General features: G+C 72.7%; 52 protein-coding genes and 1 pseudogene (1 of these 53 cut by a window edge). 12 read left to right on the plus strand and 41 right to left on the minus strand.

Translation table 11 applies throughout. The features are described from left to right. The 4 genes and pseudogenes from AB0C87_RS38555 to AB0C87_RS38570 all read left to right on the plus strand — a co-directional run. Nucleotides 1-723: pseudogene (locus AB0C87_RS38555) on the plus strand (hypothetical protein); the annotation flags it as partial. Then, nucleotides 720-1,145 carry a roadblock/LC7 domain-containing protein gene (locus AB0C87_RS38560; protein WP_345178237.1) on the plus strand — a complete coding sequence of 142 codons (426 nt, stop codon included), beginning with the start codon at nt 720-722 and terminating at the stop codon, nt 1,143-1,145. The pseudogene AB0C87_RS38555 and the gene AB0C87_RS38560, both read left to right, overlap by 4 nt. Then, a complete protein-coding gene (locus AB0C87_RS38565) occupies nt 1,142-1,570 on the plus strand; it encodes a DUF742 domain-containing protein (protein ID WP_345178235.1) in 429 nt (142 codons plus the stop codon). Before AB0C87_RS38560 ends, AB0C87_RS38565 begins: the two co-directional genes overlap by 4 nt. Next, the gene (locus AB0C87_RS38570) at nt 1,551-2,165 is read left to right on the plus strand and encodes an ATP/GTP-binding protein (protein WP_345178233.1); all 615 of its coding nucleotides are present in this window, start codon (nt 1,551-1,553) and stop codon (nt 2,163-2,165) included. The genes AB0C87_RS38565 and AB0C87_RS38570 overlap by 20 nt, the downstream gene beginning before the upstream one ends. Here the strand turns inward: AB0C87_RS38570 and AB0C87_RS38575 are convergent. Next, nucleotides 2,162-3,055, minus strand: a complete 894-nt coding sequence (locus AB0C87_RS38575) for a LysR family transcriptional regulator (protein ID WP_345178232.1) — start codon at nt 3,053-3,055, stop codon at nt 2,162-2,164. The two genes, AB0C87_RS38570 and AB0C87_RS38575, sit on opposite strands and share 4 nt — an antisense overlap. Nucleotides 3,056-3,147: 92 nt before the next feature. On the opposite strand from AB0C87_RS38575, the gene AB0C87_RS38580 reads away from it, so the two are divergent. Continuing rightward, nucleotides 3,148-4,335, plus strand: a complete 1,188-nt coding sequence (locus AB0C87_RS38580; RefSeq protein WP_360581677.1) for an MFS transporter — start codon at nt 3,148-3,150, stop codon at nt 4,333-4,335. Nucleotides 4,336-4,529: 194 nt separating this feature from the next. Here the strand turns inward: AB0C87_RS38580 and AB0C87_RS38585 are convergent, their stop codons facing one another. The 19 genes from AB0C87_RS38585 to AB0C87_RS38675 all read right to left on the minus strand — a co-directional run bounded on the left by AB0C87_RS38585 (nt 4,530) and on the right by AB0C87_RS38675 (nt 24,962). Then, nucleotides 4,530-5,531 (minus strand): polyprenyl synthetase family protein, encoded by a 1,002-nt coding sequence (locus AB0C87_RS38585; protein ID WP_345178465.1) that lies wholly within the window; start codon nt 5,529-5,531, stop codon nt 4,530-4,532. Between the two features lie 49 nt (nt 5,532-5,580). Next, nucleotides 5,581-7,167, minus strand: coding sequence for an NADH-quinone oxidoreductase subunit NuoN (nuoN, locus tag AB0C87_RS38590; protein WP_345178229.1), 1,587 nt, complete (start codon nt 7,165-7,167; stop codon nt 5,581-5,583). Next, complete coding sequence (locus AB0C87_RS38595) at nt 7,164-8,744, minus strand: NADH-quinone oxidoreductase subunit M (RefSeq protein WP_360347756.1); 1,581 nt, start codon at nt 8,742-8,744, stop codon at nt 7,164-7,166. Before AB0C87_RS38595 ends, nuoN begins: the two co-directional genes overlap by 4 nt. Further along, nucleotides 8,741-10,657 carry an NADH-quinone oxidoreductase subunit L gene (gene nuoL / locus AB0C87_RS38600; RefSeq protein WP_345178226.1) on the minus strand — a complete coding sequence of 639 codons (1,917 nt, stop codon included), beginning with the start codon at nt 10,655-10,657 and terminating at the stop codon, nt 8,741-8,743. Before nuoL ends, AB0C87_RS38595 begins: the two co-directional genes overlap by 4 nt. Nucleotides 10,658-10,667: 10 nt before the next feature. After that, the gene (nuoK, locus tag AB0C87_RS38605; protein WP_185028663.1) at nt 10,668-10,967 is read right to left on the minus strand and encodes an NADH-quinone oxidoreductase subunit NuoK; all 300 of its coding nucleotides are present in this window, start codon (nt 10,965-10,967) and stop codon (nt 10,668-10,670) included. Further along, on the minus strand, nt 10,964-11,884 hold the full coding sequence (locus tag AB0C87_RS38610; RefSeq protein ID WP_345178224.1) for an NADH-quinone oxidoreductase subunit J: 921 nt from the start codon (nt 11,882-11,884) through the stop codon (nt 10,964-10,966). Before AB0C87_RS38610 ends, nuoK begins: the two co-directional genes overlap by 4 nt. Further along, complete coding sequence (nuoI, locus tag AB0C87_RS38615) at nt 11,881-12,459, minus strand: NADH-quinone oxidoreductase subunit NuoI (protein WP_345178464.1); 579 nt, start codon at nt 12,457-12,459, stop codon at nt 11,881-11,883. The genes AB0C87_RS38610 and nuoI overlap by 4 nt, the downstream gene beginning before the upstream one ends. Nucleotides 12,460-12,502: 43 nt before the next feature. Next, a complete protein-coding gene (gene nuoH / locus AB0C87_RS38620) occupies nt 12,503-13,843 on the minus strand; it encodes an NADH-quinone oxidoreductase subunit NuoH (protein WP_345178222.1) in 1,341 nt (446 codons plus the stop codon). Then, nucleotides 13,840-16,305: an NADH-quinone oxidoreductase subunit G gene (locus AB0C87_RS38625; protein WP_360581678.1), complete on the minus strand. Its 2,466-nt coding sequence runs from the start codon at nt 16,303-16,305 to the stop codon at nt 13,840-13,842. Before AB0C87_RS38625 ends, nuoH begins: the two co-directional genes overlap by 4 nt. Further along, nucleotides 16,302-17,600 carry an NADH-quinone oxidoreductase subunit NuoF gene (nuoF, locus tag AB0C87_RS38630; protein WP_345178218.1) on the minus strand — a complete coding sequence of 433 codons (1,299 nt, stop codon included), beginning with the start codon at nt 17,598-17,600 and terminating at the stop codon, nt 16,302-16,304. The genes AB0C87_RS38625 and nuoF overlap by 4 nt, the downstream gene beginning before the upstream one ends. After that, a complete protein-coding gene (gene nuoE, locus AB0C87_RS38635; RefSeq protein WP_345178217.1) occupies nt 17,597-18,376 on the minus strand; it encodes an NADH-quinone oxidoreductase subunit NuoE in 780 nt (259 codons plus the stop codon). The genes nuoF and nuoE overlap by 4 nt, the downstream gene beginning before the upstream one ends. Beyond that, nucleotides 18,373-19,719 (minus strand): NADH-quinone oxidoreductase subunit D, encoded by a 1,347-nt coding sequence (locus tag AB0C87_RS38640; protein WP_345178215.1) that lies wholly within the window; start codon nt 19,717-19,719, stop codon nt 18,373-18,375. The genes nuoE and AB0C87_RS38640 overlap by 4 nt, the downstream gene beginning before the upstream one ends. Continuing rightward, complete coding sequence (locus AB0C87_RS38645) at nt 19,716-20,462, minus strand: NADH-quinone oxidoreductase subunit C (protein ID WP_345178214.1); 747 nt, start codon at nt 20,460-20,462, stop codon at nt 19,716-19,718. The genes AB0C87_RS38640 and AB0C87_RS38645 overlap by 4 nt, the downstream gene beginning before the upstream one ends. Nucleotide 20,463: 1 nt before the next feature. Next, the gene (locus tag AB0C87_RS38650; protein ID WP_185028681.1) at nt 20,464-21,009 is read right to left on the minus strand and encodes an NADH-quinone oxidoreductase subunit B; all 546 of its coding nucleotides are present in this window, start codon (nt 21,007-21,009) and stop codon (nt 20,464-20,466) included. Between the two features lies 1 nt (nt 21,010). Further along, entirely contained in the window at nt 21,011-21,370 is a 360-nt protein-coding gene (locus AB0C87_RS38655; RefSeq protein ID WP_089315506.1) for an NADH-quinone oxidoreductase subunit A, read from the minus strand. Between the two features lie 157 nt (nt 21,371-21,527). Beyond that, nucleotides 21,528-22,784: a geranylgeranyl reductase family protein gene (locus AB0C87_RS38660; protein ID WP_345178210.1), complete on the minus strand. Its 1,257-nt coding sequence runs from the start codon at nt 22,782-22,784 to the stop codon at nt 21,528-21,530. Between the two features lie 135 nt (nt 22,785-22,919). Continuing rightward, complete coding sequence (locus tag AB0C87_RS38665; protein ID WP_345178209.1) at nt 22,920-23,633, minus strand: demethylmenaquinone methyltransferase; 714 nt, start codon at nt 23,631-23,633, stop codon at nt 22,920-22,922. A 45-nt stretch (nt 23,634-23,678) separates the two neighbouring features. Beyond that, a complete protein-coding gene (locus AB0C87_RS38670; RefSeq protein ID WP_345178206.1) occupies nt 23,679-23,936 on the minus strand; it encodes a DUF4229 domain-containing protein in 258 nt (85 codons plus the stop codon). 12 nt (nt 23,937-23,948) lie between these two features. Continuing rightward, nucleotides 23,949-24,962 carry a threonine/serine dehydratase gene (locus AB0C87_RS38675; RefSeq protein WP_360581679.1) on the minus strand — a complete coding sequence of 338 codons (1,014 nt, stop codon included), beginning with the start codon at nt 24,960-24,962 and terminating at the stop codon, nt 23,949-23,951. A 236-nt stretch (nt 24,963-25,198) separates the two neighbouring features. Between AB0C87_RS38675 and AB0C87_RS38680 the strand changes: the two genes are divergently transcribed. Further along, nucleotides 25,199-25,402 (plus strand): BldC family transcriptional regulator, encoded by a 204-nt coding sequence (locus tag AB0C87_RS38680; protein ID WP_141580358.1) that lies wholly within the window; start codon nt 25,199-25,201, stop codon nt 25,400-25,402. A 224-nt stretch (nt 25,403-25,626) separates the two neighbouring features. On the opposite strand, the gene AB0C87_RS38685 is transcribed toward AB0C87_RS38680, so the two are convergent. The 8 genes from AB0C87_RS38685 to AB0C87_RS38720 all read right to left on the minus strand — a co-directional run bounded on the left by AB0C87_RS38685 (nt 25,627) and on the right by AB0C87_RS38720 (nt 32,743). Further along, entirely contained in the window at nt 25,627-25,896 is a 270-nt protein-coding gene (locus tag AB0C87_RS38685; protein WP_345178198.1) for a hypothetical protein, read from the minus strand. A gap of 50 nt (nt 25,897-25,946) precedes the next feature. Then, nucleotides 25,947-26,921, minus strand: coding sequence for a hypothetical protein (locus tag AB0C87_RS38690; RefSeq protein ID WP_345178195.1), 975 nt, complete (start codon nt 26,919-26,921; stop codon nt 25,947-25,949). Between the two features lie 137 nt (nt 26,922-27,058). Further along, nucleotides 27,059-28,042 (minus strand): c-type cytochrome biogenesis protein CcsB, encoded by a 984-nt coding sequence (gene ccsB, locus AB0C87_RS38695; RefSeq protein WP_360581680.1) that lies wholly within the window; start codon nt 28,040-28,042, stop codon nt 27,059-27,061. A gap of 4 nt (nt 28,043-28,046) precedes the next feature. Further along, entirely contained in the window at nt 28,047-29,741 is a 1,695-nt protein-coding gene (locus AB0C87_RS38700) for a cytochrome c biogenesis protein ResB (RefSeq protein WP_360347727.1), read from the minus strand. Nucleotide 29,742: 1 nt separating this feature from the next. Further along, a complete protein-coding gene (locus AB0C87_RS38705; protein ID WP_345178189.1) occupies nt 29,743-30,486 on the minus strand; it encodes a cytochrome c biogenesis protein CcdA in 744 nt (247 codons plus the stop codon). Further along, nucleotides 30,483-31,085 carry a TlpA disulfide reductase family protein gene (locus AB0C87_RS38710; RefSeq protein ID WP_345178187.1) on the minus strand — a complete coding sequence of 201 codons (603 nt, stop codon included), beginning with the start codon at nt 31,083-31,085 and terminating at the stop codon, nt 30,483-30,485. The genes AB0C87_RS38705 and AB0C87_RS38710 overlap by 4 nt, the downstream gene beginning before the upstream one ends. A gap of 82 nt (nt 31,086-31,167) precedes the next feature. Further along, nucleotides 31,168-31,806, minus strand: coding sequence for a histidine phosphatase family protein (locus tag AB0C87_RS38715; RefSeq protein WP_345178185.1), 639 nt, complete (start codon nt 31,804-31,806; stop codon nt 31,168-31,170). A 7-nt stretch (nt 31,807-31,813) separates the two neighbouring features. Next, nucleotides 31,814-32,743: a LysR substrate-binding domain-containing protein gene (locus AB0C87_RS38720; RefSeq protein WP_345178184.1), complete on the minus strand. Its 930-nt coding sequence runs from the start codon at nt 32,741-32,743 to the stop codon at nt 31,814-31,816. A 72-nt stretch (nt 32,744-32,815) separates the two neighbouring features. Here AB0C87_RS38720 and AB0C87_RS38725 point away from each other — a divergent pair, with 72 nt between their 5' ends. Beyond that, complete coding sequence (locus AB0C87_RS38725) at nt 32,816-33,793, plus strand: EamA family transporter (RefSeq protein WP_360581681.1); 978 nt, start codon at nt 32,816-32,818, stop codon at nt 33,791-33,793. A 14-nt stretch (nt 33,794-33,807) separates the two neighbouring features. Next, nucleotides 33,808-34,680, plus strand: coding sequence for a dihydrodipicolinate synthase family protein (locus AB0C87_RS38730; protein ID WP_360581682.1), 873 nt, complete (start codon nt 33,808-33,810; stop codon nt 34,678-34,680). 10 nt (nt 34,681-34,690) lie between these two features. Here the strand turns inward: AB0C87_RS38730 and hemL are convergent, their stop codons facing one another. Next, nucleotides 34,691-35,989: a glutamate-1-semialdehyde 2,1-aminomutase gene (hemL, locus tag AB0C87_RS38735; RefSeq protein WP_345185807.1), complete on the minus strand. Its 1,299-nt coding sequence runs from the start codon at nt 35,987-35,989 to the stop codon at nt 34,691-34,693. Nucleotides 35,990-36,076: 87 nt separating this feature from the next. Between hemL and AB0C87_RS38740 the strand changes: the two genes are divergently transcribed. Beyond that, on the plus strand, nt 36,077-37,780 hold the full coding sequence (locus AB0C87_RS38740; RefSeq protein ID WP_345185804.1) for a serine/threonine-protein kinase: 1,704 nt from the start codon (nt 36,077-36,079) through the stop codon (nt 37,778-37,780). 49 nt (nt 37,781-37,829) lie between these two features. On the opposite strand, the gene AB0C87_RS38745 is transcribed toward AB0C87_RS38740, so the two are convergent. From AB0C87_RS38745 to AB0C87_RS38780, 8 genes are all read right to left on the minus strand, one after another. Next, the gene (locus AB0C87_RS38745) at nt 37,830-38,474 is read right to left on the minus strand and encodes a bifunctional DNA primase/polymerase (protein WP_345185802.1); all 645 of its coding nucleotides are present in this window, start codon (nt 38,472-38,474) and stop codon (nt 37,830-37,832) included. Nucleotides 38,475-38,579: 105 nt separating this feature from the next. Next, entirely contained in the window at nt 38,580-39,566 is a 987-nt protein-coding gene (gene hemB / locus AB0C87_RS38750; RefSeq protein WP_353834315.1) for a porphobilinogen synthase, read from the minus strand. Nucleotides 39,567-39,593: 27 nt separating this feature from the next. Continuing rightward, a complete protein-coding gene (locus tag AB0C87_RS38755; protein WP_345185819.1) occupies nt 39,594-41,123 on the minus strand; it encodes a bifunctional uroporphyrinogen-III C-methyltransferase/uroporphyrinogen-III synthase in 1,530 nt (509 codons plus the stop codon). 200 nt (nt 41,124-41,323) lie between these two features. After that, a complete protein-coding gene (gene hemC, locus AB0C87_RS38760; protein ID WP_345185798.1) occupies nt 41,324-42,244 on the minus strand; it encodes a hydroxymethylbilane synthase in 921 nt (306 codons plus the stop codon). After that, the gene (locus AB0C87_RS38765) at nt 42,241-43,821 is read right to left on the minus strand and encodes a glutamyl-tRNA reductase (protein WP_360581683.1); all 1,581 of its coding nucleotides are present in this window, start codon (nt 43,819-43,821) and stop codon (nt 42,241-42,243) included. The genes hemC and AB0C87_RS38765 overlap by 4 nt, the downstream gene beginning before the upstream one ends. A 148-nt stretch (nt 43,822-43,969) precedes the next feature. After that, nucleotides 43,970-44,710 carry a redox-sensing transcriptional repressor Rex gene (locus tag AB0C87_RS38770; protein WP_345185792.1) on the minus strand — a complete coding sequence of 247 codons (741 nt, stop codon included), beginning with the start codon at nt 44,708-44,710 and terminating at the stop codon, nt 43,970-43,972. Between the two features lie 235 nt (nt 44,711-44,945). Beyond that, entirely contained in the window at nt 44,946-45,182 is a 237-nt protein-coding gene (locus AB0C87_RS38775) for a glutaredoxin family protein (protein WP_360581697.1), read from the minus strand. A gap of 16 nt (nt 45,183-45,198) precedes the next feature. Next, the gene (locus tag AB0C87_RS38780; RefSeq protein ID WP_353834318.1) at nt 45,199-46,515 is read right to left on the minus strand and encodes an antibiotic biosynthesis monooxygenase; all 1,317 of its coding nucleotides are present in this window, start codon (nt 46,513-46,515) and stop codon (nt 45,199-45,201) included. A gap of 134 nt (nt 46,516-46,649) precedes the next feature. Here AB0C87_RS38780 and AB0C87_RS38785 point away from each other — a divergent pair, with 134 nt between their 5' ends. The 3 genes from AB0C87_RS38785 (at nt 46,650) to AB0C87_RS38795 (ending at nt 51,811) form a co-directional block, all read left to right on the plus strand. Further along, entirely contained in the window at nt 46,650-47,327 is a 678-nt protein-coding gene (locus AB0C87_RS38785) for a sigma-70 family RNA polymerase sigma factor (protein ID WP_345185787.1), read from the plus strand. Nucleotides 47,328-47,679: 352 nt separating this feature from the next. Continuing rightward, complete coding sequence (locus tag AB0C87_RS38790; protein WP_345185784.1) at nt 47,680-48,570, plus strand: HAD-IB family hydrolase; 891 nt, start codon at nt 47,680-47,682, stop codon at nt 48,568-48,570. A gap of 73 nt (nt 48,571-48,643) precedes the next feature. Next, nucleotides 48,644-51,811, plus strand: coding sequence for a BTAD domain-containing putative transcriptional regulator (locus AB0C87_RS38795; RefSeq protein WP_345185778.1), 3,168 nt, complete (start codon nt 48,644-48,646; stop codon nt 51,809-51,811). Here AB0C87_RS38795 and AB0C87_RS38800 read toward each other — a convergent pair. The 4 genes from AB0C87_RS38800 to AB0C87_RS38815 all read right to left on the minus strand — a co-directional run. After that, entirely contained in the window at nt 51,808-52,593 is a 786-nt protein-coding gene (locus AB0C87_RS38800; protein ID WP_345185773.1) for an ABC transporter permease, read from the minus strand. The genes AB0C87_RS38795 and AB0C87_RS38800 overlap by 4 nt on opposite strands. Further along, entirely contained in the window at nt 52,590-53,546 is a 957-nt protein-coding gene (locus AB0C87_RS38805; RefSeq protein WP_345185771.1) for an ATP-binding cassette domain-containing protein, read from the minus strand. Before AB0C87_RS38805 ends, AB0C87_RS38800 begins: the two co-directional genes overlap by 4 nt. A 72-nt stretch (nt 53,547-53,618) precedes the next feature. Beyond that, nucleotides 53,619-54,806 (minus strand): cytochrome P450, encoded by a 1,188-nt coding sequence (locus AB0C87_RS38810; RefSeq protein WP_360581684.1) that lies wholly within the window; start codon nt 54,804-54,806, stop codon nt 53,619-53,621. A gap of 155 nt (nt 54,807-54,961) precedes the next feature. Further along, nucleotides 54,962-55,912: the 3' portion of a low temperature requirement protein A gene (locus AB0C87_RS38815; RefSeq protein WP_360581685.1), read on the minus strand. It continues 216 nt past the right edge of the window; only the last 951 of its 1,167 coding nucleotides appear in the window; the start codon falls outside the window, past its right edge; its stop codon occupies nt 54,962-54,964.

Consider the following 55,912-nt stretch of genomic DNA (forward strand, 5'->3'; position numbering starts at 1 on the left):
CGGATCGCCGACCCGCCCGACTTCAACCTGCAGAGCTCGGTCCAGCTCGGCCTGTTCGTGGTCAGCAAGCTCGCCGAGCGCTACAACCTGCAGGTCTCGCTGAAGCGGTCCGCCTACGGCGGCACCACCGCCGTCGTCGTCATCCCCCGGGAACTGATCGTCGAGCAGGGCCCGGCGCAGGTCCCGGCCGGCACCACCACCACGAACGGCCTGGAGGTGCGGCGCCCCGCCGCGGCGCTCGCCGCGTCCGGCGTCCGCTCCGCGTCCCCCACGACGACGCTCCCCCCGGCGGGCACCGGCCCGCAGCACCCCGCACCCGCCCTCGTGGCGGTCCCCCCGCCGGCCGCGGACCCGCTGCCCGTGCGGCCCCCCGGCGGCGCCCCTGCACCGGAGCCCGAGGCCCCCACGCCCGCGCGGCACGACGACCCCGCGGACGGCGCACGTCCCGACCCCATCGAGCCGGAGGACCTGCCACCCGTGCCCGACATCTCCACAACACCGTCCGGTCTTCCCGTCCGTGTGCCGCAGGCGAACCTGGCCGAACCCCTGCGCACCGACGAGCCCGCCGTCGCCGACGAGCAGGACGAGCAGGAGGACCCGGGCCGCTCCCCCGAGGAGATTCAGCGGATCATGGGTTCCTACCAGCGCGGCACCCAGCGGGGCCGCGTCGACGCGGCGGAAGCCCTCGGCACCAACGCAGCGGAAGGCGAGGCAGATCAGTGACGCAGAAGACCGGTTCCTCCTCCGATCTGGGCTGGCTGCTGGACGACCTCGTCCACCGCCTGCCGCACGCCCGCAGTGCGGTCGTGCTGTCGGCGGACGGCCTGCTCATGGCGTCGTCCGAGGGCATGACGCAGGACGACGGCGAGCACCTCGCCGCCGTCGCCGCCGGCATCCAGAGCCTCGCCAAGGGCGCCGGGACCCGCTTCGGCGGCGGCCCGGTCCGGCAGACGATCGTCGAGATGGCGTCGGCGTTCCTGCTGGTCACGGTCGCCGGGAAGGGCGCGTGCCTCGCCGTCCTCGCCACCGAGGAGGTCGACGTCGGCCTCACCGCGTACGAGATGGCGATGCTCGTCACCGCCATGGGCCACCACCTCACCTCCCCGTCGCGTTCGGAATCCGCGCAGGAGGGGCGCCCGGCATGATGCCCCCCGAGGATCCCGCCCAGGAGCCCTGGGCGGACGAGGCCGCGACGCGCCCGCCGGTCGACGACCGGTTCCTGGACGAGCACGCCGGTCCGATGGTGCGGCCCTACGTGATGACCAGCGGCCGGATCGAGCCGACCCGCGGCAAGTTCGACCTCATCACCCTGGTGGTGGCGGTCGGACCGGAGCCGGAGGGCGCGATCGGCCTCGGACCCGAGCACCTGTCCATCATCCGGCTGTGCCAGGCGGTGATGTCGGTGGCCGAGATCACCGGCCATCTCGATCTGCCCGTGGCGACCGTCCGGGTGATGCTCGGCGACCTGCTCGACAAGGGATTCGTCTCCCTTCAGGAGCCCGAACCGGAGGCGGACATGCACGACATCAGGCTCTACAAGGCGGTGATCGATGGTCTCCGGGCCCTCTAGGCGCGGCGTGCGCGCCCGCCGGCTCCCCACCGCGGTCAAGATCGTGATCGCGGGCGGTTTCGGGGTCGGCAAGACCACGATGGTGGGCACGGTCTCGGAGACCAGCCCCCTGCGCACCGAGGAGTTGCTCACCGACGAGAGCGTGGGCGTCGACGACATCTCCGGGGTGGAGCGCAAGACGACCACAACGGTCGCGATGGACTTCGGCCGCATCACGATGCGCGACGAGTACGTCCTCTACCTGTTCGGCACCCCCGGCCAGGAGCGCTTCTGGTTCATGTGGGACGAGGTCTCGCTCGGCGCGCTCGGCGCCGTCGTCCTCGCCGACACCCGCCGTCTGTCGGACTGCTTCCCGTCCGTCGACTACTTCGAGCGCCGCGGCACCCCGTTCATCGTCGCCGTGAACTGCTTCGAGGGCGCCCAGCGCTACGACCTCGCGGAGATCCAGATGGCCCTCAACCTGGGCCCGAAGGTTCCCGTCATGCTCTGCGACGCCCGCAGCCTCGGCTCCTGCAAGGAGGTCCTCATCGACCTCGTCCTGCACGCCATGAAGACCCGCGGCCTCACGGAGGAGCCCGAACCCCAGAACGCCTAGCCGCGGACGCCCGCCGCGACGGTCCCGGCGAAGGCGCGGAGCCGCGCGGTGGCGCGGTCCCGATGCCAGACGAGCGCGAGCGCCGAATCGGGCAGGCCGGTGAGCGGGACGAAGACGACGTCGCCCCGCACGTGGCGGCGGGCGGTCGGAACGCACAGCGGCATCGCGCCGCGCCCGGCGGCGACCATCGCGAGGGCCTCCTGGATCGTGCTGACGGCCGGTCCGGACGGGATCGCGGCGCCGCCGGGCGTCAGCGGCGGGGACTGCGCGTCGCGCCAGTAGCGCGGCGCCGGGCCGGCGATCCTGACGAGCGGGTGCCCGGCCAGGTCCTCGGCGCGGACCGACGGGCGGTCCGCGAGCGGGTGGCGAGCCGGGACGGCCAGGCGCAGCGGCGCCTCGGAGAAGACCGGGCCGACGGCGAGGCCGGGCTCCCGCACCGGGGTCAGGACGATCGCGGCGTCCACATCGCCGCCCAGGACCGGCCCGAACGGGTCGGCCAGCGGCATCTCGACCGTCCGCACCTCGCAGCCGGGGTGGCCGCTCTGGAACGCGCGGACCAGACCCGCCAGCTCCTCGTCCAGGGACCCGAGGAAGCCGATCCGCAGCACCCCGCCGACACCGCGCGCCCTGCTCCTGGCCCCTTCGACGGCGTCGAGGAGGGCCGCGTAGGCGGGCCGCAGCTCGTCCCGGAAGGCGGCTCCGAGAGGGGTCAGCCGGACGCGGCGGCTGGTGCGCTCCACCAGCCGGGCCCCGACCCGCAGTTCGAGGGCGCGCACCAGCTGGCTGACGCGGCTCTGGGAGAGGTAGAGGCGCTCCGCGGTCCGGCCGAAATGCAGCTCCTCGCTGAGGACGAGGAAGCACTCCAGCTCCCGGGTCTCCAGTTCCGGCACGCGACGCCCCCGATCATCGATGAGTCTGGCTCATACAAGGATGCGATCTTCACCGTTGTTCCCCCATCGGCCCGCCCGCCAGGGTCGGGGGCATGACGGTTCCCTCCTCTCCCCCGCCGCGCCGGGGGTGGCCGGCGGTGCTCGCGGTCGCCGCGGCCACGTTCCTCGTCGTCACCAGCGAGATGCTGCCGGTCGGCCTGCTGACCTCGATCGGCCCGGACCTCGGCGTGTCCGCGGGCACGGCCGGGCTGGCGATGACCGTGCCCGGCCTCGTCGCGGCGCTGTCCGCCCCCGCGCTCTCCGCGGCGACCGCCCGGCTGGACCGGCGGGCGGTGCTGGCCGTGCTGGCGGGCCTGCTGGCCGCGGCCGACCTCGGCTCGGCGACCGCCCCCGGGCTGCCCGCGCTGCTGGCGTCGCGGGTCCTGGTCGGCGTGGCGATCGGCGGCGTGTGGGCGATCGCCGGCGGGCTGGCGGCACGGCTGGTGCCGGAGCGCTCCGCCGGCGCCGCCACTTCGGTGATCTTCGGCGGAGTGGCGGTGGCGTCGGTGGCGGGGGTTCCGGCCGGCACGCTGATCGGCGACCTCGCGGGCTGGCGGGCGGCGTTCGCCGCGGCCGGAGCGCTGTCGCTGGTCGCCTGCGCCGCGCTCGCCGCGCTGCTGCCGCCGCTGCCCGGAACCGGCGCGGCGGGTCTGGCCGCCATGCCGCAGGTGCTTCGCGCGCCCCGCGCGCAGGCCGGACTCCTGGTGACGTTCCTCCTGGTCACCGGGCACTTCGCGGCGTACACCTACGTGCGTCCCGTGCTGGAGCGGGTGTCCGGCGTGGACCCGGACCTGATCAGCACACTGCTGCTGGTGTACGGCGTGGCGGGCATCGCGGGCAACTTCACCGCGGGCACGGCCGCCGCCCGCGCCCCGCGCCGCACCCTGATCCGGATCACCGTCCTGCTCGCACCGGCCGTCCTGCTGTTCCCGCTGGCAGGCCGATCCCCGCTTCCAGCGATCGTGCTGCTGGTCCTGTGGGGGGTCGCCTACGGCGGAGTGTCGGTGACGCTGCAGAACTGGCTGCTACAGGCCGTGCCCCCGCACGCCGCCGAGCCGGCATCGGCGCTGTTCGTCGCCACCTTCAACCTCGCCATCTCCCTGGGAGCCCTGGCAGGCGGCCAGACGACCGACACCACAGGCGAAACCGGCGTCATGTGGCTGGGCGGAACCCTAGCCGCCCTAGCCCTGGCCACCGCCGCAACCACCCGGCGGCCTCTACGGCAGCGAGCACCGCAATAGCCCCCGCGCCGACCTCAGCCACCACCGCAACCACGCAACAACCTCAACGGCCGCGATCGCGTCCGAAGGCAGATTCGAGCGAAGCAAGAATCTGATCGCGCAGCGAGCCGCCAAGGCGAGACGAAGCGATGCCAGCGATCGCCCGCGTTTTTCGACGATGGAGGGCGCTCAGCGCCCGAAGGAGGAGAAAGACGCTAGCCAGTTCTAGTGATCACGTAGTCGCAGAGGTTGGTGAGGGCCTCGCGGGCGGGGATCTCGGGGAGGGTGAGGAGTTCGTTGCGGGCGTCCTCGGCCCAGCGGCGCAGGTCGGCGCGGGCGCGGTCCATGGCGGGGTGGGCGCGCAGGAGGGTGAGGGCCTCGGCGTGGAGGGCGTCGTCGGTGAGGTCCTGGGTGAGGAGCTCGCGGAGGCGGGCGTCGTCGGGGCCGGAGCCGATGCCGGCGAGGACGTGGTGCGTCGGGAGGGTGCGGATGCCTTCGCGCAGGTCGGTGCCGGGGGTCTTGCCGGACTCCTCGGCCTCGGAGGCGACGTCGAGGATGTCGTCGGACAGCTGGAAGGCGATGCCGATCTTCTCGCAGGCGGAGGTGACGGTGTCGACGACGTGGGCGGGGGCGCCCGAGAGCAGGGCGCCGAACTGGCCGGAGACGGCGATCAGGGAGCCGGTCTTGTCGGCGACGACCTGGAGGTAGTGCTTGAGGGGGTCGGCGTCCTCGCCGGGGCCGACGGTCTCCTGGATCTGGCCGCGGACTAGGCGGGCGAAGGCGCGGGCCTGGATGCGGACGGCCTCGGGGCCGAGGTCGGCGAGCAGGTCGGACGCGCGGGCGAACAGGTAGTCGCCGGTGAGGATGGCGACGGTGTTCGTCCAGCGGGAGTTGGCGGACTGCTGGCCGCGGCGGATGGTGGCCTCGTCCATGACGTCGTCGTGGTAGAGGGTGCCGAGGTGGGTGAGCTCGACGACGACGGCGGCGGGGACGACGCCGGGCGCGGCCGGGTCGCCGAAGTGGGAGGCCAGCAGCACCAGCATCGGCCGGAAGCGCTTGCCGCCCGCCTCGACGAGGTGCTGCGAGGCCTCGGTGAGCAGCGGGTCCTCGCCCCGGACGCAGTCGAGCAGAAGGGACTCGACGGCCGCGAGGCGGTCCTTGGCGTCGGACGCGAGCGCGGCGTCGACGGGAAGCCCGAACGGGCCGGTCTCCTGGATGGCCGGCCCGCCGGACTTCTCAGCGAATGGGTTGCTCACCCAAGACTCCCTACCGGACGAACATGTGGGTCGTGGCCTGCCCCGCGAGGTCCAGAACGGGCTGCGGGATCACGCCGAGTACCACAGTAGCCGTCACTCCGAGCGCGACCGCGACCGCGGTCGCCGGGCCGGCCACCACGACCGGACCCTCGGCGTCCGGCTCGCTGAAGAACATGACGACGATCACACGGACGTAGAAGAACGCGGCGACCGCGGAGGAGATCACGGCGACGATCACCAGGGGCGTCGCGCCGCCCTCGACGGCCGCCTTGAACACCGCGAACTTGCCGGTGAAGCCGCTGGTCAGCGGGATGCCCGCGAAGCCCAGGAGGAAGAAGGCGAACACGCCCGCGACCACCGGGGACCGCTTGCCGAGGCCCGCCCACCGCGACAGGTGGCCGGCCTCGCCGCCCGCGTCCCGCACCATCGTCACGACGGCGAACGCGCCGATCGAGGTGAAGCCGTAGGCGACCAGGTAGAACATCGTGCTGGACAGGCCGTCCGGGGAGCTGGCGATCACGCCCATGAGCAGGAAGCCCGCGTGCGCGATCGAGGAGTAGGCCAGCATCCGCTTGATGTCGGTCTGCGTGATCGCGATGATCGACCCGGCGATCATGGTGAGAATGGCCACACCCCACAGGACGGGCCGCCAGTCCCACTTCAGCGTCTCGAACGCGACGTAGTAGACGCGCAGGATCCCGCCGAACGCGGCGACGACGGTGCAGGACGCCATCAGCGCCGTGATCGGCGTGGGGGCGCCCTGGTAGACGTCCGGCTTCCACATGTGGAAGGGGACGCCGCCGAGCTTGAACAGCAGCCCGACCGACAGCAGCGCGACGCCCGCGAGGAGCAGGGTCTCGCTGCCCGCGTCCTTGCCGATCTGCGCGGAGATGTCCGACAGCCGGACGGACCCGGCGTACCCGTACAGCAGCGCCGCCCCGTACAGGAAGAACGCCGAGGAGAACGCGCCGAGCAGGAAGTACTTGACCGCCGCCTCCTGGGAGAGGAGGCGCCGCCGGCGGGCGAGCCCGCACAGCAGGTACAGCGGCAGCGACATGACCTCCAGCGCCACGAACATGGTGAGCAGGTCGTTGGCCGCCGGGAACATCACCATGCCGCCGACGGCGAACATCATCAGCGGGAACACCTCGGTCTGGGTGAACCCGGCCTCGGTGGTGCGCTGCTCGGCCTCGCTGCCGGGCAGGGCCGAGGCCTGCGCGGCGAAGTGGCCGCCGGCCCTGCCGTCGCCGCGCTCGGCGATGAGCAGGAGGCTGACGAGGGCCAGCACCAGGATGGTGCCCTGGATGAACAGGGTGGGGCCGTCCACGCCCAGGGCGCCCTCGGCGGCGACGTGGTGCGGGTTGTCGCGCCACGCCAGCAGGATCGTCCAGGCGAACCCGCCCGCGAGGCCGAGGAACGCCAGCGGCACCTGCACGTAGTAGCGCGCGGTCCGGCCGACGAACGCCTCGACGAGCACGCCCGCGACGGCGACGCCGAGGACCAGCAGCAGCGGGGCGATCTGCCCGTACTCGATGTGCGGCGCGGGGATGTCACCCCCCTGCGCGAGGACCGCGCTCACCTGACTGGTGGTGGTCATGGACGGGCTCCGTTCTCGGCGACGTTACCGGTGATGTCCGGCGCCGGGTCGTGCTGGTCGACCCGCGCCAGCGTGTGGTCCACCGACGGGTTGATCACGTGCAGCACCGGCTGCGGGAAGAAGCCCATCGCCACGATGATCGCGATGATCGGGGCGACGGCCCACTTCTCCCGGGCGGACAGGTCCTTCATGCCCTCGACCGCGGGGACCTTGGGGCCGCCCATGGTCCGCTGGTACATCCACAGGATGTAGACGGCCGCGAGCACGACGCCGCTGACCGCGAGCGCGCCCGCCCACTCGTACCGGCTGAACGTCCCGACGATGACGAGGAACTCCGAGACGAACGTGGACAGGCCGGGCAGCGACAGCGCGGACAGGCCGGCGATCAGGAACATCCCGGCGAGGACGGGCGCGACCTTCTGCACCCCGCCGAAGTCGGAGATCCGCGCCGACCGCCGCCGGACGATCATGAAGCCGACGACGAGGAACAGCGCGCCGGTGGAGAACCCGTGGTTCACCATGTAGAGCGCCGCGCCGGACTGGCCCTGCGACGTCATCGCGAAGATGCCGAGGACGATGAACCCGAAGTGCGACACCGACGTGTAGGCGATGAGGCGCTTCATGTCGACCTGGCCGATCGCGAGGACCGCGCCGTAGATGATGCTGAGCACCGCGAACCCCAGCACGACCGGGGTCGCCCACTTGGCGGCGCCGGGGAACAGCTCCAGGCAGAACCGGAGCATCCCGTAGGTGCCGACCTTGTCCAGGACGCCGACGATCAGCACCAGCGCGCCGGCCGGGGACTGCTGCGCCGCGTCCGGCAGCCAGGTGTGCACCGGCACCATCGGCGCCTTGATCGCGAACGCGACGAAGAAGCCGAGGAACAGCCACTTGGCCGTCGTCGGGTCGACGTTCATCTTCGACAGCTCGTCGAACATGAACGTGCCGTGCCCGAGGCCGCCCCTGTCGACCGACCGGCTCGACAGCGGGTACAGCCAGATGACGGCGACGAGCATCAGCAGCCCGCCGAACAGCGAGTACAGCAGGAACTTCACCGCGGCGTAGGACCGCTGCGCGCCGCCGTAGTACCCGATGATGAAGTACACCGGGATGAGCATCGCCTCGAAGAAGACGTAGAACAGGAACACGTCCGTCGCGGCGAAGACGCCGATCATGGCCGCTTCCATCGTCAGCAGCAGCGCGAAGTACGTCTTCACCGACCGCTTCGCCGGGACGTCCACGCCGCCGGACCGGTCGGCCTCGCTCCACGACGCCAGCATGACGAGCGGGACGAGGACGACCGACAGCACGATCAGCACCAGCGCGACGCCGTCGACGCCGACCGCCCAGTGGACCCCGAACTCCTTGATCCACCAGTACTTCTCGGTGAACTGGAACCGCGCGCCGCCCGCGTCGAAGCCCGACGCCATGACCCCGGTGAGGGCCGCGACGACGAGGGAGACGCCGAGCGAGAACTGCTTGACCAGCGTCTCCCGCTCGCGCGGGATGGCGCTGAGCAGCACCGCGCCCACCAGCGGCAGCGCGATGAGGACGCTCAGCCAGGGAAAGTCGCTCATGACACGTTCACCACCAGGAGCGCCGCGACCACGAGGGCCGCGCCGCCCAGCATCGAGAGGGCGTAGGAGCGGGCGAAGCCGGTCTGGACGCGCCGGAGCCGGCCGGAGCTGCCGCCGACGCCGGCGGCCGTCCCGTTGACGGCGCCGTCGACGCCGCGCCCGTCGAACCAGACCGCGAGCCGGGTCAGCCACTGGCCGGGGCGCATCAGCAGCGACTCGTTGAGCGCGTCGCCGTAGAGGTCCTTGCGGGCCGCGACGGTGACGAACGAGCCCTTGGGCGCCTCGCGCGGCACCTTGCGGGCGCCGTACTGCATCCAGGCGATCCCGGCGCCGACGATCATCAGGACGAAGGTGGCGGCGCCGGGCGCGGTGAGCCACTTGAACTCGTGCGCGTGCTCGGGCGCCCCGACGACCGGTTCGAGGAACTCGGGGAAGCTGCCGAGGATCAGGAACCCGCCCGCGAAGACGGACCCGACCGCGAGCAGCATCAGCGGCACGGTCATGACCGCCGGCGACTCGTGCGGGTGGACGTCGTCCTCCCAGCGCTTCTCGCCGAAGAACGTCATGAACATGACCCGGGACATGTAGTACGCGGTGATCCCGGCGCCGATCAGCGCGCAGGAGCCGAGGATCATCCCGGACGTGCCGCCCTTGGCGTAGGCGGCCTCGATGATGCCGTCCTTGGTGAACCAGCCCGACAGGCCGGGGAACCCGATGATGGCGAGGTACCCGAGGCCGAACGTCGCGTAGGTGATCACCATGACCGTGCGCAGCGCGCCGTAGTGGCGCATGTTCACGTCGTCCTTCATCCCGTGCATGACCGAGCCGGCGCCGAGGAACAGGCCCGCCTTGAAGAAGCCGTGCGCGACGAGGTGCGCGATGGCGAAGACGTAGCCCGCCGGGCCGAGGCCCGCGGCGAGCACCATGTACCCGATCTGCGACATCGTCGATCCGGCGAGGGCCTTCTTGATGTCGTCCTTGCCGCAACCGATGATCGCACCGGCCAGCAGCGTGGCCGCGCCGACGATCGTCACCACCAGCTGCGCGGTCTCGGACATCTCGAAGATCGGGCCGGACCGGACGATCAGGTAGACGCCCGCGGTGACCATCGTGGCGGCGTGGATGAGGGCCGACACCGGGGTCGGGCCCTCCATCGCGTCCAGCAGCCACGACTGCAGCGGGAGCTGCGCCGACTTGCCGCACGCGCCGACCAGGAGCAGCAGCCCGATGGCCGTCGCGGTGCCGGTGCCGAGCTTGGAGGCGAGCCCCACGTGCTCGGCGCCGGTGCCGAGGACCGCGCCGAAGTCGATGCTGCCGAACGAGGCGAAGATCAGCGCGATCGCGATGATCAGCCCCATGTCGCCGACCCGGTTGACGACGAACGCCTTCTTCGCGGCGGTCGCGGCCGTCGGCTTGTGCTGCCAGAACCCGATCAGCAGGTAGGAGGCGAGACCGACGCCCTCCCAGCCCAGGAACAGGATCAGGAAGTTGCCGCCCAGGACCAGCACCAGCATCGACGCCAGGAACAGGTTCAGGTAGGCGAAGAAACGGCGCCGGTCGGGGTCCCCGGCCATGTAGCCGATGGAGTAGATGTGGATGAGCGAGCCCACCCCGGTGATCAGCAGGACGAAGGTGATGGACAGCGGGTCCACCAGCAGGTCCATGCCGACCTTGAACGTGCCGACGTCGATGAAGTCCCACAGGTGCAGGGTGCGGCGCCGGGCCTCGGCGTCGTACCCGAGCATCTGGGCGAACATCGCGGCGCCCACCGCGAACGACGCCAGCGACATCGCCGCGCCGAGCAGGTGGCCCCACTTGTCGGTCCGCCGTCCCCCCAGCAGGAGGATCGCGGCGCCCGCGAGCGGGAGCGCGACGAGGAGCCAGGACGCGGCCTGGATGCCTTCCGCTTTCATCCCTGGCCTCTCAGTACTTCAGCAGGTTCGCGTCGTCGACCGACGAGGACCTGCGGGTCCGGAAGATGGTCATGATGATCGCCAGACCCACCACGACCTCCGCCGCGGCCACCACCATCACGAAGAAGGCGATGATCTGGCCATCCAGGTTGCCGTGCATTCGGGAGAACGAGACGAACGCCAGGTTCGTCGCGTTCAGCATCAGCTCGACGCACATGAACACCACGATCGCGTTGCGGCGCACGAGGACGCCGAGCGCTCCGATGGTGAACAGGACCGCCGAGAGCGCCAGGTAGTGCCCCGGGCTCATTCTCCTGCCTCGCCTTCACTCGCGCCGCCGCCGGCGGCCGGCGTCCCCGACTTGACCGAGCGCTCCTCGGCGTCCGAGTCGCGGACGTCCTCGGTGACCGCCTTGACCGCGGCCACGTCCCGTTCGAGGGCCTCCTCCTCGGAGCCGCCGTACAGGTCGGCGTGCCGCTCCGCGGTGTCGGTGCGGGCCGCGATGACCGGGTTGACCGACAGTTCCGAGGGCGTCCCGTCGGGCAGCAGCGCCGGCATGTCGACGGCGTTGTGCCGGGCGTAGGTGCCGGGACCCGGCAGCGGGCCCGGGTGGGAGCCGGACAGGAACCGCTGCCGCGACAGGTCCTTCTGCGTCGGCTTCGGCTCGGTGCGCTCCCGGTGCGCCAGCACCATCGCGCCCAGCGCCGCGGTGATCAGCAGGGCGCTGGTCGCCTCGAACGCGAACACGTACTTGGAGAACAGCAGCCGGGCCAGCCCGACGACGTTGCCCTCGGAGTTGGCCTGGGTCAGCCCGGCCGAACCGCCGAGCGCCGCGTTGCCGACCCCGACCGTGAGCAGGACGAGGAAGCCGACCGCGGCGATCACCGCCCAGAACCGCTGGCCCCGGATCGTCTCCACCAGCGAGTCGGTGGAACTGACCCCGACGAGCATCAGCACGAACAGGAACAGCATCAGCACCGCGCCGGTGTAGACGATCACCTGCACGAACGCCAGGAAGGGCGCGTTCTGGATCGCGTACAGCGCGGCCAGGCAGAGCATCACGGTCGCCAGCAGCAGCGCCGAGTGCACCGCCTTCCGCATGAAGATCATGCCGAGCGCGGCGAGCACCGAGACGATCGCCAGCAGCCAGAAGAAGAACGGCTCCCCGGACTGCTTGTCGGCGACCTCGGCGGCGAGCACGTGCGCGCTCGCGACGGAGCCGGTCACTTGCCCTCACCGCCCTTGCGCGCCTTCGCCTTCTCGCGCTCGACGGCCTGGTCGGCGCTCGCGCGCCCGCCGTCCTCGGAAGGGATCTTCGGAGCGGAGGGCGTCCCGGACGACGGCTCGCCCTCCTGGAGGCCGAGGCGGTAGTACTCCTCCTCGGTGTCGCCGAGCCGCATCTCGTGCGGGGGCGCCTCCATGCCCTCGCGCAGCGGCGCCAGCAGCATCTCCTTGGTGTAGATGAGGCTCTCGCGGCTGTCGTCGGCGAGCTCGTACTCGTTGGTCATCGTGAGCGCCCGGGTCGGGCACGCCTCGATGCACAGCCCGCACAGGATGCACCGCAGATAGTTGATCTGGTAGGTGCGGCCGTAGCGCTCGCCCGGCGAGTACCGCTCGTCGGCCGTGTTGTCGGCGCCCTCGACGAAGATGGCGTCCGCGGGGCACGCCCACGCGCACAGCTCGCAGCCGATGCACTTCTCCAGACCGTCCGGCCACCGGTTCAGCTGGTGCCGCCCGTGGAAGCGAGGAGCCGTCGGCTTCTTCACCTCGGGGTACTGAACGGTCTCGCTCTTCATGAACATCTGGTGGAACGAGACCCCGAACCCCTTGACCGGGTTCAGGAAATCAGTGAGTCCCACTGGTGACCTCCTCGGAGGGGGTTTCGATCGTGGCCGGCCGGACCGGCTCGCGGGCGCGGCCGTGGTAGTGGGGCGCGTCCATCGGCGGCACCGGGAACCCGCCCGCCGCCGGGTCGGTGCGCGGCCCCGGCGTCGCCCCCGGGACGATCTCCTTGTCGTCCTCGCGGCCGCGCGCCATCTCCCAGATCACCGTGGCGACCAGCACGATCGCGGCGACCACGGCGGCGGCGATGAACAGCTGCCGCATCTCGTAGCCGTCGTTGCGCAGCGCGCGGATCGTCGCGACCAGCAGGATCCAGCCGAGCGAGAAGGGCATCAGCACCTTCCAGCCGAGCTTCATCAGCTGGTCGTAGCGCACGCGCGGCAGCGAGCCGCGCAGCCAGATGAAGAAGAAGATGAACATGAAGATCTTGATCAGGAACCACAGGACCGGCCACCAGCCGGAGTTGGCGCCCGCCCACACCGTGGAGATCGGAGCGGGGGCGCGCCAGCCACCGAGGAACAAGGTGGTGGCCAGGGCCGACAGCGTCGCGAGGTTGATGTACTCCGCGAGGAAGAACATCGCGAACTTCAGCGACGAGTACTCGGTGTGGAAGCCGCCGACCAGCTCGCCCTCGCCCTCGGGCAGGTCGAACGGGATGCGGTTCGACTCGCCCATCATCGTGATGACGTACACGACGAACGACGGCGCGAGCAGCACCACGAACCACTTGTCGTGCTGCGCCGCGACGATCTCCGAGGTGGACATCGAGCCCGCGAACATGAACACGGCCACGAACGACAGGCCCATCGCGATCTCGTAGGAGATCATCTGCGCGGACGAGCGCAGCCCGCCGAGCAGCGAGTACGGCGACATCGAGGACCAGCCGGCCAGCACGATGCCGTAGATCGCCATCGAGGACATCGCGAGGACGAGCAGCACCGCGACCGGAAGGTCGGTGCCCTGCAGCGCCGTCTGGTGCCCGAAGACCGACACCGTCGGCCCGAACGGGATGACGATGAAGGAGATGAACGCGGGCACCGCGGCCATCACCGGCGCCAGGACGAAGACGATCTTGTCGACCTGGCGGGGGACGATGTCCTCCTTCAGCGCCAGCTTGACGCCGTCGGCGAGGCCCTGGAGCAGGCCGAAGGGCCCGGCCCGGTTGGGGCCGACCCGCAGCTGCATCCGCCCGATGACGCGCCGCTCGATCCACATCGTCATCAGCACGGTGACGACGAGGAACACGAAGATGGCGAGGACCTTGCCGCCGATCAGCCACCACGGGTCCGACCCGAAGTCCTGCAGCTGCGGGTCGGGCGCCGGCGCCGCGGCCAGGGAGCTCATTCGATGCCTCCAGCGTTCTCGGTCGCGGTCGCGGGCACCGCGCCCGCGATCTTGACGACGCCTCCCGCGGCCGCGCCGAGGTCCCGGTGCAGAGCGCAGCCCGCCGAGTTCGTCGGCAGCCACACCACCCGGTCGGGCAGGTCCGGGGTGATCTCCAGCGGGAGCGTGACCTCGCCGCGCGGGCCCGAGACCGTCACCGCGCCGGTCGCGCCGATCTCCGCGGCCGTCGCGGGCGACAGCCGGGCGGCGGCGGGCTTGGCGGTGCCGGCGAGGAACGGCTCGCCGTCCTGCAGGCGGCCCCGGTCGAGGAGCAGCCGCCAGGTCGCCAGCAGCGCCTCGCCCCGCTCGGGGTGCGGCGCCAGGCCCTGCGCGACGCTCGGCGCGTCCGGGCGCTCGCCGCGGTGGGCGCCGAGGCCGGCCATCTCGCGGCGGGCGGCCTCCGGGCCCGGCAGGCCCAGGTGGACGTCCATCTCGTCGGCCAGCGCGTCCAGCACCCGCAGGTCGGACATCCGCCCGGCGGACTTGAGCACGACGTCGAACGGGCGGCCGCGGCCCTCCCAGTCGACGAACGTCCCGGACTTCTCCGCGACCGCCGCGACCGGCAGGACGACGTCGGCGCGGTCGGTGACCGCGCTCGGCCGCTGCTCCAGGCTCACCACGAACGGGGTGGCCTCCAGCGCCCGCAGCATCGCCTCCGGGTCGGGCAGGTCGTCGGGGTCGACGCCGCCGACGAGCAGCGCGCCGCGCCGCCCGGCGGCCGCCGCCGCGATGATGCCGGCCGTGTCCTCGCCGGGGTCGGCGGGCAGGTCGGCGACGCCCCAGGTGCGGGCGACCTCGGCGCGGGCGGCGGGGTCGGTGACCGGACGGCCGATCGGCAGCAGCCCGGGCAGCGCCCCGGCCTCGATCGCGCCGCGCTCCCCGGCCCGGCGCGGCACCCAGGCCAGCCGGGCGCCGGTCGCCTGCGCCACCCGCGTCGCCGAGGTCAGCGCCCCCGGGCTGGTGGCGAGCCGCTCGCCGACGAGGATGACGGCGCCGGGCGTCTCCAGCAGCGTGCGGATGTCGGATCTGGCGTCGTCCCCGATGAGGGAGCCGAGGACCTCGGCCTCCGCGCCGGGGAGCGTCGGCAGCAGCGTGCCACCGACCTTCGCCAGACCGCGCGTCGCGAACGGGGCCGCCGCGAACACCTTCAGGCGGTTCTTGCGGAACGCCTTGCGGAGCCGCAGGAAGACGATCGGCGACTCCTCCTCGGGCTCGAACCCGGCGAGCAGGACGACCGGCGCCTTCTCCAGGTCGGCGTAGGTCACCTCGATGGGGTGGCCCGCGACGGACGAGGCGAGGAACCGCGACTCCTCCTCCGACAGCGGCCGGGCCCGGAAGTCGACGTCGTTGGTGCCGAGCGCGATCCGGGCGAACTTGGCGTAGGCGTAGGCGTCCTCAAGGGTGACGCGGCCGCCGGTCAGGACGCCGGCCGAGCCGCGCGCCGCCGCGAGCCCGCGCGCCGCGATGGTGAGCGCCTCGGGCCAGGACGCCGGCTCCAGCTCGCCGTCCTCACCGCGGACGAGCGGCTGGGCGAGCCGCTCGGGCTGCGTCCCGTAGGTGAACGCCCAGCGGCCCTTGTCGCAGTTCCACTCCTCGTTGACCTGCGGGTCGTCCCCCGCCAGCCGCCGCGTGATCTTCCCGCGGCGGTGGTCGGTGCGCAGCGCGCAGCCGGACGCGCAGTGCTCGCAGACGCTCGGCTGCGAGACCAGGTCGAACGGGCGGGACCGGAACCGGTACGCGGCGCCGGTCAGCGCGCCCACCGGGCAGATCTGCACGGTGTTGCCGGAGAAGTAGGACTGGAACGGCTTGCCGTCCGCCGCCCCGACCTGCTCCTTCGCGCCGCGCTCGAACAGGTCGATGAACGCGTCGCCGGCGATCTGGTCGGAGAACCGGGTGCAGCGGGCGCACTGGATGCAGCGCTCCCGGTCGAGCAGCACCTGGCTGGACAGCGGGATCGGCTTGGGGAAGGTCCGCTTGGCCTCCACGAACCGGGACTCGCCGCGGCCGTTGGACATCGCCTGGTTCTGCAGCGGGCACTCGCCGCCCTTGTCGCAGATCGGGCAGTCCAGCGGGTGGTTGATCAGCAGCAGCTCCATCACGCCGTGCTGCGCCTTGTCGGCGACCGGCGAGGTGAGCTGGGTCTTGACCACCATCCCGGGCATCACCGTGGTGGTGCACGACGCCTGCGGCTTCGGCATGCCGCGGCCGTTGCCGGCGTCGGGGATCTCCACCAGGCACTGCCGGCAGGCCCCGACCGGGTCCAGCAGCGGATGGTCGCAGAACCGGGGGATCTGGATGCCGAGGAGCTCGGCGGCCCGGATGATCAGCGTGCCCTTGGGCACCTCGATCTCGAAGCCGTCGATGGTGCAGGAGACCATCTCCACCGGCTTCTCCACCGCCGACTTGTCGTCGGTGACGGTCACTTGGCACCTCCCCAGAGGGTCGACTTGGCCGGGTCGAACGGGCAGGCCCCGAGCTCGAAGTGCCGGAGGTACTCGTCCCGGAACAGCTTGATGGACGAGACGACCGGGCTCGTGGCGCCGTCGCCCAGGGCGCAGAACGACCGGCCCAGGATGTTGTCGGACAGGTCCAGCAGGGTCTCCAGGTCCTCCTCGGAGCCCTGGCCCGCCTCCAGCCGCTTCAGCATCTGCTTGTACCAGTAGGTGCCCTCGCGGCACGGCGTGCACTTGCCGCACGACTCGTGCGCGTAGAACTCCGACCAGCGCAGCACGGCGCGGACGACGCAGGTCGTCTCGTCGAAGATCTGCAGGGCCCGGGTGCCGAGCATGGACCCGGCGGCGCCGACGGACTCGAAGTCCAGCGGCACGTCCAGGTGCTCGTCGGTGAAGATCGGGGTGGACGACCCGCCGGGCGTCCAGAACTTCAGCCGGTGCCCCTCGCGGACGCCGCCCGCCATGTCGAGCAGCTCCCGCAGCGTGATGCCGAGCGGCGCCTCGTACTGCCCGGGCCGGGTGACGTGCCCGGACAGCGAGAAGATCCCGAAGCCCTGGGACTTCTCGGTGCCCATCGAGGCGAACCATTCCGGCCCGTTGGCGATGATCGAGGGAACCGAGGAGATCGACTCGACGTTGTTGATGACGGTGGGCCCGCCGTAGAGGCCCGCGACCGCCGGGAAGGGGGGCTTGAGCCTGGGCTGACCGCGGAACCCTTCGAGGGAGTCCAGCAGCGCCGTCTCCTCGCCGCAGATGTAGGCCCCGGCGCCGCTGTGCACGACCACGTCCAGGTCGTAGCCGGAGCCGAGGATGTCCTTGCCGAGGTAGCCGGCCTCGTACGCCTCCGCCACCGCCTGGTGCAGGCGGCGGATGACGTGCAGCACCTCGCCGCGCACGTAGATGAACGCGAGGTTCGACCGGATCGCGTACGAGCTGATGATCACGCCCTCGACGAGCACGTGCGGGTTGGCCATCATCAGCGGGATGTCCTTGCACGTGCCCGGCTCGGACTCGTCGGCGTTGACGACGAGGTAGCGCGGGTTCGGGCTGGACGGCGGCAGGAAGCCCCACTTCATCCCGGTGGGGAAGCCAGCGCCGCCGCGGCCGCGCAGGCCGGAGTCCTTGACCGCCTGGACGATCTCGTCCGGCTCCATCCGGAACGCCGTGCGCAGCGCCTCGTAGCCGCCGTCGCGCTCGTAGCCCGCGCGGGTGAACGAGTCGGCCTGGTCCCAGTTCTTCGTGAGGATGGGGGTCAGCGTGGTCACTTGTTCCGCCCCTCCTGCGATCCCGGCTTGGCCGCGCCGCCCATGGGCTTGCCCGGCTCCTGCGGGGGCGAGCCCATCTCCTCGGGCTTCACCGGCTCCTCCGGACGCTCGCGGTCGACGTCCGCGCGGGGCGCCTCCCAGCCGCGCTCCTGCGCCAGCTTCAGGCCGCGCAGCGACTCGGGCCCGGCCTGGACGCCCTCGCCGGCGCGCCCGTCGGGGAACCCGGCGAGCACGCGGGACGCCTCCTTCCAGGTGGCCAGGCTCTCCGGGCCACGCGAAGGAAGCACTTGCTTACCTGAGCGCAGGTCGTCGACCAGCTGCTTGGCCTTCTCGGGAGTCATGTTGTCGAAGAACTCCCAGTTGACCATCATCACCGGCGCGAAGTCGCAGGCCGCGTTGCACTCGATCCGCTCCAGGCTGACCTTGCCGTCCGGGGTGGCCTCGTCGTGGCCGACCCCGGCGTGCTCGCTCAGCTCGTTCCAGATCTGGTCGCCGCCCATGACCGCGCACAGCGTGTTGATGCAGACGCCGACGTGGTACTCGCCGACCGGTGCGTGCTTGTACTGCGTGTAGAAGGTCGCGACGCCGGTCACCTGGGCCGGGGTGATGCCGAGCTGCTCCGCGCAGAACTCGATCCCGTCCTCGGTGACGTGGCCCTCCACCGACTGCACCAGGTGCAGCATCGGCAGCAGCGCCGAGCGCGGCCGGGGGTACCGGCCGATGATCTCCTTGGCGTCGCGCTCCAGCCGCTCGCGGACCTCAGGTCCGTATGTCATCGGTCCACTCCCCCCATGACCGGGTCGATGCTGGCGACCGCCGCGATGACGTCGGCGACCATGCCGCCCTCCGCCATCGCCGGGGTGGCCTGCAGGTTGACGAAGGACGGCTCGCGGAAGTGGACGCGGTACGGCCGGGTGCCGCCGTCGCTGACCACGTGGGCGCCGAGCTCGCCGCGCGGCGACTCGATGGGCGCGTACGCCTGCCCGGCGGGCACGCGGAAGCCCTCCGTCACCAGCTTGAAGTGATGGATCAGTGCCTCCATCGAGGTGCCCATGATGTGCGCGATGTGCCGGGGCGAGTTGCCCATGCCGTCCGCGCCGATCGCCAGCTGCGCCGGCCAGCCGATCTTCTTGTCCTCGATCATCACCGGGCCCTTGACCGACTGGAGCCGGTCCAGGCACTGCTCGACGATCTTCAGCGACTCCTCCATCTCGTCCATCCGGACGAGGTAGCGGCCGTAGACGTCGCAGGTGTCCTGCGTCGCGACCTCGAAGTCGTAGGTCTCGTACCCGCAGTAGGGCTGCGACTTGCGCAGGTCCCACGGGAGCCCGGTCGCGCGCAGCACCGGGCCGGTGACGCCGAGCGCCATGCAGCCGGTCAGGTCCAGGTACGCGACGTTCTGGGTGCGCGCCAGGTAGACCGGGTTGGCGTCCATCAGCTTGCGCAGCGCCTGGATCCGCTTCGGCATGCGGTCCAGGTAGTCGCGGATCTTGCTGGTGGCGCCGCTCGGCAGGTCCTGCGCGACCCCGCCCGGACGGACGTAGGCCATGTTCATCCGCAGGCCGGTGATCTCCTCGAACAGGTCGAGGGTGTACTCGCGCTCGACGAAGCCGTTCAGCATCACCGTCGTCGCGCCGAGCTCCAGGCCGAACGTGGCGATCGCGACCAGGTGCGAGGAGATCCGGTTGAGCTCCATCATCATCACGCGGATGATCTGGGCCCGCTCCGGGATCTGCTCGGTGACGCCGAGCAGCTTCTCCACGCTCATGCAGTACGCCGTCTCGTTGAAGATCGGCGCGAGGTAGTCCATCCGGGTGCAGAACGTGGTGCCCTGCGTCCAGGTGCGGAACTCCATGTTCTTCTCGATGCCGGTGTGCAGGTAGCCGATGCCCACCCGGGCCTCGTTCACCGTCTCACCGTCGAGCGTCAGGATGAGCCGGAGCACCCCGTGCGTGGACGGGTGCTGGGGGCCCATGTTGACGACGAGCCGCTCGTCGCCGAGATCCTCTGCGCCGGAGACGACCTGGTCCCAGTCCTGGCCGTTGACGTCGAAGACCTTGCCCTCGGCCGCCTCCTCCGCGGCGTAGGCGTCGTACTCGGTGTACTTCGTGGAACTCATACGTACGACCTCCGCTCGTCGGGCGGGGGGATCTCCGCTCCGCGGTACTCGACGGGAATACCGCCGAGGGGGTAGTCCTTGCGCTGCGGATGGCCGACCCAGTCGTCGGGCATCTCGATGCGCGTGAGCGCCGGGTGGCCGTCGTAGACGATCCCGAAGAAGTCGTAGGTCTCGCGCTCGTGCCAGTCGCTCGTCGGGTAGACCGGCACCAGCGACGGGACGTGCGGGTCGGCGTCCGGGCAGGTCACTTCCAGCCGGACGCGCCGGTTGTGCGTGATCGACAGCAGGTGCACGACCGAGTGCAGCTCGGCGCCCTCGTCCTTCGGGTAGTGCACGCCCGACACGCCCGAGCACATCTCGAAGCGCAGGGACGGCTCGTCCCGCATGGTCCGCGCGACCTCCAGCAGGTGCTCGCGCTTCACGAAGAACGTGATCTCGCCGCGGTCGACGACGACGCGCTCGACGGCGTCCCCGAAGTCCGGGTAGGCGCGCTCCAGCTCGTCGGCGACCTCGTCGAACTCGCCCGCCTCCGCCGCGCCGCCGGGCCCGCCGTACGGGCGCTGCGCGGACACCTTCGGGCTCTGCCGGATGACGAGCCCGCCGTAGCCGGAGGTGTCGCCGGTGGTCCGCGCGCCGAACATGCCCTTGCGGACGACCGGCTGCTCGCGGCGCTCCTCCTCGGCCTGCGCGGGAAGCTTGTCGGCGTTCTGCTCGGCCCGCTGCTCAGGATTCTCGGAACTCACGTCACGCTCCTTGACCGAGCAGCGGAAGCCGGCGGCGCTTGGCCTCTTCCAGCTCGGCGATCTGCTTCGCGCGCTGCGGCCCGAGCTTGGTGTTCTGGACCTTGTCGTGCAGCTTGAGGATCGCGTCCAGCAGCATCTCCGGCCGCGGCGGGCAGCCGGGCAGGTAGATGTCCACCGGGACGATGTGGTCCACGCCCTGCACGATCGCGTAGTTGTTGAACATGCCGCCGGAGGAGGCGCACACGCCCATCGCGATGACCCACTTCGGCTCGGTCATCTGGTCGTAGATCTGCCGCAGCACCGGCGCCATCTTCTGGCTCACCCGGCCCGCGACGATCATCAGGTCGGCCTGGCGCGGCGTCGCCGAGGCGCGCTCCATCCCCCACCGGGAGAAGTCGTGCCGGGGGTCGCCGGTCGCCATCATCTCGATCGCGCAGCACGCCAGGCCGAACGTCGCCGGCCACATCGAGCTGCTGCGCGCCCACCCCGCGACCTGCTCGACCGTGGTCAGCAGGAAGCCGCTGGGGAGTTTCTCCTCTAGACCCATGTCAGTCCCACTCCAGACCGCCGCGCCGCCAGATGTAGGCGTACGCGACGAGGACGGTGACGATGAAAAGAACCATCTCGACAAGGCCGAAGAGCCCCATCCGGTCGAACGCGACCGCCCAGGGGTAAAGGAAGATGATCTCAATGTCGAAGACGATGAACAGCATCGCCGTCAGGTAGTACTTGATCGGGAAGCGCCCGCCGCCGACCGGCTGCGGGGTCGGCTCGATGCCGCACTCGTAGGCGTCCAGCCGGGCGCGGTTCCAGCGCTTGGGTCCCGTGAGCGCGGCCATCGCCACCGAACCGCCGGCGAAGGCGAAGGCGAGCACCCCCAGCACGATGATCGGAATATAGAGATCCATATCTCTACAGCCTCTCCTCGGGACGTACGACGTTGTACGGGACGGGCCGCCTGCGACCCGCCACCCTAGCCAAGGTGATCAATAGCGCTCCCCTCAGGGGGTCGGGTACTGCACTTTAGTCCGCTCACCTGCGGAAGCCTGAAATCCACGCGCGCGTTCATGCCGCCGGCGCCACCTTCTGCATCGCGTTGATGACGCGGTCCATCGCGTCCCCGCCCTTGGGGTCGGTGAGGTTCGCGAGGAGCTTCAGCGTGAAGCGCATGAGCGTGGGGTGCGGCAGGCCGTGCGCGGTCAGGAACTTCATGACCCGCGGGTCGCCGATCGCCTGGACGAACACGCGGGCGAGGGTGAAGTAGCCGCCGTGCTCGTCCTTGAGGATGCGGGGGTACTCGTACAGGGTCCGCTCGCGCTGCGCGGGAGTGCGGCGGGCGAGCGCCTGCACCATGATGTCGGCGGCCAGCCGGCCGGACTCCAGGGCGTAGTCGATGCCCTCGCCGTTGAACGGGTTGATCATGCCGCCGGCGTCGCCGACGAGCAGCATCCCGCGGGTGTAGTGCGGCTGCCGGTTGAAGCCCATCGGCAGCGCCGCGCCGCGGATCTTGGAGGTCGCGTGCTCCTCGTCGAACTGCCAGTCCTCCGGCATCTGCGCGCACCAGCGCTTGAGCATGCCGCGGTAGTCGACGCTCTGGAACGCCTTGCTGGTGTTGAGCAGGCCGAGGCCGACGTTGGACGTGCCGTCGCCGACGCCGAACACCCAGCCGTAGCCGGGCAGGAGGCGCTGGCCGTCCCACAGCTCCAGCCACGCCTCCATGTAGTCGTCGTCGTGGCGCGGGGTCTGGAAGTAGCGGCGGACCGCGACGCCCATCGGACGGTCCTCGCGGCGCCGCAGCCCCATGGCGAGCGACAGCCGGGTGGAGTTGCCGTCGGCGGCGACGACCAGGGGCGCGTGGAACTCGATCTCCTCGCCCTGGTACTCGGCGGTGACGCCGGTGATGCGGTCGGTGCGGTCGTCGACGATGGGGCCGGTCACGTTGCAGCCCTGCAGCAGCTGGGCGCCGGCCTTGGCGGCGTGCTCGGCGAGGAGCTGGTCGAGGTCGGTGCGCTTGCGGACGAGGCCGAAGTCGGGGAAGGACGCGAGCTCCGGCCAGGGCAGCTCGACCTTGACGCCGCCGCCGTAGATGCGCAGGCCCTTGTTGCGCCCCCAGCCGGGGTCGTTGATGTCGACGCCCATGCCGATGAGGGCGCGGACGGCCCGCGGGGTGAGGCCGTCGCCGCAGATCTTGTCGCGCGGGAAGGTGGCCTTCTCCAGCAGGAAGACGTCCAGGCCGGCCTGCGCGAGCCAATAGGCGGTCGACGATCCGGCGGGGCCCGCCCCGACGACGATGGCATCCGCGTGTCGGGTGGAGTCGGTCACGATGGTCCTCTTCGCTCGTTCGCTTGTGAAGTACTTCACAAGGATCCGGTGGGGAGTCTATTCCTTTATCACGACTGGTGGGTACTTCTGGGCCGGTCCAAGTTTGGACCGGTCCGAACCACCGGCCGCCGTCTGTCAAGCAGCCTTGACGGACGGGTTGACGGCATAGTGCAGGGCGACCACCCCGAAGGTGAGGTCGCGCCAGCGCACCTCGCCCCAGCCCGCGTCCTGGATGAGCCGGGCCAGCCCCGCCTGGTCGGGCCAGGCGAGCGTCGACTCGGCGAGGTAGCGGTAGGAGTCGGGGTTGGAGCTGACCCGCGCCAGCAGCGGCAGGCCGTAGCGCAGGTGGGCCTTGTGGCCGAGCGCCAGCAGCGCGTTCGGGGGGTGGCTCACCTCGCAGATCACCAGCCGCCCGCCGGGCTTGGCGACCCGGCGGAGCTCGCGCAGCGCGAGGCCGGTGTCGGCGACGTTGCGGAGCCCGAAGGAGATGGTGACGGCGTCGAAGGAGGCGTCGGCGAAGGGCAGCCGCAGCGCGTCCCCGGCGACGAAGCGCAGGCCCGTGACGCCCGCCTGGCGCCGCACGCCCACGCGCAGCATGCCGAGCGAGAAGTCGCACGCGACCGTGTCGGCCCCGGCCTCGGCGAAGGGCACCGACGACGTCCCCGTGCCGGCCGCGAGGTCGAGGACCCGCTCACCCGGCCGCGCCCCCAGCGCCCGGACGACCTCCCGCCGCCACCGCCGGTCCTGGCCGCCGGTCATGAGCGAGTTCATGAGGTCGTACCGCTCGGCGGTGCCGTCGAACATCGCCGCGACGTCGGCGGGCTGCTTGTCGAGTGAAGCGCGGGTCATGCTCCCAGCCTAGGCCGCGCAAGCCCCTGCGCGCGGGGGCGGGGGTCACTCCGCGCGGGTGCGCGGAGCGTCCTCCTTGGCGACCGACCTGTCGAACCTCTCGCGCTGCGAGCGCACCCCCCGCACGACGACGGCGGACATGCGATCGCGCTGCGCGGACAGCAGCACGTAGCTGACGACGCCGCTGATCAGCAGCGCCAGCATCAGGAGCAGGAACCCGCGGGCCCCGAAGAGCGCGAGCACCCCCGCGGTGACCGCGAAGATCACGGCCCGGGCCAGGGTGTAGAGGATGACGGAACGCATGGCCTTTCGAGGTTATCCCCGGTCCTGACCGCCCTCGCCCCGGGGTCGGCCCAGCACGTCCAGCAGGAGGGCCGGGTCGACGTTCCCCCCGGAGAGGATCGAGACGTAGGCGCGGCCCTCGGGAAGCTCCGCGCGGCGGTAGAGGTAGGCGGCGGTGGCGACGGCGCCCGCCGGCTCGGCGATGAGGCGAGCCTCGCGGGCGAGGCGCCGCATCGCCTGCCGGATCTCGTCCTCGGTGACCGTGACGATCCCGTCGACGTGGGCGCGCATGTGCGCGTACGGCAGGTCGCCGACCCGCTGGACGCGCAGCGCGTCGGCGATGGTGCGGCCCGTCTCCTCCGCGGCCCACTCGACGGGACGCCCCGCCGCCATCGAGTCGCGGGCGTCCGCGGCGAGCTCCGGCTCGACGCCGACGATCTTCGCCTCCGGGCGCAGCGCCTTGACCGCGGCGGACACGCCGGCAATCAGGCCGCCGCCGCTGACCGGGACGAGCACGACGTCCACGTCCGGGCGGTCCTGGACGATCTCCAGCCCGGCGGTGCCCTGGCCGGCGATGATCCGCGCGTCGTCGTAGGGCGGGACCAGGGCGAAGCCGTGCGCGGCGGCGAGCTTGCCGGCGGTCTCGGATCGGGCCTGGGCGGTCGGCTCGACGTGGACGACCTCGGCGCCGAGCGCGATGCACGCGTCGACCTTCACGGCGGGGGTGGTGTGCGGCATGACCAGGACCGCCCGGACGCCGAGCGCGCGGGCCGCGTAGGCGACGGCCTGGGCGTGGTTGCCGCTGGAGTGCGTGACGACGCCGCGCTCGCGCTCCTCGGGGGCGAGGGAGGAGATGGCCGAGTAGGCGCCGCGCAGCTTGAAGGCGCCGATCGGCTGCAGCGACTCGGCCTTCACCAGCAGCGCCGGCGCGCCGGCGGCGGACGGGGCGGGGTCGCGGGAGAACAGGACGAGCGGCGTCCGGACGGCGACGCCCGCGATGCGCTCGGCGGCCCGTTCGATCTCCGGCAGCGTTACGAGGTCGGACATGCCCGGAGACTACTTCTCCGTGCTGGTCGCGGGGGCCTCGACCGCGTGACAGGGCAGGTCAGCGGGGGTCAGGGTGATCACTGTGGCCCATGCCGGAATCACCGTCCGTCATCGCCGCTGTTCGGCGGACTACGGTCGGTGATCTTTTCCGAAAACAAGGGAGAAATCGGTCTTGACCCGCCACACTGTTAAACAGTCCACCCGCGCCGAGAGCGGGACAAAGGGGGAGAGAAAACGTGGAAAGCACGAGCGAGCGCCTGCTGACTCCAGGAGAGGTCGCCGCCCTCTTCCGGGTCGACCCGAAGACGGTCACCCGGTGGGCCGCCGCGGGCCGGATCAGCAGCATCCGCACTCCGGGAGGCCACCGGCGCTTCCGCGAGTCCGAGGTGCACGCGCTGCTGCGCGGCGAGGAGCCCGTCGCCGAGCATTCGGCCCACTGACCTGGGCCCCTCGCCCGGACCCCGGTCCTGAGCCGCCCGGACCGCCCGCCGAAGCAGTCCTTGGCCGAAGGCAGTCCTCGCCGGGCGGCCGGGGCGCTCCCCGCCCCGCCTCTGCTCACTTCTCCGGCACCGCCCTCCAGGGCTTGGACTCGCGCCCGCTCTCCAATGCCCGCCTTTTCGCCCTCACCCCGCGCCGCTCATTGTCGGCGCTCACTCCTCGGCACTCACTCCTCGGTGCCGCCCGCCTTCCATTCCTCGAACCGGCGGAGCAGGTCCGCGTCCTCGTCACGCCAGCGGCGCCGCCGTTCCGCCAGTTCCTCCTCGGTGAGCGACTCGCCCAGCAACCGGTCGTAGTCGGGATCGTCCGGGCCGATCTCGACGTAGGCGTCGGCGATGATCCGTCCCTCGCTCGCCTCGGGCCCGGGCTCGCCGCCGTCGGCGAGAACGCTGTGGGGGACCCGGAGCGTGCCGTCGGGAAGCCGGATCACGTACATCGTCGATCACCTTCGCCGTCTGTCGTCGCGCGGCCTGTCATCTCGGTGTCCTAGATCCCGTACCTGCGGTTGAAGAAGAGCATGACCTCAAGGGCCGTGCGGATGTTGCCGGCGAGCATATCCACCAGGGCGGGACGCTGCCGGGAGGAGATCGCGGCGAACGCGTCGGCGAAGAACTCGCGGCGGCCGAGCGCGTTCGGCTGCTTGTGGAACTCGCTCGCCAGGTACGGCAGGCACTCCTCGTACAGCTGCCGGAAGGCGGGGCTGTCGGAGGTCCACTCGCCGTCGTCGCCGTCGATGTCGTCGAGCGCGTGGCCCACCTCGTGCAGCATCACGTCGGGCGTCGGGGACGGCCGGTCCCCCACCACGATCTTGCGGTCGCCGTACGCGCCGGCGCAGATGTCCCAGGTGGCGCGGCCGGACGGCAGCGGGCGGTCGCGCAGGTGGCCCATGTCGTCGAGCTGCGGGACGCCGCCGGGGCCGACGTAGATGCCGTCGAGGCCGCTCGCCAGCTTCTCCTTGAGCGCCTCCGGCAGCGACGCCAGGCTCTCCACCGCCCCGATGACCGCGTCCGGCGGCGGCCCCTCCCGGACGTCCCACTGGCGGTGCAGGACGGCCTCCAGCACGCCGCAGTCGCGGCGGCCGTCGGCGGCGTGCGGCGTGCCCGGCGGGTGGGGCTCCACGCGCGGCCGGTCGTCCTCCAGCTCGAAGTCGCTCCAGGAGTAGTCGCCCGAACGCGGCCGGCCCTGCCCGCGCCGCCCGAGCCGGCCGGTCATCCCGCGCAGGCCGCCCGCCGTGTCGACGGGATCCGCCTCCGGACGATCGGGCCCGAGCGCGTAGTCGTCGTCGCGGCCCGCCTTGCGGAACCGGCCGAACCGGTCGCGCGGCTGGTTGCTGCGCGGCCGCACCTGCCCCGAGTCGGGCGGGGACGGCGCGTAGGGGACCTCGTCGCCGGCCGCGTCCGCGCGGAACCGTCCGCCGCGGAACGTCTCCCGGGGCTTGCGGTGGACGCCTTTGAAGCGCATCGGGCTCCTCTGTCAGCCGGACCCGCGGGGGTATCGGGCGGCGACCGCCGCCGGACCGGGTCCCTGAGGAAGGGTAAGCCGGAACCCGACTCTCCGTCATCCCGTGGAGTTGCGCGGCCGCGGCGCTCCGCCGGGCGTCAGGCGTAGGAGTGCAGGCCGGAGAACATGTAGTTCACGCCGAAGAAGTTGAACAGCAGCGCGGCGAACGCGACCAGCGACAGGATCGCGGCCTTGCGGCCCTTCCAGCCGGCGGTGGCGCGGGCGTGCAGGTAGGCCGCGTAGATGATCCAGGTGACGAAGGACCAGATCTCCTTGGGGTCCCAGCCCCAGTAGCGGCCCCACGCCTGGTCGGCCCAGATGGCGCCCATGATGATCGCGGCGGTCCAGATCGGGAACGCGAACATCGTGACCCGCATCGAGAGGCGGTCCAGGGCCTCCACCGACGGGATGCGCGACAGCACGCCGCCCGCCGCGGCCCCGCCGCGCGACTCGGCCCGCTCCTTCAGCAGGTACAGGATCGTCGCGGCGCCCGCGACGGTGAACGCGCCGGTCGCGATGATCGCGGCGGTCACGTGGATGGCGATCCAGTAGGAGTTCAGCGCCGGGCTGACCGGCCCCACCGAGTCGTACAGCCAGATGTTGGCGACGCCGAGGGCGACGACCGCGGCGGCCATGACGAACGCGCCGAGGAACCGCGCCTTGTAGCGGAACATCACGACCATGAACGCGGTGACGGCCGCGAACGAGATGGCGGTGAGGAACTCGTACATGTTCCCCCACGGCCAGCGGTTCGCGGCGAGCCCGCGGGTCACGAGGACGCCGAGCTGCGCGCCCCAGCCGAGCACGTTCAGCAGGACGGCGAGCCGGATCCAGTCGACCCGGGAACGCTCGGTTCCCTCGTCCGCGGCCGTGTCCGGGGCGGCGCCCGTTTCCGAGGCGTCGTCCTCGGCACCGGCGGCGCCCACGAGCACCTTCGCCCCGCTCTTCGCCGGGACGGCCGCGACCGCGCGGCGGCGGCCGAAGCCCATGTCGGCGGCGTAGGCGACCAGCGCGATGATGTACATCACCACGGTGGTCAGCATGAGCTTGTCGCTCAGGTTCGCGAGGTCGGCGTTGCTCACCTCGTCACTCCTTCGGTTCGTTCGCCGCACCCGAGGGGCCGTCGGCGGCGGGGGTCTCGCCGGGCTCGGATGCGGGCCCGTCCTGCGGACCGCGCAGGGCGGCCACGATGTCGTCGAACTCCGAGGTCGGGTTCCCCAGCGTGAGACCGCCGACCTCCACCACCGTACGCCCGCCCTCTCCGGCGCTCGCACGGACCCACACCCTGCGCCTGCGGACCATGAACGAGGTCGCCACGCCGAGCACGGCGAGGATGGCGGCGATCAGCGCGGGGATGCGGCCGGGGTCGCGGTTGACCGACAGGCTCGTCCACTCCCTGAGCCCGTCGAAGGTGACCGTGCCGGCGTCGCCGGGCAGCTTGAAGGACTCCCCGGGCTCCAGCAGCTTCTGGCCGCCCTTGATCGGCTGGATCGTCCGGCCGATGCCCTCCAGCTTGTAGACCGACTGCGGGCTGCCGGAGTCCAGGCCGAGGTCGCCCTTGAAGGCGGTGATCGTGACGACCGGGCGCAGCGGCGCCGGGAACGCCGAGACGATCTGCCGGCCGTCCTCGCTCGCCACCGCGGTCGGCCACAGGATGGCGTAGAAGGCGAGCTGGTCGGGCTCGGCGTCGGGGACCTTGACGACGCCCTCGGACGTCAGGTTCCGCGGCTCCATCTCCAGGAACGGCACCGAGTCCTGGAAGGCGACGTTCCCCTTGGCGTCCCGGACGGTGAACACCGGCGCGTACCCGTGGCCGAGCAGGTACACCTTCGCGCCGCCGACCTTGAGCGGATGGTTGATCTGGAGGTCGTAGGGCTTGTTCGGGGCGTCCGGACTCGACCGGTAGCGGATCTTGGCGTTGAACGACGTGGCCTGGCCCCGCTTGGCGCCCTTGGCCTCGTACTCCGCCTTGAAGTCGTCCAGCGTGATCGTGAACGGGGCGAGCTCGCCGCCGCTGAACGCGCGTCCGGGCTGGAACTGGTCGTAGAGACCGAGCGAGTTGGCGAACGTCTTGCCCTCGGTCAGCAGGACGTTGCCGCGGTAGCCGAACAGGTTGCCGAGGCCGAGCGCGAACAGCAGCGCCAGCAGCGCGAGGTGGAAGAGCAGGTTGCCCGTCTCGCCCAGGTAGCCCTTCTCGGCGGCCGCGGCGCCGTCGGACACGTCCACGCGGAAGCGGCGGGAGCGCAGCGCCGTGCGGGCCTCGGCGAGGACGTCCTCCGGGGAGGCGTCGGTCTCGTACGTCGCCGACTGCGGCAGCCTCGCCAGGTTCCGGGGGGCCGCCGGCGGGCGCGCCCGCATCGACCGGTAGTGCTTGACGGCGCGCGGCACGACGCAGCCGGCGAGCGAGACGAACAGCAGGATGTAGATGGCCGCGAACCAGGGGGCCGCGAACACGTCGAACATGGAGAACCTGTCGAGCCACGGCCCGAGGCTCTCGTGCTTCTCCAGGTAGGCGGCGACCTTCTCGGGCGCCTGGCCCCGCTGCGGCAGGATCGAGCCCGGCACCGCGCCGAGCGCCACCAGGAACAGCAGGATCAGCGCGGTCCGCATGGTGGTGAGCTGCCGCCAGCCCCACCGCAGCCAGCCGAACGGGCCGATGCCGGAGGGGCGCGGCACCTCCTGCGGGGCCTGCCGCGCGGCGGGCGCGTCGGTGCCGGCGTCCCCGGCGGCCTGGTCCTCGGCGGGGCCGGCGCCGGCGTGGTCCGTGTTGGTGTCAGTCATCTCAAATCACCGGTTCGAAGCCGCTGATCCACGACCTCAGCTCGATGGTCAGGTCACCCCACAGGCCGCTCACGAGCAGCACCCCGATGAGGACGAGCATCCCCCCGCCGATCCGCATGACCAGGGGGTAGTGGCGCTTCACGGCGCCGAACGCGCCGAGCGCCCTACGGTAGGCGATCGCGGTGGCCACGAACGGCAGGCCGAGGCCCGCGCAGTACGCCAGCGACAGCAGCGCCCCGCGCCCGGCGCTGGCCTCGGTGATCGCCAGGCCCTGCACCGCGCCGAGCGTCGGGCCGATGCACGGCGTCCAGCCCAGCCCGAACAGGACGCCGAGCAGCGGCGCCCCGGCGAGCCCGGCCGCCGGGAGGCGCCCCGACTTCACCGTCCGCTGGAGCCCGGGGACGAAGCCCATGAACGCCAGGCCGAACACGATCGTGATGACGCCGAGGACGCGGGTGATCGTGTCCTGGTACTCCAGCAGCCACCGTCCGAGCCCGCCGAAGACCGCGCCGTAGCTGACGAAGACGACGCTGAACCCGGCGACGAACAGCAGGACCCCGGCGAGGAGCCGCCCCCGCCGCTGCTCGGCGAGGTCGGCGCCGGTCATGCCCGTCACGTACGACAGGTAGCCGGGGACCAGCGGCAGGACGCACGGGGAGGCGAACGAGACGAGCCCGGCGAGGGCCGCCAGCGGCGCCGCCGCCACCAACGACCCGCTCACGACCGTCTCGTCCAGGGAGCTCACTTCTCCGCGAGGACCTTGCCGACCAGGGGGTCCAGCTTGGTGAACGTGGTCGCGCCGATGATGCGCGCGGCGACGCGGCCCTGCCGGTCCAGGACGAGGGTGCTCGGGATCGCGCTCGGCGGGACCTCGCGGAACGCGAGCGTGACGCGGCCGTCGGCGTCGAAGAGGCTCGGGTAGGTGACCTTGAACTTGCGCTCGAACGCCTGCGCGTTGGGCTTGGAGTCCTTGAAGTTGACGCCGAGGAACTCCACGCCCTGCGCCTTCTTCCCGTCGTAGACGTGCTGGAGGGACGGCGCCTCGCCCCGGCAGGGCGCGCACCACGACGCCCAGAAGTTGACGACGACGACCTTGCCCCTGAGGTCGGCCAGCCTGAAGGATCCGCCGTCGAGCCGTTCCCCGGTGACGCTCGCGAGGCTCTTGCGCTGCGCCGCCTGGTACTCGGTCACGTTGCCGTCGCCCGAGATGAAGCGGTTGTCGCCGCCGTCGGGGCCGCCGTCCGCGGCGCCGGTGCCGGCGCAGCCCGCGAGCAGGCCGCAGAGCGCGACGGCGGCGCCCGCGCGGAAGGGAGCGCGCGAGGGCGAGATGCGGCGGGGGTTCACGTGCCCCTCCTCGGTGGTACTACAAGGCGTTCAGTACAAGACGTGGAGTACTACAGGATGTAGTACGAACTTAGCGGTGCGGTCAGGCGCCCGCGACACTGGGGCCCTTCGCGATCCCGGCGGCGGGCTCGGAGTAGGCGACCTCCACGAGCCGGCTGCCCTCGAACGTCAGGCTGGTGAGGCTGGCGAGCGAGCACTCCCGGCGGGCCGGGTGGTGCCAGAGCCGGCGGCGCTCGGCCGACAGCCGCAGGATCCAGATCGGCAGCTGGTGGCTGACGCAGACGGCCTCGTGGCCGCGCGCCGCCTCCCGGGCCCGGATGACGGCGGCGCGCATCCGGGCGGCGAGCAGCTTGTACGGCTCGCCCCAGGACGGGCGGAACGGGTTGACGAGGTGGCGCCAGTGCTCGGGGCGGCGCAGCGAGCCGGTCCCCACCCCGAACGTGAGCCCCTCGAAGTGGTTGCCGGCCTCGATCAGGCGGTCGTCCACCGTGACGGGCAGGCCGAGCGCGTCGGCGAGCGGCGCGGCCGTCTCCAGCGCACGCTGCATCGGCGAGGAGAACAGCGCGGTCACGTCCCTGTCGGCGAACCACCGGGAGGCGGCCTTCGCCATGAGGACGCCGTCCTCGCTGAGGCGGTAACCGGGCAGCCGCCCGTAGAGGACGCCCTCGGGGTTGTGCACCTCGCCGTGCCGCAGGAGGTGAACGATCGTCGTGTCAGTCATGGCGTCGTCAGATTACCCGCGCTGACGCCTCCTCCCCGCAACCGGCCGGCACGGCGGCGCGCAGGGCGGTCACGGCGGCGCGGATCGCGGGCCGGCGGGCCGCCTCCTCGCGCCAGACGGCGTAGACGCGGCGCGACAGGGGGGCCGAGAGCGGGACGATCGCGACGCCCGGCGGGACGTCGCAGCGGCCGAGGCGGGGCAGGATGACGTTGCCGAGCCCGGCGGCGACCAGGGACAGCTGGGTGGCGAACTCGTAGGCCTGGTGGTCGATCCGGGGTTCGCTGTCCACGGCGCGCAGCGTGCGCAGGAGCCAGTCGCAGCAGATGCTGTCGGGCGAGGAGCTGATCCACGGGTCCCCGGCGAGCTCCTTGAGGTCGATCGTGTCGCGCCCGGCCAGCTCGTGGCCCGCGGGCAGCGCCACGTCCGCGACGTCGTCGCAGATGACGCCCTTGCACAGGCCCTCGGGGATCGGGAGCGGCTCGTTGTTCCAGTCCTGGACGACGGCCATGTCGAAGTCGCCGCGCAGGACGAGCGGCATGCTGCGCATGGGGTCCTCCTCGCGCAGCAGGACGCGCAGATCGGGGTGGTCGGCGCGCAGGGCGCGCAGCGCGACGGGCATCAGCCCGCGGATCGCGGTCGGGAACGAGGCGACGGTGAGCTGGCCGACGACGGAGCCGCGGTGCGCCTCCAGGTCGGCCTGCGCCTGCTCGACGAGCGACAGGATCCGTTCGGCGTGCGCGACGAGCAGCTCGGCGGCGTCGGTGAGGCGGACGCCGCGGCCGTTGCGCTCCAGCAGCTTCTGCCCAGTCTCGCGCTCCAGCTTCGCGAGCTGCTGGGACACGGCGGACGTGGTGACGTGCAGGACGTCCGCGGCGGCGCTGACCGACCCGTACGTCGCGACCGAGTGCAGGGCGCGCAGCCGTTCCAGATCAAGCATGAAGCAATACTAAAACGAGGTGTCAAGAAGTTCTCGCTTGTCCTAAATCAAGTGTTTCCTCACGATCGAGGGATGAGATCGCGCCACGTCCTGCTGGCCACGCTGATCGCCGCGCTGTGGGGCTTCAACTTCGTGCCCATCAAGGTGGCCCTGGACGACTTCCCGCCCCTGCTGATGGCCGCCCTGCGGTTCACGGCCGCGGCGGTGCCCGCGGTCTTCCTCGTCCGCCGCCCGCCGGTCGCCGCGCGCTGGTTCGTCCTGGTCGGCGTCCCGCTCGGCGTGGGGCAGTTCGGCCTTCTGTTCATCGGCATGAGCATGGGCATGCCGGCCGGCCTGGCGTCGGTCGTGCTCCAGGTGCAGGCCGTCTTCACCGCCCTGTTCGCGGGCCTGCTGCTGGGCGAGCGCGTCGGGGGCCGCCAGGTCGCGGGGATGGTCGTGGCGTTCGCCGGGATCACCGTGCTCGGCGTCGCGCAGGGCGAGGGCGGGAGCCCGCTGGGGGCGTTCCTGGTCTGCCTCGGCGGCGCGGCCGGCTGGGGGCTGGCGAACGTCGCCATGCGGCGGATGAACCAGTCCACCGAGAAGCCGGTCGACCCGTTCGCGTTCATGGTGTGGATGTCGCTGGTGCCGCCGCTCCCCCTGCTCGCCCTGTCGCTGGTCTTCGAAGGGCCCGGGGCCGTGCCGGAGGCGGCGCGCGACCTCTCGGTCGCCGGGGTGGGCTCGCTGGCGTTCATCGCCTACGTCGCGACGCTGTTCTGCTTCGGCGGATGGGCCTGGCTGATCCGCCGGTACGAGGCCGGCACGGTCGCCATGTACTCGCTGCTCGTCCCGCCGTTCGGGCTCGTCTCGGCGGCCCTGCTGCTGGGCGAGCACGTGGACGCGGTCCGGCTCGCCGGCGCCGCTCTGATCATCGCGGGGGTCGCCGCCGGCAGCGTCCGGCCGCGGTCCCGCGCCCGCAGCCTGCCGGCGCCGTCCGCACCACCCGCCCCGCCCGCACCGCCCGCACCGCCCGCGCCGTCCGCACCGCCCGCGCCCAACGCGCCGGCCGCCTGAACGAGGTGAGATCCATGCACGGAATCCACGCGCCGCTCGTCACGCCGTTCACCGGCTCCGGCGAGGTGGACGCCAAGTCCCTCGAACGCCTCGCCCGCCACTGCCTGGAGAACGGCGCGGACGGCCTCGTCGCGCTCGGCACCACCGGCGAGGCCGCGCTGCTGACCGCCGCCGAGCAGCGGACGGTGCTGGAGGTGTGCCGGGGCGTCTCGATCGAGCACGGGACGCCGCTGACGGTGGGCGCCGGGACCATGGGCACCGAGGACTCGATCCGCCAGGCCCGCGAGCGCGCCCCGCTCGCCGACGCGCTGCTCGTCGTCGTCCCGTACTACCTGCGGCCGTCGGAGGAGGGCGTCATCGACCACTTCGCCGCCGTCGGCGCGGCCGTGGACGTCCCGCTGATCCCGTACAACGTGCCGTACCGGACGGCGAGGCCCCTGTCGGCCGACGCCCTCCTGGAGATCCTCGCGCTCGACTGCGTCGCCGGCATGAAGCACTGCGCGGGCGCGATCGACCAGGACACCCTCGCCGTGCTGGCGGCCAATCCCGGCAAGGCGATCCTGTCCGGAGACGACGCCTTCATCTACCCCATGCTCCAGCTCGGCGCGGCGGGCGGCGTCGCCGCGTGCGCGTGCCTCGCCCCGTCCGCCTACGCCGCGATGGCGCGGGCCGTACGGGAGGGGAACGGGGCGCGGGGGCTGACCTTCCACAACGCCCTGCTGCCGATGGCGGAGGCGCTGTTCGGCGAGCCGTCCCCGGCCGTCCTCAAGGCGTGCCTGGCCGACGAGGGGCTGATCGACGACCCGGCGGTGCGCGCACCCCTGCACGCACCGCGCCCCGAATCGGTCGTCAACGCCTTGAAGGCTTTCCGCCGTCTGCCGCTCTAGGACCCCGTCCTCAGGACGCCGCAGCTCGGGCGGCGGCGCGGGCGGCGTGCGGGAGGGCCTCCAGGACGCGTCCCAGAGCCTCGTCGTCGTGCGCGGCCGACAGGAACCACACCTCGTACGCCGAAGGCGGCAGGTACACCCCGCGCTCCAGGGCGGCGTGGAAGAAGGCCGCGTACGCCTTGGGATCCTGCCGCTGCGCGGCGGCGAAGTCGCCCACCGCGCCCTCGGTGAAGAAGATCGAGAAGAGGTTGCCCGCGTTCTGCAGCGAGTGCGGGACGCCCTCGCGCTCCAGCGCCTCGGACGCGGCCTTCGAGACGATCTCCGCCGAGCGGTCGATCGCGGCGTACACCTCGTCGGTGGCGCCGCGCAGCGTGGCGAGCCCGGCGGCCGTGGCGAGCGGGTTCCCCGACAGGGTCCCGGCCTGGTAGACGGGCCCGGCGGGGGCGAGATGGTCCATGACGTCGGCGCGGCCGCCGAACGCCGCGGCGGGCAGCCCGCCGCCCATCACCTTGCCGAACGTCACCAGGTCGCCGGCCACGCCCTCGATCCCGAACCAGCCGGACCGCGACGCCCGGAACCCGGTGAGCACCTCGTCGATCACCAGGAGCGCGCCGTGGCGCTCGCACAGCCGCTTGAGCAGCGCGTTGAACCCGGCCAGCGGCGGGACGACGCCCATGTTGCACGGCACCGCCTCGGTGATCACGCAGGCGATGTCGGTGCCGTGGTCGTGGAAGGCCGTCTCCACGGCGGTCACGTCGTTGTAGGGGAGGATCAGCGTGTCGGCCGTGGTCGCGCCGGTCACGCCCGGCGTGTCGGGGAGCCCGAAGGTGGCGACGCCGGACCCCGCCGCGGCGAGCAGCGAGTCCACGTGCCCGTGGTAGCAGCCCGCGAACTTCACGATCTTGGTGCGGCCGGTGAACCCGCGGGCCAGCCGGATCGCCGACATCGTCGCCTCGGTCCCGGAGTTGACCAGCCGGACCTTCGCCGCCGGCGTGCGGGACACGATCTCCTCGGCGAGTTCCACCTCGCCCTCGGTGGGCGCGCCGTAGGACGTTCCGCGCCCGGCCGCGTCCCGAACGGCCTCGACGACGGCCGGATGCGCGTGCCCGAGGATCATCGGTCCCCACGAACACACCAGATCGACATAGGTATTGCCGTCAGCGTCGGTAAGGTACGGACCACGCCCGGACGCCATGAAACGGGGCGTTCCGCCAACGGCACCAAAGGCCCGCACCGGGGAGTTGACGCCACCTGGGACAACGGCGGCGGAACGGTCGAACAACTGCCGGGAGCGATCGAAGTCAGTCACGGTTGCAGTCTCTCAGTTGCAGTTCGGCGACTTGCCTTGACCCGGTGGCGTACGGGCCGATATTCCACCAAGTACGACATCGGAGGGATGGCTTTCACCGTGGTCAACGGCTGGACGGTCCCGGGTTTCACCCACGAACGCGAACTGGGCGGCGGAGCCTCGGGCCGGGTGGTGCTGGCGGTCGACGACATGACCGGCACGCGAGTCGCGATCAGATACCTCGACCCGGCGCTCGGCGCCGACGAGGCGTTTCTCGCGCGCTACCGCGTGGCGGCCCGGGGCCTGTCCCAGCTCGAAGACCCCAACGTGGTCGACCTCTACGACTTCGTGGAGACCGCCGACGGCGCCGCGATCGTGACGCAGCACGTCGAGGGCGTGAGCCTGCGGCGGATGCTCGCCGCGCAGGGCCCGTGCGGCCCCCTCGCCGCCCTGTCGATGCTGGGCGGCACGCTCCTCGGCCTCGCGGCCGCGCACGACCATGATCTCGTCCACGGTTCGATGCGCCCGGCGAACATCATGGTCGACGCCGAGGGCAACGCCCGCCTCACCGACTTCGCGACGGCGGCCGCGGGCACCGAGGCGCAGCACGGCCCGCAGTACGCGGCGCCCGAACTGTGGGACGGCGCGCCCGCGACCGTCGCCACCGACCTGTACGCCGCCACCGCGATCTTCTACGAGTGCCTCACCGGGCGGCCCCCGTACGCGGGCCGCAACATGGCGCGGCAGCACCGCGAGGCGCCGATCCCCGCCGAGGAGGTCCCCGGGCCGCTGCGCGACCTGATCCACCAGGGCCTGGCCAAGGAGCCGGAGAAGCGGCCGAAGTCCGCCGCCGACTTCCTCGGCGCGCTGGAGGACGCCGCCGTCTCCGCCTACGGGCCGTCCTGGGAGGCGCAGGGCCGCGGCCGCCTCACCGAGCTCGCCGCACGGGCCGCGCAGCAGCCCGAGCCGCCCAAGCCGAAGCCGTCCCGCGGCAGCGGCCGCACCCCGGTCACCGCCGGCCCGAAGAGCGGGGGCCGGTCGCGGACGCGCTGGATGGTCGCCGCCGTCGCCGTCGTGCTCGTCGCCGCGGGGGCGGGCGCCGCGGTCCTGCTCAAGGGCGGCACCTCGCTCGGCGGCGAGAAGCAGCCGCCCCAGCCGACGCCCGCGCAGAGCAGCAGCCCGCAGCCGACGCTGCCGGTCGGCGGCGTCGACCCCGGGCCGCTCATCGCCCGCATCGACCAGGCCGTCGCCCAGACGCCCGGCGCCGCGTTCAGCTACCGACAGACCGGCTGCTGCGGCTTCCCGGTCACCGGCCAGGGCACGATCGGGCTGGTCCAGGGCGGCGCCCCGTCCTACACCCTGACGCTGGCGGGGACGGGCTCGGCCCGCAAGCCGGTCAGGGCCGTCATCGTCCAGGACCGGCTGTACGTCCGCGCCGGGAAGAAGTGGCGGCAGTCGCCGCTCGGAGGCCACGGCTACCCGGCCGCCGGCGACCGGGTGCGCCAGGGCGGGTCCGTCGCGAACCTGACCGCGCTGCTGCGGGCGGCGACGAAGCTCAGCAAGTCTGGAGCGGTCTACGAGGGCGAGGCGCCCGCCGCGAAGCTGGCGCAGGCGCCCGGCGTCGGCCCCCTGTACGCGCAGATGTCGCAGGCGACCGGCGCGCAGCAGATCGCGTTCGCCGTCAGGCTCGACGCCGGCTTCCGCCCCGTGAAGTTCTGGGTGCGCGCCGGACCCGAGGACGGCCGCAACCAGATGCAGCGCGGCTCCTACAGCGGCTGGGGCCGCAAGGCCCCCATCAAGGCGCCCCGCTGACGACCGCCGCGTGCGGCCGCCTCGCCCGGCGAGGCGGCCGCATGCGCGGCTAGGCGTCCTCGCAGGCGTCCGAGAGGACCTCCAGGAGGCGCAGCGGGTCGGGCAACGGGCCGCGGGACGGCGGGCGCAGCCACGCCGCCTCGCGCCCGTACGGCAGGACGGACGGCGGCGCGACGACGTAGCTGTCGCGGCAGTGCCACCGCATCCCCGGCGTCTCGGCGACGTCCTCCGGGGAGCAGTCCAGCTGGCAGGACCACCACTCGTCCTCGTCGACGGGCGCGCCGCGCGTGGCGACGAAGAACAGGTGCCGGTCGTCCCCGAAAGACGCGACCGGACCGACGGGGAGGTCGTCCCGTGCGATCCGGTCGAGGGCGATGGTCCCGGCCGCGGCCGGTACGTCGAACACGTCGAACACCCGGCCCGTCGGCAGGATGATGTTGGCCTGCGGCCGCTCCGCCCACCAGCGTTTGATCACGGCCGCGTCGACGCTCGCCTGGTGCGCCCAGGCGGCCGACACCGGATGGGCGCCCGGGTCGGGACAGCCGAGGCGGTCGCACGAACACGCCCGGTCACCGCCCACCGGGGGGTGGGCGCCGGGATAGCAGGGCCACCCCAGTTCGGCGTACTCCCGCGCCGCCGCGGCCATCCGGTCGCGTGCCGCGCGCTGCCGTCTGCTCCCCGAGACCGCCAGCATCTCCGCCCCCCAATACCCAAGGTCGCACGTGGGTTCTTGGTTAACGATGATGCCCGCCGGAGCGAACCCCGGACACGGCAACCCCGAGAAAACGACCCTAAGTGACTAGAGGGCCAGCCGGCGGGCCACCTCGGTGGCCCAGTAGGTGAGGACGATGTCGGCGCCGGCGCGGCGGATCGACGTCAGCGACTCCATGATCGTCCGCTCCCGGTCGATCCAGCCCTTCTCGGCCGCGGCCTCGATCATCGCGTACTCGCCGCTCACCTGGTAGGCGACCACGGGGACGTCGACGGCGTCGCGGACGCGGCGGACGATGTCGAGGTAGGGCCCCGCGGGCTTGACCATGACCATGTCGGCGCCCTCGTCGAGGTCGAGGAAGACCTCGCGGAGCGACTCGTCGGCGTTGGCCGGGTCCTGCTGGTGCGTGGACCGGTCGCCGAACTGCGGGGCGCACTCGGCGGCGTCGCGGAACGGGCCGTAGTAGGCGGAGGCGTACTTCACCGAGTAGCCCATGATGGCGATGTCGGTGTGGCCGGCGCCGTCCAGGGCCTCGCGGATCGCGCCGACCTGGCCGTCCATCATCCCGGACGGGCCGACGACCGCCGCGCCCGCCTCGGCCTGGGCCAGGGCGATGGAGGCGTACCGCTCCAGCGTGGCGTCGTTGTCGATCTCGCCGGACTCGGTGAGGATGCCGCAGTGCCCGTGGTCGGTGTACTCGTCCAGGCACAGGTCGGTCATGACCACGGTCGCGTCGCCGAGGTCGGACCTCAGATCGCGCAGCGCCCGCTGGACGATGCCGTCCGGGTCGTCGGCGGCGGACCCCGTGCCGTCCTTCACGGCCGGGACGCCGAACAGGATGAGGCCGCCGACGCCGGCCTCGGCCGCCTCGTGGGCGGCCTTGCGCAGGCTGTCGCGGGTGTGCTGGAACACGCCCGGCATGGACGCGACCGGCTGCGCCTCGGAGATGCCCTCCTTGACGAACACGGGCAGCACCAGATCGGCCGGGCCGAGCCGGGTCTCGGCGACGAGCCGGCGCATCGCGGGCGTGCGCCGCAACCGCCGCGGGCGTGCGACGGGGAACTGTGCAGACATGATCCCTCTGTGTCTCCGCTTCGGGGTCTACTTACGGCGCCGGGCGCCCCGGCGCATCTGGCTGGGCTTGCGGAGCGGGTCGCCCGCCTCGATCTGGGCCGCCCTCCGCCCGGCACCGTACTCCGCGAGAGCCTCCGCGAGAGCCGACACCGACGGAGTCTCGGCCATGACGTCGACGCGCAGCCCGTACTCCTCCGCCGTCTTGGCCGTCTGGGGCCCGATCACGGCGATCACGGTCACGTTGTGGGGCTTGCCCGCGATCCCGATCAGGTTCTTCACCGTGGAGGACGAGGTGAACAGCACGGCGTCGAACCCGCCGCCCTTGATCGCCTCACGGATCGGCGCGGGCGGCGGCGCGGCGCGGACCGTCCGGTAGGCGGTCACGTCCTCGCACTCCCAGCCGAGCTCGGTGAGCCGGGCGATGAGCACGTCGGTGGCGATGTCGGCGCGCGGCAGCAGGACCCGGTTGATGGGGTCGAGGTCCTCGTCGTAGGGCGGCCACTCCCGGGCCAGGCCCTCGCCGGACTGCTCCCCGGAGGGGACCAGGTCCGGGTGGACGCCGAACTCCACCAGCGCGGCGGCGGTCTGCTCGCCGACGGCGGCGACCTTCAGCCCGGCGAACGCGCGGGCGTCCAGGCCGTAGTCGGTGAACTTCTCCCGGATGGCCTTGACCGCGTTCGTGGAGGTGAACACCACCCACTCGTACCGGCCGGTGACCAGGCCCTTCACCGCCCGCTCCATCTGCTGGGGCGTGCGCGGCGGCTCGACGGAGATCGTCGGGACCTCGTCCGGGACGGCCCCGTACCCGCGGAGCTGGTCCGACAGGGAGGCGGCCTGCTCCTTGGTGCGCGGCACGAGGACCCGCCAGCCGAACAGCGGCTTCGTCTCGAACCAGGACAGCTTGTCGCGCCAGTTCACCACGTCCCCGACGATGATCAGGGCGGGCGCCTCCATGCCCTTGGTGTCGGACGCCAGCCTGCCCAGCGTGGAGACGACGGTCTCCTGCTCGGTGGTGGTGCCGAGGCTCGTCATCGCGGCCGGGGTGGAGTCGGGCCGTCCCGCCGCGACCAGGCCCTTGGACAGCTCGGCGACCGCGCCCTCGGCGCCGAGGACGACCAGGGTGGTGTCCGGGGCGGCGAACCGCTCCCAGTCGACGCCGCCCTCGGAGGCGTCGACGACGCGGATCTCGCGGTTCGCGGCGTCGGTCAGCGGGATGCCCGCGTACCCGGGCACGGCGGTCACGGAGGACACGCCGGGCACCACCTCGAACGGCACGCCCGCCTTGGCCAGCGCGCCGCCCTCGGCGGCGTAGTTGCAGGCCACTCCGGGGTCGCCGCGGAACAGCCGGACGACCCGGCGCCCCGCCTTCGCGGCCCGCGCGGCGAGCTTCACGGGGTCGCCGTCCGCCGTGTCGAGGATCTCGGCGTCCGGGCGGCAGTGGGTCAGGATCTCGGCCGGGCAGTGCGCGCGGCTCACGACGACGGTGTCGGCGCGCTCCAGCTCGGCGGCGGCCCGCAGGGTCAGCAGACCGGGGTCGCCCGGCCCCATCCCGACGATCGCGACCGTCCCCGGGCCGGCCGTCCGGCGCGGCGCGGCCGGAGCCGCGCCCCTGGAGGGGCTGCCGGTCTTCGCGGCCCTCACGGGCCGGACGGTGCCGTCGGCGGTCGTCTGGTCGGTGGCGGTGGTCTCGTCGGCGGTCGGGTCGGTCTTGCTCTCGTCGGCGCTGCTCTTCGCCGTGGCGCTCTTCGCGGCGGGGCTCACTCGCGTTCCCCCATCAACTGGTCGGCCCCCTGCGCGAGCAGCCGGTCCGCGAGATCGCGTCCGAGCTGCTCCGCGGCGTCCGGGTGGCCGCTTGCGGACAGCCGCACCTGCCTGCTGCCGTCGTACGCCGCGACGGTCGCCGTCAGATGCAGCCTTTCATCTACTTCGGCAGCGTATGTTCCCACGGGCGCGGAGCAGCCCGCCTCCAGCACGGCCAGCACCGTCCGCTCGGCCGTGACGGCGCGCCGGGTCGCGGGGTCGTCGATCGTCCCGAGCAGGGCGCGCAGGTCGTCGCGGTCGGCGCGGCACTCCAGCGCCAGCGACCCCTGCCCCGGGGCGGGCAGCATCTGGTCGGGGTCGAAGACCTCGCTCACGGCGTCCAGCCGGCCGATCCTCTTCAGGCCCGCGTGCGCGAGCACCACGGCGTCCAGCTCGCCGTCGGCGACCTTGCGCAGCCGGGTGTCGGCGTTGCCGCGGATGGGGACGATCTCCAGGTCCGGCCGGAGCGCCCGCAGCTGCGCGACGCGGCGCGGCGAGCCCGTGCCGATCCGCGCGCCGCGCGGCAGGTCGGCGAGCTTCGCGGGGCCGCACAGTGCGTCGCGGGCGTCGTCGCGGGCCGGGGTGGCCGCGAGGGCGATCCCGGGCGTCTCCGACGTCGGCAGGTCCTTCAGCGAGTGCACCGCGAAGTCCACCTCGCCCGACAGCACCTTGTCGCGAAGCGCGTTGACGAACACGCCCGTCCCGCCGATCTGGGCGAGCAGGGCTTTGGAGACATCACCCTGCGTCGTTACCCCGACAAGCTCCACAGCATGCCCCGTGAGCCGCGACAACGCGTCGGCGACGCCCTGCGACTGGGTCGTCGCCATCAGGCTCTTGCGGGTGCCCAGCCGGAGCGGGCTCCTGCTCCCGGTACTCACGCTTCGTCTCCTTCGTGCGCCGGGACGGCGTCGCGGGCGCTGACCGCCCGCACGCTCGCGGCCTGCGCGTTCACCGTCTCGACGTTCACACCGTCCGCGGGCGGCCCGGCCATCGCCTCGGCCACGGTGTCGGGCATCGCCTCGGGCAGGGCGCCGGGCATCGCCTCGGACAGGGAGTCCTGTCCCGGCGCGGACGCGGGGCTGACGCAGTCGGCCTCCGCGCAGTCCGGATTCGGGTCCCAGGCCGTCGCGCCCTCGCGGACGTCGCCCTCTCCCATGTCGGCGCGGGCCACCGCCTCGGGGGCCTTCGGGTCCAGGTCGAACAGCTCGCGCAGCGCGTCGGCGTAGGAGTCGCCGCCCGGCGCCGCCGCCAGCTCCTTGACCTTGACGGTCGGCGCGTGCAGCAGCTTGTCCACGACGCGCCGCACGGTCTGCTCGATTTCTTTGCGGGCCCGGACGTCCATCTCCGGCACCCGCCCGCTCAGCCGGTTCAGCTCGGCCTCCACCACCCCGGCCGCCTTGCTGCGCAGAGCGACGACGGTGGGCGCGACGGCGGCGGCTCGGGCGGCGCTGAGGAACGCCTCGACCTCCGTGCACACGATCCGCCGCACGGCCTCGACCGCCTCCGGGCCCACGGCCTGCGCGGCCTCCTGCGCGGTCCGCAGGTCGTCGAGCCCGGCCAGCTCGACGTCCGGCAGGTTCCGCACGGCGCGCTCCACGTCGTGCGGGAGCGCCAGGTCGAGGAGGAAGCGGCGCCGTCCGTCCGTCCCGACCCCCTGGGCCGCGAGCTGCTCGGCGGTGATCACCAGGCCGGCGGCGCCGGTGCACGACACCACGAGGTCGGCCTCGCCGAGGGCCGCGTCCAGTTCCGCCAGCCCGATCCCGCGGGACGGGACGTCCAGCGACCCGGCGAGGCGCTCCGCGCGCGCGGGGGTCCGGTTGGCGATGGTGATCTCCCGCGCCCCGGCGCGGCTCAGCGTCGCGGCGGCCAGCGAGCTCATCGAGCCGGCGCCGACCACCAGCGCGCGGACGTCGCGGAGGGGGCCGAGGTGCCGGGCGGCGACGTCCAGGCCCACGCTGACCAGCGACGCGCCGGCCTTGTCGATCCCCGTCTCGTGGTGGGCGCGCTTGCCGACCCGCAGCGCCTGCTGCAGGACGTCGTGCAGGTCGCGCCCGAGCGTGCCCTCGTCCTGGGCCAGCCGGAACGCCTGCCGGATCTGCCCGAGGATCTGCCCCTCGCCGACGACCATCGACTCCAGCCCGCACGCCACCGCGAACGCGTGCTGGACGGCACGCTCCTCGTAGTGGACGTACAGGTGCCGCGACAGGTCGTCCATCGGGACGCCGGAGTGCAGGGCCAGCAGCTCCGAGATCGCCGAGACGCCGCCGTGGAACTTGCCGACGACCGCGTAGATCTCGACCCGGTTGCAGGTCGAGACGATCGCGGTCTCGGCGACGTTCGGGGAGGCGTGCACGGCGTGCAACAACTTGACGAGATCGTCACCGGCGACCGCGGCCCGCTCCAGCACCGCCACGGGCGCGCTTCGGTGGCTGAGGCCTACGACCAGAATGCTCATTCGCCGTCTCCAGCATCTTCCGAGTCTCCGCCCACCCGCGCCGTGCGAGCTCCTGCTGAGAAGGGGCCGTCCGCGGCCCCTCGGTCCGCTCCACTTCCGGCCGTCGGTCGAACGGGGGCGATCCTCCACGCCCCCGGGTTTGCCCACCTCATGCTTCCACCGTTTCCACGTAGTGCGCAGCACCGGCCGGCGTCTCGCCGGCCGCCAGCGGGGCGAAGCCGTCGGGGCCGCCCGCCTTGCGCTGCTCGTGGAACGCGAGGATCTGCAGCTCGATGGACAGATCGACCTTGCGCACGTCCACCCCGTCGGGCACCGACAGCACCACCGGGGCGAAGTTCAGAACGCTCGTCACGCCGGCGGCGACCACGCGGTCGCACACCCCCTGCGCCGCGCCGGCCGGGGTCGCGATCACGGCGATGGACACCCCGTGCCCGGCGATCATGTCCTCCAGCCGGTCGGTGTGCTCCACCGTCATGCCGGAGATCTCCTGCCCGACGATGGACTCGTCGGCGTCGAGCAGGCCCGCCACGCGGAAGCCGCGGGACGCGAAACCGCCGTAGCCGGCCAGGGCCCGGCCGAGGTTGCCGACGCCGATGATGGCGACGACCCAGTCCTGGGTGAGGCCGAGCTCGCGGGAGATCTGGTAGACGAGGTACTCCACCTCGTAGCCGACGCCGCGGGTCCCGTAGGAGCCGAGGTGGGACAGGTCCTTGCGGAGCTTGGCCGAGTTGACGCCGGCCGCGGCGGCGAGCTCCTCGGAGGAAACGGTCGCGACGCCGCGCTCCTGGAGCCCGGTGAGGGCGCGCAGGTAGACCGGGAGCCGCGCCACGGTGGCTTCGGGGATTCCGCGGCCCGCGCGGTCGCGGTGCCGGTTCTGTCGAGGTGTCACGGCCTGCTCTTCGGCTCGACGGTGTGTCCCCCAGGTTAAGCCCTTGTGAATACGCGCACAAAGTGGGCCCCCGGTTCCGCGGACCGCGAGCGTTCGGGGCGACGTCCCGGAAACGACGTCAATCAGGGGCTTTTCAGCATACGGGCGAAGTGCCAGGAAGCGGCCGGGTGTGACCGACCAGACATGCCCGGGCACGTGCCCGGACGGCGGCGCGGGAACGGCCCGGCGCGGGCGGCTAGCGAAGGCCCGCGATCGCCGCGCGCAGGCGGGCCTCGTCGACGCGCCAGAAGTCGTGCTGGACGCCGTTGATCAGCGTGACGGGGATCTGCTCCCAGTACTGCTCGGTGTCCTGCTCGGAGAGCGTGATGTCGCGCTCCTCCCACGGCACGTCCAGGTCGCGGCCGACCCGCTCGATCACCGCGCGGGCCTCCTCGCAGAGGTGGCAGCCGGGCTTGCCGAGCAGCGTGATCATGATGTCGCGCGCCACGTCACCTCCCGGGGAACTCCGGCGCCGGGAGCGGCACCTTGGCGGGGCCGAGCTTCAGCTCGATCACGTTCGTGGCGATCACGTGGGTGCGCGACTCGCCCAGGAAGCGCTGCAGGTGCGGCTGGCGGCGGTGCGCGGCGAACGCGGCCTGGTCCCGGAACAGCTGGTAGAAGATCCGCTGCGTGGGGCCGCCGACCACCTCGTGGCAGGCGAAGACCAGCGTCTCGGGCTCGGCCGCCAGCGCGGCCTTCACCAGGTCGGCGGCGAGCCGGTCGAAGGCCTCCTCGCGGCCGTCCAGCAGCGTGTAGACGGTGATCTGGCCGCACGCGTTCGCCAGGTCGCCGCCGAGGGCGCCGGGCTTGGCGAGACCGGCTAGCGGGGACCGGTCGAGCGGGCCGCCGAGCGGGCCGTCGATCGACGTGGCGCCCGCCGGGTCGCCGCCCGCCGGGAAGGCGGGCGGCGCTGGGATGCTGGTGTTCTCGGGGTAGCGCAGCTCCTCCGAAGCCGGCTCCGGGAAGCGCAGCTCGCCGCGCCGGGATTCGGGGGACGGGGTCGGCGCCGGGACGGGCTCGGCCTTGGCGCCCTGCGCGTAGCCCTGCTCCTCGTAGCCCGTCGCGGGCTCGTCCCCGTACTCGTCGTAGCCCTCGGCGTCCTCGTCGTAGACGGGGATCGTGCGCATCGAGCCGTACCAGACGAGGCCGGCGGCCGCGCCGAGCGCGATCACCGCGAGCGGGGCGGGCAGGAAGCCGCGGGTGCCGCTGACCACCAGGACGCCCGCGAGCGCGACCAGCGCCACCGGGATGAGCAGCTCGGCGGCCTCCTGGTCGCGCTTGCTGGCCAGCCAGGCGGTCACGCCGGTGCACCCCGCGAGCGCCAGCACGGCGACGACGTGCGCGCCGTCGACCAGCAGCAGCGGCAGCGCGTCGTAGGTGGCGCTCGGCTTCGGCAGGCTCTTGCCGAGCGTGCCCTTCAGCGGGTCCAGGATCAGGATCACGATCGCGACGACCGTGTAGGAGATCGTGAAGAGCCAGGCGCCGAACCGGACCTGCACGTACCGCGCGATCAGCTCGATCATGCCGAGCGCGAGCCACACCGGCCCGACCAGCGCGGCGCCGAGTTCCATGACGCGGAAGAAGGCGCCGTTGAACCCCATCATGAAGCCGAGGCTCATGGACAGCAGCGCGAGCGTGAGCCCGACCTGCGTGAACGACCAGGCGATCAGGTAGAGCAGCCGGTCCTTGTAGGCGCGCTGAACCAGCAACCCGGTGGCCGCCAGGGCACCAAGGGTCGCCAGCAACGCGAGAAGAGCATCGACCATCGCGCACCCATGGTGCCCGATCCGGGGGGTTGACGGGTAACCGCGGCCAAGGAACGCACCATTGCCTCGCGTACCTTTCGGTCTCTAGAGTGGCACTTCACGCCGGAGGTCGCGTAAGCCCCGAGGAGAACTGCATGAGCAGCTTGACCCTCGATGCCGGGGTCATCCCACTTCCTCGCCATTCTCGGAGCCCTCTCGCGCGTCCGGCCGACCGGGCCGGGGACCGCACCGCCGACCGCGCCGCCGACCAGGCCTCCGAGCGGGCCGAGATGCTCAAGGCGCTGGTCCTGCGGGCGCGGGACGGCGACGCTGAGGCGTTCGGCTCCCTCTACGACCACTACGTCGAGCTCGTCTACCGGTACGTCTACTACCGGGTCGGCACGCACCAGCTCACCGAGGACCTCACCAGCGAGACGTTCCTGCGCGCCCTCCGCCGCATGTGCGACTTCCACTGGCAGGGCAAGGACTTCGGGGCCTGGCTGGTGACGATCGCCCGCAACCTGGTCGCCGACCACTTCAAGTCCGGCCGCTACCGGCTGGAGGTCTGCACCGCCGAGCTGGTCGAGCCGGACCGCCCGCAGGAGGGCCCGGAGCGGGCCGTCCTGGACGCGATGACCAACCGGACCCTGCTGCGGGCCGTCCAGCGGCTGAACTCCGAGCAGCAGGAGTGCGTGGTGCTGCGCTTCCTGCACGGCCTGTCGGTCGCCGAGACCGCGTTGATCATGGGCAAGAAGCCGGGTGCGATCAAGGCGCTGCAGTACCGCGCGGTCCGCTCGCTGGCTCGTATGCTCCCGGACGACCTGCGCGGATGACCGTGTCGCCCCGCCCCCCTGCGGGACCGCGCGGCCCTCAGATAGTTTATTAATGAACTTTCGGGCCGTAACCCGGCCCACCTACCGATCGTTCAAGCGGGCAGGAGCGCGCTCGCGCCACGAGTCCGCAAGGGAGCGGCCAGTGAGAACCCGGTGTTGACGAGGCGAGAGAAGATCACGGAGCAGGGGAACGCGCTGGCCCGGCTGCGGGAGAGCACCGCGGGACCGGACCCGCTTTTCCGCGCCGTGCTGCGCGAGCGGCTGATGGCGGCCGCGAGCGACAGGAGTGAGGACTGTCGCAATCACGGCCGCGGGGAGGGCCGCGGAGAGGCGGTTGACTAGGCTTCGCCTCATGCGGCGATTCTGGCAGTCCGGATTCTGGGGACGCGGCAAGGACGAGGACCACAAGAGCGCGGGGCAGGTGGCCGCCGCCGCGGCGGCCGAGCCCGCCCCCCTCCCCGCCCCCGACCCCGCCGCGGCGGCGTTCTTCGACGTCGACAACACGATGATGCGCGGCGCGTCGATCTACTACTTCGCGCGCGGACTCGCCGCCCGCAAGCTGTTCACCATGCGCGACCTCGCCATGTTCGCCTGGGGGCAGGCCGCGTTCCGGCTGCGCGGCAGCGAGAACTCCGAGCACATCGGCAGCGCCAAGGAGGCCGCGCTCGCGTTCGTCGCCGGGCAGAAGGTCAGCGCGATCGTCAGGCTGAGCGAGGAGATCTACGACGAGGTGATGGCCGACCGCATCTGGCACGGCACCCGCACCCTCGCCCTCCAGCACCTCGACTCCGGGCAGCAGGTGTGGCTGGTCACCGCCACGCCCGTCGAGGTCGCCCGGACGATCGCGCACCGGCTCGGCCTCACCGGCGCGCTCGGCACGGTCGCCGAGACCCGCGAGGGCCTCTACACCGGCCGGCTCGTCGGGAACCTGCTGCACGGGCCCGCCAAGGCGGAGGCCGTGCGGGCCCTGGCGCAGCGGGAGGGGCTCGACCTCGCGCGCTGCTCGGCCTACAGCGACTCGATCAACGACCTGCCGTTGCTGACCGCCGTCGGCCACCCGCACGCCGTGAACCCGGACGCCGAGCTGCGCGCCCACGCCCGCGACCACGGCTGGCCGATCCACGACTTCCGCACGGGCCGCAAGGTCACGATGGTCGCGCTGCCCGCCGCCGCGGGCGCCGGGGCCCTCGCGGGCGGCGTCGCGGCCGGCATCGCGCTGCGCCGCCACTACCGGACGAACTGACCGCCGCCGCTTCCCGGCATCGACCGGCGAACGCGACCTAACGCGTTTGTCCCCCACGTCCTACCCTGTCCCCGTGATCGTGGAGCTGAGGGTCCTGTCCGGGGTCGCCTGCCGGGGGCGGGACGTCACAAGCCCGCGCCTGCGCGGCCTGCTCGCGCTCCTCGCGGGCGAGCCGCGGGCGGGCGTGTCCGTCGCCCGGCTGGTGGAGGGGCTGTGGCCCGAGGAGCGTCCGGAGAATCCGGCCAAGGCGCTCCAGGTCGTCGTGTCCCGGGCGAGGTCGCAGCTGGGCGCGGACGTCGTCGTGAGCACGCCGACCGGGTACCGCATCGGCCTGGACGAGTCCGCGGTCGACGCCTCCGCGGTGGTGCTCGCGGCCTCCGCGAGCGCGCGCCGCTCCCGCGACGGCGACCACGCCGGCGCGCTCTCGCACGCCGAGGCGGGACTGGCGCTCTGGGACGCCCCACCCGAACCGGACGACGCGGACGATCCGGTCTCCGTCCTGCGCGCGGCCCGGATCCCGACCTACTGGGCGCTGACGCGAGCCCGCGCCCTGGCCCTCGCGCGGCTCGGCCGGCACGCGGAGGGTTTCGAGGCGCTCACCCGCGCCGTCCGGGAGTATCCGCGCGACGAGGAGCTGTTCGCGGAGCTGCTGCGGTGCGAGGCCGCGACGGCCGGGCCGTCGGCGGCGCTGGCGCGGTACGAGTCCTACCGGCGGTCGCTGCGCGACGACCTCGGCACCGATCCGGGTGGCGCGCTCCAGCGCGTCCAGCGGGAGCTGCTCCAGGACGAGGCGCCCCCCGTCCGGCGCGGCGTGGCGCACGAGCCGAACCCGCTGCTCGGCCGGGCCGGGGACCTCGCCGCCGTGCTCGACCTCGTGCGCGCGTCCCGCGTCACCTCGATCGTCGGGGCGGGCGGGCTGGGCAAGACGCGGCTGGCGAACGCCGTCGCGCGCGAGGCGCCGCAGCGGGCGGTGCACTACGTCCCCCTCGCCGGCGTCGCGCGGGACAAGGACGTGGCGGGCGAGGTCGCGTCCGTCCTCGGGGTCGGCGAGTCGCCGAGGGCCCACGGACGCGTCGGCGGGCCCGCCGACCTCGTCCCGGCGATCGCGGAGGTGCTCGGGCCCGGCTCGGTCCTGCTCGTGCTGGACAACTGCGAGCACGTCGTCGCGGGCGCCGCCGAACTCGCCGGCGCGCTGGTGTCGATGACGCGGGACCTGCGGATCCTCACCACGAGCCGCGCGCCGCTCGGGCTGTCGTCGGAGTCGGTGTACCCGCTGCCCGCGCTGGACCCGGCGACGTCGGCCGAGCTGTTCCGCCGGCGGGCGCACGCGGCGCGTCCCGGCGCCGCGCTGCCCTCCGGCGCGGTGGAGGAGCTCTGCCGTCGCCTGGACGGGCTGCCGCTCGCGATCGAGCTGGCGGCGGCGCGCGTCCGCGTCATGTCCGTGCCCGAGATCGCCCGCGGCCTGGACGACCGGTTCGCCCTGCTGCGCGGCAACGCGCGCGACGCGCCGTCCCGGCACCGGACCATGCGCGCGGTCGTCGACTGGAGCTGGAACCTCCTCTCCCCGCACGGCCGGGCGGCCATGCGGGCGCTGTCGGTCTTCCCCGGGGGCTTCACCGCGGACGCGGCCCGCCACGTCCTGGACGGCGGCGACGCGCTGGAGGTCCTGGAGGACCTCGTCGACCAGTCCCTCCTGGAACCCGTCGAGGGCGGCCCCGGGACGCGCTTCCGGATGCTGGAGAGCGTCCGCGAGTTCAGCGCGGCCCACCGGGAGGCCGAGGGGGAGACCGGCCGCACGGTGGGCGGCCTGCTCGCCTGGGCGCGGGAGTTCGGCGCGGCGCACCACGACGCGCTGTTCGGCACCGACCCGTTCGCGCCCGTCGAACGCGTGCGGGTCGAGCAGGACAACCTCCAGCAGGCGCTCCGCCACGGCCTCGACCGCCGGGACGGCCCGGCCGTCGCGGCGGTGACCGCCGTCCTCGGCGGGCTGTGGACCCTGGAGGCGGCCTACACCCGGCTGGCCGCCATGGCGGCGGAGACCGCCGGGCTCCTGAGCCGCCTGCGCCCCGGCCCCGGGGACGTCGAGGTCACGCGGACGGCGCTGACGCTCAACGTGCTAGCGACGGGCCTGGTCCAGGGGCCGCAGGCGACCCGCACGCTCGTCGCGCTGCGCCGCCTCCCGCCCGCGCCGCCGGAAGGCCTCGTCCCCGCGATGGCGACCGTGCTGGCCGCCCTGCCGGAGATCCTCGCGCCCGGCGGCTCCGTCCTGGAGGAGCTGTGCGGCCGGGACGAGCCGCTCGTCGCCGCCATCGCGAACTGCGCCGCCGGATACATCCGCGAACGGGACGGGGACGTGGCGGGCGCGCTCGCGGCGACCGAGGCGATGATCGGGGTCGGCTGCTCGCCGGACATCCCCTGGTGCCGGCTGCTCGCCCACTCGCGGCTCAGCGAACTGCTGATGCAGCTCGACCAGGCCGACCGGGCCCTGCACCATCTGCGGATATCGATGGAGCTGCTGGAGCGGTACCGGTGGCCCGACATGTTCGGGCTGATGTGGGCGCTCGCCTCGGCCCACGTCGCGCTGGGCGAGTACGACGAGGCCGAGCGGTGGCTCGACCAGTCGCTGGTCCACGGGCCGGACGAGTCCTTCGGCACGGCCTCCTTCAACCTGGGAGCGCGCGCGGAGATCGCCCTCGGCCGCGGCGACGCCGACACCGGTCTGCGCCTCTGGCGGGAGGCGGTGGAGCGGCTCGCCGCCGAGGACGGCCCGATGGCGCCGACCGGACTCGACCCGTGGACGCTGGAGGCCCACTGCGTCACCGTCGTCGCGCACGCCCGGCACGGGCGCGTCGACCTGGTCGAGGACATCGTCGCCGGGCTCCCCGCCAAGCTGGCGGCGCTGGCCGACGGCCCGCCGTTCCCGATGCCCGCCTTCTACATGGACCTGCCGGTCACCGGCGGTCTGCTGCTCGCGCTCGCCATGGTCGACCTGGCCCGTCCCGGCGCCGCGCCGGACGTCCGCAGGCGGGCGGCGCGGGCGATCGCGCTGGCGCGGCGCCTCCACCACGTCCGGTCGTTCCAGCCGACGATGTCCTCGGCGGCGGCCGGCCGCGCCGCCGAGGACGCCGACGGGCCGGCGTACTCCGACGCGGTGTCGGAGTTCGCCGGCCTGGGCCGTGCGGAGCTGCTGGCCGCCGCCCGCGAGCTCGCGCGCGGGTTCTCGCGGGACCGGCGGGGCTAGCGGGGCGCCTTCCGGTCGAACAGCACCTTGGAGCAGGCGTAGCCGACGACGGCGAGGCCGGCGCACCACGCGACGGACACCGCCGCGTCCTGCCCGCTCGGGGTGCCGGTCAGCAGCCCCCGCAGCGTCTCGATCATCGGGGTGAACGGCTGGTACTCCGCGAACCACCGGACCCCGGCCGGCATCGACTCCGGCGGGACGATCGTGCTGCCGACGAACGGCAGGAACTGGATGATCAGCGGCGTGTTGCTCGCGCCCTCCGGGTTCTTGGCCAGCAGCCCGAGCATGACCGCGACCCAGGTCAGCGCGAACGTGAGCAGCACCAGCAGGCCGGCGGCCGCGAGCCAGTCCACCGCGCCGCCGCTCGTCCGGAATCCCATCGCGACCGCGGCGGCGACCACGGCGGCCGTGCTCAGCAGCGTCTGGATCATGCTGCCCGCGACATGCCCGGTGAGCAGCGACGACCGCGAGATCGGCATCGTCCGGAACCGGTCGACGATGCCCTCGGTCATGTCCACGCAGACCGACACCGACGTCGCCATGCAGCCGGACGCGACGGCCATCAGGATGATCCCCGGGGCGACGTACTGGATGTAGTCGCCCTTGGCCGCGCCGCCGACGCCCTCCCCGAGCGCGTTGCCGAACACGCCGACGAACAGCAGCATGATCATGATCGGCATCATCATCCCGCCGATCGTCAGCGACGGGTAGCGCAGCGCGTGCCGCAGGTTGCGGCGCAGCATCGTCGCGGAGTCGGCCGCCGCGTGCGTGAGCGTGGTCATCGCGAGGTCACCTTCTCGTGGTCCGTGCCCGTGAGGGCGAGGAAGACGTCGTCGAGGTCGGGGGTGTGCACGGACAGTTCGGCGACCTCGACCGAGGCGGCCTCCAGCCGTCCGAGCAGCGTCCGCAGGGAGGCGACGCCGCCGTCCCCGGGCACCTGGAGGGCGAGCGAGTCGTCGTCCCGCGTCACCGAGCCGAGCGTCCGCGCCGCCGCGTCGAGCGCCGCCAGGTCGGCGAACCGCAGCCGGACGTGCCCGCCCGGGACGAGCCGCTTCAGCTCCTCCGAGGTCCCCTCGGCGACGAGCCGTCCGCCGTCCAGGACCGCGATCCGGTCCGCGAGGTGGTCGGCCTCCTCCAGGTACTGCGTGGTCAGGAAGATCGTCACGCCGCTCCTGACCAGGCCGCGGATGAGCTCCCACATGGTCCGGCGGCTGCGCGGGTCGAGCCCGGTCGTCGGCTCGTCCAGGAAGATGATCTGCGGGGCGCCGATCAGCGTCATCGCGATGTCGAGCCGCCGCCGCATCCCGCCCGAGTACGTGCCGGCCTTCCTGCCGGCCGCCTCCACCAGGTCGAACCGCTCCAGCATCTCGTCGGCGGCCCTCCGCCCGGCGGCCTTGCCGAGCCGGTGCAGGTCCGCCATGAGGATCAGGTTCTCCCGCCCCGTCAGCAGCCCGTCCACGGCCGAGTACTGCCCGGTCACGCCGATCGCCCGGCGCACCCCGTCGGGGTCCGTCCGCAGGTCCCGTCCCGCGACGCTGGCCTCGCCGCCGTCCGCGCGGAGCAGCGTGGACAGGATGCGCACCGCCGTCGTCTTCCCGGCCCCGTTCGGCCCGAGCAGCGAGTAGACCGTCCCGCGCGGCACCTCGAAGTCGATCCCGTCGAGGACGGTCGTGTCCCCGAACGCCTTGCGCAGCCCGGTCACCTGGATGGCCGTCTGCCGTGCCTCGATGTTCATGCCCCGAAGCGTGCGCGCCCCCGGCTTCAGCCCGCTTTCACCCCGGTTTCGACCAGTCCGGGCGGCTGAAAGTCACCAGGTCAGAGGCAGCGTGTCCAGCCCCAGGACGAGGCTCGCGTGCTCCAGGGGCTCGGCGCCGGGGGCGACGCGGTAGTCCGGTATCCGGGCGTGCCATTCGCGCAGCGCGATCTGGAGTTCGAGCCGGGCCAGGTGCGCGCCGAGACAGCGGTGCGGTCCCGCGCCGAAGGCGAGGTGGCGGGCCGGCGGGCGGTCGATGTCGACGGTGGAGGCGGCGGGCACGGCGCGGGGGTCGCGGGTCGCCATGCCGGTCGGCAGCATGACCATCTCCCCCGCCTTCATCGGGCAGCCGCGCACCTCGACGTCGCGGGTGAGCTTGCGGGCGGGCAGGACGGGCGCGTAGACGCGGAGGAACTCCTCGATCGCGTCCGGCACGACGTCGGGGTCGGAGGCGATGCGGGCGCGGTCGGCGTCCTCCCTCGCCAGATGCCAGAAGATGTAGGACAGCTGGGCGGCGACGGTGTCGAGACCGGCGAGGAAGAGCAGGACGCACAGCTGGAGCAGCTCGTCGTCGGTGACGGGCCGCCCGTCGACGGCGAACCCGGTCGCGGCGCTGACCAGGTCTTCGCGCGGACGGGCGCGGCGGTCCCGGATCAGTTCGCCGAGGCAGGCCGTCAGCGCTCCCATGGCCTCGGCCCGGTCGCCGGTGGAGGGCCGCGAGTGCAGGATGGCGCGCTCCCACCCGAGGAACTCCTCCAGCCGCTCGGTGGGCAGGCCGACGAGTTCCAGGAAGATGGCGGTGGGGAAGAGGCGCGCGAAGTCGGTGACGAAGTCGCAGGAGCCGCGGGACGCGAAACCGTCGATCAGGGCGGCGCAGTGCCGGGTGATCCGCTCCCGGAGCACGGCGGCGGCGACGGGGGTGAAGAACGGCCACAGTAACCGCCGCCACGTCGTGTGCAGCGGCGGGTCCAGCATGACCGGGATCCACTGGTGCGCCGGGTCGGGGTCGATGACGGCGATCGCGCGGCTGGAGAACGTCCCCGGGTCCTGGAAGGCGGCGAGGATGTCGTCGTACCGCGTCAGCACCCAGAACCCCGGCCCGGCGGTGCTGCGGAACGCCGGATGCGTCTCCCGCAGCTCGTCCATCCGCGCGTGGGCCGTCCCGGCGGGCCGCGGTCCGGCGAACGGGTCGAAGTCCACCTGCGGGCCGCCTGCCTCGCCGCGTTCCGTCCCGTCCCGCATCACGGCCTCCCCACGGAGTGTGTCCCGCTGGCCAGGATGCCACGCCTCGTCCGGGACGGCCCGCCCGTCAGGAGGAGGACAGTTCAGCGGCGAAGAGGACCCGGACGCGGGACCAGGAGTCGACCGACCCCCGTCGTAGATCAACTCGGGGGATCCTACGTCGACGGCGCGGGTTTCGGCGCGGGGCGGGCGTAAGTGGCGGTGATGAGGAGCGCCAGGAGCGCGGCCGTCAGGAGGAGGGTCCCCGGGATGCCCAGGGCGGGTGCGGCGAAGATCGTGAGGAGCACCAGGACGGCCGTGGCGACGAGGAACCCCGGATGCGTGTTCATGCGCCGCATCGGGGCGTGCAGCGCCCACAGCATGACCAGCACGACGGCGACGGGGACGGCGACGGAGGCGGCCACCAGCCGGGCGCCCGCCTCGATGTGATGACCGGAGGAGGCCACCGCGGTCTCCAGGCCGGCGCCGAGGGCGGCGAGCGCGGCGAAGACGAAATAGTGGCCGTATCCCCACAGGAAGGACCGGTCGCGGCGCCGTTCCAGGCCCTCGCCCGCCGGCTCGGAGAAGTAGATCCACCAGATCGCGAACAGGATGGCGAGCCCGGCGAGGGCGATCGTGACGAGCTCGCCGCCCACGCCGCGCTTCACGGCGTCCTGCACCGCGTTCGTGGAGGCGAGCACGCTCTCCCCCAGCAGGATGATGGTGAACAGCCCGTACCGCTCGGCGATGTGGTGGGGGTGCCAGGTCGTCATGCCGGGCCGCTCCGCGACCGGCGGGACGGCCAGGTCGAGCGCCGCGCAGACGAAGAACACCCACATCGGGCCCTGGTCCGGCAGGGCGAGCCGCGCCACCCAGAACACCTGGACGACGGACAGGCCGATCGCGTACCGCAGGGCCGTGGCCCGGCCCTCGGGATGCGCGGCGGCCGCGCGCAGCCAGAGGGCGACGAGGCCGACCCGCATGACGAGGTAGCCGATCGTGACGGTGGTGAAGTCTCCGTCGAACGCGTCGGGGACCCCGGCCGCGAGGACGAGGACGCCCGCCATCTGCACGAACGTCAGGAGCCGGTACGGGACGTCGTCGGTGTCGTAGGCGGAGGCGAACCA

The sequence above is a fragment of the Actinomadura sp. NPDC048021 genome (assembly GCF_040653135.1).
GTDB lineage: Bacteria > Actinomycetota > Actinomycetes > Streptosporangiales > Streptosporangiaceae > Spirillospora > Spirillospora verrucosospora.

What these genes read in the sequence shown, in the direction of transcription:
- AB0C87_RS38565 (WP_345178235.1), top strand. Translation starts at nt 1,142, where the DNA reads ATGATGCCCCCCGAGGATCCCGCCCAGGAGCCCTGGGCGGACGAGGCC.
- AB0C87_RS38570 (WP_345178233.1), top strand. Translation starts at nt 1,551, where the DNA reads ATGGTCTCCGGGCCCTCTAGGCGCGGCGTGCGCGCCCGCCGGCTCCCC.
- AB0C87_RS38580 (WP_360581677.1), top strand. Translation starts at nt 3,148, where the DNA reads ATGACGGTTCCCTCCTCTCCCCCGCCGCGCCGGGGGTGGCCGGCGGTG.
- nuoN (WP_345178229.1), bottom strand. Translation starts at nt 7,167, where the DNA reads ATGACCACCACCAGTCAGGTGAGCGCGGTCCTCGCGCAGGGGGGTGAC.
- AB0C87_RS38595 (WP_360347756.1), bottom strand. Translation starts at nt 8,744, where the DNA reads ATGAGCGACTTTCCCTGGCTGAGCGTCCTCATCGCGCTGCCGCTGGTG.
- nuoL (WP_345178226.1), bottom strand. Translation starts at nt 10,657, where the DNA reads ATGAAAGCGGAAGGCATCCAGGCCGCGTCCTGGCTCCTCGTCGCGCTC.
- nuoK (WP_185028663.1), bottom strand. Translation starts at nt 10,967, where the DNA reads ATGAGCCCGGGGCACTACCTGGCGCTCTCGGCGGTCCTGTTCACCATC.
- nuoI (WP_345178464.1), bottom strand. Translation starts at nt 12,459, where the DNA reads ATGTTCATGAAGAGCGAGACCGTTCAGTACCCCGAGGTGAAGAAGCCG.
- nuoH (WP_345178222.1), bottom strand. Translation starts at nt 13,843, where the DNA reads ATGAGCTCCCTGGCCGCGGCGCCGGCGCCCGACCCGCAGCTGCAGGAC.
- nuoE (WP_345178217.1), bottom strand. Translation starts at nt 18,376, where the DNA reads ATGACATACGGACCTGAGGTCCGCGAGCGGCTGGAGCGCGACGCCAAG.
- AB0C87_RS38640 (WP_345178215.1), bottom strand. Translation starts at nt 19,719, where the DNA reads ATGAGTTCCACGAAGTACACCGAGTACGACGCCTACGCCGCGGAGGAG.
- AB0C87_RS38650 (WP_185028681.1), bottom strand. Translation starts at nt 21,009, where the DNA reads ATGGGTCTAGAGGAGAAACTCCCCAGCGGCTTCCTGCTGACCACGGTC.
- AB0C87_RS38655 (WP_089315506.1), bottom strand. Translation starts at nt 21,370, where the DNA reads ATGGATCTCTATATTCCGATCATCGTGCTGGGGGTGCTCGCCTTCGCC.
- AB0C87_RS38665 (WP_345178209.1), bottom strand. Translation starts at nt 23,633, where the DNA reads ATGACCCGCGCTTCACTCGACAAGCAGCCCGCCGACGTCGCGGCGATG.
- AB0C87_RS38670 (WP_345178206.1), bottom strand. Translation starts at nt 23,936, where the DNA reads ATGCGTTCCGTCATCCTCTACACCCTGGCCCGGGCCGTGATCTTCGCG.
- AB0C87_RS38675 (WP_360581679.1), bottom strand. Translation starts at nt 24,962, where the DNA reads ATGTCCGACCTCGTAACGCTGCCGGAGATCGAACGGGCCGCCGAGCGC.
- AB0C87_RS38685 (WP_345178198.1), bottom strand. Translation starts at nt 25,896, where the DNA reads ATGTACGTGATCCGGCTTCCCGACGGCACGCTCCGGGTCCCCCACAGC.
- AB0C87_RS38690 (WP_345178195.1), bottom strand. Translation starts at nt 26,921, where the DNA reads ATGCGCTTCAAAGGCGTCCACCGCAAGCCCCGGGAGACGTTCCGCGGC.
- AB0C87_RS38700 (WP_360347727.1), bottom strand. Translation starts at nt 29,741, where the DNA reads ATGACTGACACCAACACGGACCACGCCGGCGCCGGCCCCGCCGAGGAC.
- AB0C87_RS38715 (WP_345178185.1), bottom strand. Translation starts at nt 31,806, where the DNA reads ATGACTGACACGACGATCGTTCACCTCCTGCGGCACGGCGAGGTGCAC.
- AB0C87_RS38720 (WP_345178184.1), bottom strand. Translation starts at nt 32,743, where the DNA reads ATGCTTGATCTGGAACGGCTGCGCGCCCTGCACTCGGTCGCGACGTAC.
- AB0C87_RS38725 (WP_360581681.1), top strand. Translation starts at nt 32,816, where the DNA reads ATGAGATCGCGCCACGTCCTGCTGGCCACGCTGATCGCCGCGCTGTGG.
- AB0C87_RS38730 (WP_360581682.1), top strand. Translation starts at nt 33,808, where the DNA reads ATGCACGGAATCCACGCGCCGCTCGTCACGCCGTTCACCGGCTCCGGC.
- AB0C87_RS38740 (WP_345185804.1), top strand. Translation starts at nt 36,077, where the DNA reads ATGGCTTTCACCGTGGTCAACGGCTGGACGGTCCCGGGTTTCACCCAC.
- AB0C87_RS38745 (WP_345185802.1), bottom strand. Translation starts at nt 38,474, where the DNA reads ATGCTGGCGGTCTCGGGGAGCAGACGGCAGCGCGCGGCACGCGACCGG.
- hemB (WP_353834315.1), bottom strand. Translation starts at nt 39,566, where the DNA reads ATGTCTGCACAGTTCCCCGTCGCACGCCCGCGGCGGTTGCGGCGCACG.
- AB0C87_RS38765 (WP_360581683.1), bottom strand. Translation starts at nt 43,821, where the DNA reads ATGAGCATTCTGGTCGTAGGCCTCAGCCACCGAAGCGCGCCCGTGGCG.
- AB0C87_RS38775 (WP_360581697.1), bottom strand. Translation starts at nt 45,182, where the DNA reads ATGATCACGCTGCTCGGCAAGCCCGGCTGCCACCTCTGCGAGGAGGCC.
- AB0C87_RS38780 (WP_353834318.1), bottom strand. Translation starts at nt 46,515, where the DNA reads ATGGTCGATGCTCTTCTCGCGTTGCTGGCGACCCTTGGTGCCCTGGCG.
- AB0C87_RS38785 (WP_345185787.1), top strand. Translation starts at nt 46,650, where the DNA reads ATGAGCAGCTTGACCCTCGATGCCGGGGTCATCCCACTTCCTCGCCAT.
- AB0C87_RS38790 (WP_345185784.1), top strand. Translation starts at nt 47,680, where the DNA reads ATGCGGCGATTCTGGCAGTCCGGATTCTGGGGACGCGGCAAGGACGAG.
- AB0C87_RS38800 (WP_345185773.1), bottom strand. Translation starts at nt 52,593, where the DNA reads ATGACCACGCTCACGCACGCGGCGGCCGACTCCGCGACGATGCTGCGC.
- AB0C87_RS38805 (WP_345185771.1), bottom strand. Translation starts at nt 53,546, where the DNA reads ATGAACATCGAGGCACGGCAGACGGCCATCCAGGTGACCGGGCTGCGC.
- AB0C87_RS38810 (WP_360581684.1), bottom strand. Translation starts at nt 54,806, where the DNA reads ATGCGGGACGGGACGGAACGCGGCGAGGCAGGCGGCCCGCAGGTGGAC.